The sequence below is a fragment of the Synechococcus sp. MU1611 genome (assembly GCF_020514255.1).
Taxonomy (GTDB): domain Bacteria; phylum Cyanobacteriota; class Cyanobacteriia; order PCC-6307; family Cyanobiaceae; genus Parasynechococcus.
Genome location: NZ_VTLC01000009.1, coordinates 1 through 42,862 on the forward strand (window position 1 = coordinate 1; position 42,862 = coordinate 42,862).

A 42,862-nucleotide genomic window follows, 5' to 3' on the forward strand; every position below is an offset into this window, starting at 1 on the left:
GAAGCGCCGGAGCGCTGCTGGAGGGTGGTGGTCATGAGAACGGAAAGAAATGTTCCCGAAGGAACGGTTTAAGGAAGGGCAGGAGAGCCCTGCCTGATGGCAAGTGTAACGGAAGTTTGCGCTGTGTGTCCACAGTTTGCGCTGTGTGTCGGCAGTTTGCGAAACCAACGCCGAAGCAGGACGCATCGCCAGAACAAGGTTTCCGAAAGACTTAAGATTCATGAGACTCACCAGGGCAATCTTTGGTTCTGATCCGCTGGATGCAAGCCGGCCATCGCCTGGAGGAGACCGTTCCCCTGGCTCAGGCCCGTCACAGGCGCATGGAGCTGGAGGCTCAGGGTGCAACGGTTTATTGGAGTGAACGGCTGGCCCGAGGCCATTACTGCTGAGAGGCTGGGGCCAATTAGTGAGGGCCCATGCAGCGTTTAATCCAACTGCTTTGCCTTGGGGTTGCTTCCGTTGGCCTGACCAGCTGTGGGCTGTTGCCCTCCGGCAGCGACAAGCCAGACGCCAACGCGCGCGCTTCGCTTGAACAGCTTGAGCAACGGCTCAACCAGCTGGAGCAGGAGCTTGAGGCACTGAGATCTCCCGACAGCAAGACCCCGGCAGGCCCCCTCCGCTCCCTCACCTTGCGGATCGGCACCGAGGATGACCGACTTCGGATGTACTGGGCCGACGGCCAGACGAGCAATCTGATCTGCTCTCAAGAGGGCAAGGGTGTCTGGGCCTGTGGTTGAGCTGGGCACAACAGCTGCTGCAATGCCGGCAGCCAGGCTTCCTCTACAGGCCAGACCTCGCGGCGCGTGAAGGAAAAGGCGATGCTTTTTTCGGCATAGGCCGCTTCGTTCACAAACACCGGGATCTCGCCATCAACCCAGAGCTCACCGTGATCCGTCCCGTCCGCAGCTCTGAACATGGCCTGCGAAGAAGCGATGCTCTGCCAGTCGCGCCCTTGAAGCTCGGAATGAACAAGGGCAAGCGGTTCACCGTCCTCGCCCTTCGGAAGATCGCGACTCCCCAAGTGTCGATGCACCACAAGAGCACCCGGAAGCCGGGCTGATCCCTGACGAACCTGGTCCAAGGCCCTTAGGCAGGTTTCCAAGCCAAGACGGGTCTGCTCAACGATCTTGGCGTTCAGTACACCTTGAGGCACGGGGCCCACCTCAATCACCAGTCCGCAGGGCCAGCATTCCACCAGGAAGCCAGTCTGCTGGGCATCCGCTTCATGCAGATAGATCGGCAGGCCGAGAGCCTCCTGAACCAGAGCGGCGAGGGCAAGATCGGCAGGCCGACGCCCGTAAACCACCAGTGAATTGCCCATGGCTGCTGTGGTGCTGTGCAGATCAAGTGCCACGGCACACGGTTGCTCTCCGTTGAAGCCGTGAAGACGAAGGAGTTCGCCTGCTCGCTGGAATTCCAATCCAGAGGTCTCCCGATCCAAAAGATCCGGGAGAAAACAGCGGTTGAGGTCGCGATCGACATAGCGGCAGCGACGGTGCAACGCCTCGGGGTTGCCGATCACCCTCTGCACCAGCAGCCCAGCCGCATCAATCAGATCAGGGTTGGCCTGCCACTGCTGCAGCAACCAGGGGGCATTCACCTCATTCCCATGGGTGCCGGCCACCACCAGAACGCCACAGCTGGTCATGGACATAGCGCTCGGGGTTCTGACTGAAGCACGACTCCCAGCGAAGATAAAAGCGATCCAAACCGAGCCATGTCGATCCCACCTGTTGTGGTCAGTGCCGCCCGTTGCGGCTGGCGATGGCAATGGCAACGGCTCATGGGTGGGCTGGGACCAGCCGATACCGGAGGCAATTACACCCGCCCGAGCAGCGATCCGCTCCCCCCACCGACCCTGAACCGCGAGGAGCTGATCCAACGCAGCCAAACTCAACGCCCTCTCCTCGTGATCGGGCGCAGTTGTCCCTGGGCGCATCGCACCTGGTTGGTGCATCAGTTGCGCAATCTTCAAGACAGCGTCAACCTCCTGGTCGCGACAGCGGATCACAACGCCGGGCGCTGGGCGCTCAACCCCGCCTGGGAAGGCTGCGACACGCTTCTAGCGCTGTACCGGCACTGCGGCGCACCACCGACCTACCGGGCCACCGTTCCTGTTCTGGTGGACCCCAAGACCCGCACCCTGCTGGGCAACGACAGTGCTCCACTGGTGGAGCTGTTGAACCGCTGGCCGCTCAAAGGCTCAGTCATCGACCTCGCACCGCCGCAGTCGGCCGACAGGATCGAGGCCTGGCAAGCCCTGCTGCAACCAGCGGTGAATGACGGTGTTTACCGCTGTGGTTTCGCCCGCAATCAAGCGGCCTACGACCGCGCCGAAGCCGATCTCTTCGCTGCCCTCGATACGGTGGAGCAGAGCCTGGAGACCAACGGCCCATGGCTGTGTGGCACAACATTGAGCCTGGCGGATGTGCGGCTGTTCCCCACACTGATCCGCTGGGAGCTGGTCTACGCACCACTGTTTGGCTGTAGTCGGCGCCCGCTCTGGCACTACCCGAACCTCTGGCATTGGCGACAACGGCTGTACGCCTTGCCTGGCATCGCCGACACCTGCGACGGCAACGCTTGGCGGCAGGACTATTTCGGCGCCTTATTTCCCCTCAATCCCGGTGGGATAGTTCCAGCCGGTCCAGACCTGAGCACACTGGTAAACAGCACGGCTCCGTCGGGATGACCAGCGCAGATCCAACCTTTGACGGTGTCTACGGCACCTACTCCATCACAGATATCGACCGCCAGGAGGTGCGTTCCTATCGGATCGCCCTGTTGATCACTGGCCTCAGCCTGGCCGCTGGACTGCTGCAGTGGTGGCAAATCGGAAGCACCTGGGCTTGGGTCTGGGTGCTTCCGATCGCCACTGCACTGGGGCTGTCCCTGCGCTGGATTCACATCTATCTCCGCCCTCTGCACCGCGCTCTTCAACTGTTTTGGCTCACCGGTTGCATCGGTTGGGGCGCCCTGCTGATGCATGCAGGGCCCTCCACAGCCCTTGCCACCCTGCGAGATCAGCCGTTGTGGATCCTGGCCGTCGGCCCCCTGTTCGCAGCCTTGGCAGGGATCGGCTTCAAAGAGTTTTTCTGCTTCCAAAGACCCGAAGCCATCGGTCTGACCTTGCTACTGCCAGCAGCACTGCTGGGACATCTGCTGGGCCTGATCAGCGGGTCTTTCTGCCTGGTCTTGTTGGAGAGTGCAGCGTTGCTGCTGGTGCTGCTGGCCCTGCGGAAATTCGGCATGGATGCGGCAGCAGATGTGGGCGATAAAAGTGTGTTTGCTTATCTGGACGGTCAACTGCCAGCAGGCACGCCGTGAGTCTGATCAGCCTGGTGGGTGCCGCCAAGGATTTTGGAATCCGCACCCTCTTCTCCGGCCTCGATCTCCACATCAGGGAAGGTGAAAGGCTGGGGCTAATCGGCCCCAATGGCAGCGGCAAATCCACCCTGTTGAAAGTTCTGGCGGGGAAGGAGCCGCTCGGTGAGGGGGAACGCCGCTGTTCACCCCGGCTTCGAGTGGAGCTTGTGGGCCAGGAGAGTCGCATCACCCCTGGGCTATCTGTGCTGGAACAGGTGCTGGAAGGCTGCGGTGCCAAACGGGATCTGCTGTTGCGATTCAGCTCCCTCAGCGACGCGGTTGCCGCAGACCCCAGCAATGAAGCTCTGCTCTCGGAGCTGGGTCAGCTCAGCCAACGGATGGATGAAGAGGAAGCCTGGAGCCTGGAGCAGCAATGCCGGGAAGTGCTGCAAAAATTAGGCATCAGCGATCTCCAACGCCCGGTCGACGACCTCTCCGGGGGCTATCGCAAACGGGTGGGACTGGCGTCAGCCCTGGTGGCCTGCCCAGATGTGCTGTTGCTGGATGAACCCACCAACCACCTCGATGCCGCCGCGGTGGAGTGGTTACAGAGCTGGCTGGATCGCTATCCAGGCGCCCTGGTGCTGGTCACCCATGACCGCTACGTGCTCGATCGGGTGACACGGCGAATGGTGGAGGTCGACCGAAGTCAAGCGCGCACCTACCAGGGGAACTACAGCACCTTTCTGCAACACAAAGCAGAAGAAGACGCCTCGGAAGCGGCGTCAGCGGCCAAGTTCAAAAGTGTGCTGCGCCGTGAACTGGCATGGCTAAGGCAGGGTCCCAAGGCCCGCAGCACCAAACAAAAAGCGCGCTTGCAACGCATCGAAGCGATGCGCGAGCAGAAACCGAACCAAGCCAAGGCGAAGCTCGAGATGAACGGCATCAGCCGTCGCATCGGAAAACAGGTCATTGAAGCCGAGGCGGTTGGCGTGACAGCCGACGGCTCCAGCGAAGGCCACCTTCTGCTGGATGGCTTCAGCTACAGCTTCAGCCCAGAAGACCGCATTGGCATCATCGGCCCCAACGGCAGCGGCAAATCCACCCTGCTCGATCTCATTGCTGGACGGAGAGAGCCCACCCAGGGGTCTCTTCGCCTTGGGGAAACCGTTCACATCGGCTACCTGGACCAGCACACCGACGCCTTCGACCAAGGCAAAGGACTCGAACGCAAGGTGATCGAATTTGTCGAGGAAGCGGCCAGCCGTATCGATCTGGGGGGTGAGCAGGTCACCGCATCACAACTGCTGGAACGCTTTCTGTTTCCACCCGCCCAGCAGCACAGCCCCTTGGCCAAGCTCTCTGGAGGCGAGCGCCGGCGACTCACCCTCTGCCGAATGCTGATCCAGGCGCCCAACGTGCTGCTACTGGACGAACCCACCAACGATCTCGATGTCCAAACCCTCAGTGTTCTCGAAGACTTTCTCGAGGACTTCCGGGGCTGCGTGATTGTTGTCTCCCATGACCGTTACTTCCTCGATCGCACCGTCGATCGTTTGTTCTCCTTTGAAGAAGGACGGCTGAACCGTTTTGAAGGGAACTACAGCGCGTTTCTTGAGCGGCAACGCCAAGAGGAACGGAACCAGAACGTGGTGTCCAAACCCTCCGCCCCAAAACAGGAACGCAGCCGCGAAACCAAGCGCGAGGGCCCGCGTCGTCGGAACTTCAAGGAAAACAAGGAGCTTGCTCGTCTTGACCAACAGCTCCCAGAACTGGAGCTGCAGAAAGGCAATCTTGAACAGCAAATGACACGAGAGGGTGCTGATATGGCGAAGCTGAGCCTGGATTTGGCTGATCTAATCTCCCGAATCGAACAGGCCGAAGAACGCTGGTTGGAACTCAGCGAATTAGCGCCATGAACAACGATCTGAGCCGGTAGCGGTAGCCACGGATACCACCGCTTCAAGTCAACGTTGTCGGAAGGTCATGGGGGTGGATTCCACCACTCCAAAACCGATGAATCGCCGTAAGGTGAGACGAGGCCACGGTCTGTATTTATGAAGTCCATCGAAGAGCACATCCAGAAGGATCAATCGGAGATCCAAGCAGCCAAAGCTGCTGGAGACGATGCCAAGGTTCGTCACCTCACCGAAGAGCTCAAGTCGCTGGAGGAATACAAGGAGCATCACCCCGGCGACAGCCACGACCCCACCTCCCTTGAGCTGCATTGCGAGGCCAATCCCGATGCAGATGAGTGCCGCGTCTACGACGACTAAGGCAACGAGCCCAGGGAATCCAACGGGGACTTAGTAGTCCTCGTTGTAGTCGGAGGGGCTGCCGGTCAGGCTGCAGACGACAGCCTCCTCTTTGCGCATTTGCTTGACTTCAGCGATGGGTCGACCCATCCGCTGGAGTACCACAATGTCCTCTTTCGTTTGGCAACGAGCGATCACGTCGCCTTTGTTGTCGAGACAGGTATAGAAGGTCATGTCATGCGAGAGACCACTCCCGTTATGGCTCTACATCGCATATCCCACAAGCATCCGTGTGGCCGAAAACACGGAAACATTTGGTGCGATCTGACTCAAACCCCGAGCTCCGCCCAAGTGGATGCCAGCAACTGATCAAGGTTGGCTCCCATTGCAGCGGAAATGCTCAACACAGGGCGACCGCTCGCTGTTTGAAGATCCTTGAGAAGCTTGGGGAGATCCTCCTCTAAGACCAGCTCCTGCTTGTTAATTGCCAACAAACGCGGTCGATCGACGAGGCCATGGCCATAGGCCTCTAACTCCTGCTCGACAACGTGCAGGTCAGCCACAGGATCCTCAGCACCGGCATCAACCAAGTGGATCAGCAGGCGGGTGCGCTCGATGTGACGCAGAAAATCATGCCCAAGACCTGCACCCTGGGCAGCCCCTTCAATAAGCCCCGGAATATCGGCGAAAACAGTTCCATCCCCACTGGGTCGGCGTACAACACCAAGGTTCGGGACCAACGTGGTGAAGGGGTAATCGGCAATCTTGGGTCGCGCAGCAGACAGCACGGCGATCAAGGTGCTCTTTCCGGCATTGGGAAGACCAATGATGCCCACCTCAGCAAGCAACTTGAGTTCCAGCTGCAGGGGCCATTCCTCACCCTCACGGCCCTCAGTGAATTTCTCAGGCGCACGGTTGCGATTGCTGAGGTAGTGGGCATTGCCCAGACCACCACGGCCACCGAAAGCGACGGTGAGACGCTCGCCCGGAGTCGTGAGATCACCAAGAAGGATGCCGGTCCGCAGGTGTCGGACTTCGGTGCCGCAAGGCACCTTGATCACCAGATCCTTTCCCGAGGCACCGGTGCACTTGTTCGGACCACCACGCCGACCGTCATCGGCAGCGAACAGGCGTTTGTATTTGAAATCGAGCAGAGTTTGCAGGTTGCTGTCAGCCTCAAGGACCACAGGTGCCCCATTGCCGCCGTCACCGCCGGAGGGACCTCCAGCAGGCACGTACTTCTCTCGGCGGAAAGCAGCGATACCGTCGCCGCCGCGCCCACCTCGGACCGTGATCCGTGCCTGATCGATGAACTGCACGGTGCTGCCGGCTCAATCCAATCCATAACCCTAAGATTCAGCCGATGCAGTTCTGCCGTTGGCCGGCGTCCGTTTCGAAGACCTCAGCAAGACCTACCCAGCACGCGGCGGTGGGGATCCCGTTGAAGTGATTCGTCAGTTGAATCTGACAATCCAAAATGGCGAATTCTTGGTGCTGGTCGGCCCCTCGGGTTGCGGCAAAAGCACCTTGCTCCGACTCCTCGCTGGTCTTGACAGGCCCACAAGCGGCGAGATCAGGATCGGAACCCGGCCCATCAGCGATGTGCCGCCAGCGCGCCGCAACGTCGCGATGGTGTTCCAGAGCTACGCGCTCTACCCTCATCTCAGTGTGCGGGACAACCTCAGCTTCGGCCTACGAAGAAGCCAATCGAGATCCACACTCCAACGCATCCAGGATCAAGCCTTTCGAGCCACGCGATCGTTACCAAATCCACTGCGTGTGCGATCTGTCAGGGAGCAAAGGATCGAGGCCAGGATTGACACCGTCGCCAGATCACTGGAATTGACTGATTTGCTCGACAGATGGCCGAAGGAACTGTCTGGTGGCCAAAAACAACGGGTCGCCCTCGGACGGGCCATGGCGCGAAATCCTGAGGTGTTCCTAATGGATGAACCCCTCAGCAATCTGGACGCCAAGCTCAGAACGAGCACACGTCAAAGGATTGTCGAACTGCAGCGAGAACTGGGGACAACAACTGTTTATGTCACCCATGACCAAGTCGAAGCCATGACCATGGGACACCGCATCGCGGTACTAAACCAAGGGCGATTGCAACAACTTGGGACGCCCATGGAGTTGTACCAATGGCCCTCCAATATCTTCGTCGCCCAATTCATAGGGAGCCCACCGATGTGCCTGATGCCGGTCACTGTGGGACCGAACGGCACCCTCATCCTGGGCGGGAAACGTATACAAGTTGAGGGGGAAATGATGGAGCAATTACTGCAAAAAGAAGGCGAACAGCTCACTGCTGGATTGAGACCAGAACATTGGCATGTGGCACCCGCGACGAACCGAAACTTGAAAGCAAAAGTGAGCCATTGCGAACGCCTAGGGAATGAACAGATCTTGACCTGTCGACTCGAAAATGGAGGGCATCTAATACAGGTAAGAAGCACGCCGGAAGTCAATGTGAGCCCAGGCGATCAAATCAACCTGGAATCCAACCCAAGGAAATGGAGATTATTTGGGAATGACGGAGAAGCCATAAAGTAAAAACACAGACAAAAAACACGAACAACTCAAGACTGCAAACAATTACGACCAGAAATAGATATGCAAGCTGATAATCGCTGCAGGATTACAACTAAAAACTGTGAGAACAAGATGCAGCAAAGGCGGAAAAGCGAAATAATGGCGATGGCTTAACTAGCTACAAGAGAGCCAAAAAGCAGTCAAGGAGAAACCAAAGGCTTTATAAATCCTCATTTCAACACCAAACAGGCAGGAGGAGTCAAAGGCGAAACAAGGAAAAGGAGAAGAAAGCAATGAATAAGGGAACCAAGTATGACCAAAAGCTTAAAAACAAAGAAAAAATATAGATAAATATTTATGACATAAAGGCAAATATGAGATGAATTGCTAATTTGAGAAAGATCTGAACGATGTCAATGGGCAAGAAAGTTCTGGTGTTGGTGGAAGAGCATTATGACGAAACTGAATACAACGTCTTTAATGAATTCTTCCCAAAGCAAGGCATCGAAGTTGAATACGCATCATATTTATGGGGTAACGATTCACTCACGTTTGAGGGTAACGACAAGACAAGTAAAGTAGAGGTAGGAACTTGCGTCAGCAAGGTAAATCTGGATGAATATGCTGGATTGATCTTAATCGGAGGTTATGCGATGGACCGACTTCGCTACGAACCGAAATTGGGAGAAAAGAATAAAGCGCCTGCCGTCGAGCTCTTGAGGCAAGCAGTTGACTTAATGGATAACGGACGACTAGCAATAGGGACAATCTGTCACTCGCTGTGGCTGTTCTGTGCTGATACAAAACTCTTAAAGGGAAGGGAAGTGACATGCGCACACAACATCGTTTGTGATGTCGCCAATGCAGGAGCCGAAATCATGATTAAAGAAGGAGAAACAATTGAACTCCATCAACAAGGCCTACTAATCACAGGAAAACATCCTGGATGCGTCGATGTGTTTGTCGAAAAATTCAAGGATGTGATCAACGCCATCTGATGGCGAGGTGATCAAGACCCTTCCAACAAAGTAAAAACTCCTAGATCCAGATTTTAAAATCATGAACACTCTTGGCTTCTCCTTCTCAGACCTGATTTCCGGCTACGTCACTTCCTACGAAGAATCTAGTAAAATTGTTGGGATTGAAACTTCGGACGGACGCCAGTACGAATGCAAAATTACTGGAAACACTTATGCACGGGGAACGCAAAATCTCGGTGAAGGTTGGAACAGTGCTGATCTAGGAAAGCTTTTGAAGAAAGGGCAGATGATATTTGCCTATGGAACATTCTATCCAGAAAACAAGGTCAAGTTTGAAATAAACTACATGGTCTTCGCCGGTGAAGATGTTAACCACTATCGCTACGCGGACGAACAGGGTTGGTGGATCAATCAAATTGATCAGATAGCATCTTCATATTGCAAATGGCAATTTAATGCTCCTGAGCATCCAATTGATTATCAAAACTACCGAACTGTCATCAGTCTGACAGGAGGCAAAAAGAGCGAAGATTATCTGCAAGAAACAGATACTATTTCGAGAATGGTGTATGGGATGGCATGCGCCTACATGCTGACAGGCAAGGACATGTATTTGGATGCAGCCGAAAAGGGAACGAAGTACCTAAGAGATAAAATGAAATTCACAGATACTGATACAGGTTTAATCTATTGGTATCACGGACTAAAAGTGGGCAAAGACGGAGAAGAGCAAAAACTTCTCGTTTCTGAGTTTGGTGATGACTATGATTGCATTCCTGCCTACGAGCAAATTTATGCATTGGCAGGGCCCGTACAGACATATCGCCTGAATGGTGATCCCGAAATTATGGCAGATACGGAAAAGACCGTAGCACTGTTTGATGAATGCTTTAAAGATAACGACAAAGGTGGTTACTACTCCCACATCCATGCCGTAACACTGAGTGCTCATGAGGAGTCTCTTGGACGAAACAAAGCCAAGAAGAACTGGAATTCAGTTGGTGACCACGCTCCGGCATATCTGATTAATTTATATTTGGCTACGGGTGAGGAAAAATACAAAAAGTTCCTGGAAGACACATTTGACACTATCACTGATCATTTTCCCGATTACGACGAAAGCCCATTTGTCCAAGAGAAGTTCTTTGACGATTGGAGCAAAGATCAAACATGGGGCTGGCAACAGAATCGTGCGGTTGTTGGCCATAACCTAAAAATCGCTTGGAACCTCATGCGTTTCTATTCAGAAATGCCAAAAGAGAAGTACGTGGAAATTGCCGAAAAGATTGCTGCATTGATGCCTGATAAAGGATATGATTCTCAGCGGTTTGGTTGGTATGACGTAGTTGAGAGAGTATTGGGAGAGGACGAAAAATTTCATCGATATGCATGGCACGATAGGAAGGCCTGGTGGCAGCAGGAGCAAGGTATCCTCGCCTACCTGATTCTTCAAGGTCACATGCCCGAAAAGCAAGAATATAAGAAGTATTCCGATGAAAGTGCCGCCTATTACAACGCATTTTTCCTTGACAACAACGATGGTGGTGTCTATTTCAATGTGTTGGCCAATGGTGTGCCTTATTTGATGGGGACTGAACGTTATAAGGGCAGTCATTCAATGAGTGCATATCACTCGACTGAACTTTGCTTCCTCTCAACGGTATACATTGATCTGATGATCAAAAAACGTCCATTAGATCTTTTCTTTAAGCCACTTCCGAACGGATTTAAGGACAGGACACTAAGAGTTGAACCAGACATCCTTCCCAAGGGGTCAATCAAAATCATTGGGTGTGAAATCGATGGCAAAGAATATGACAACTTTGACGCCAACGCGCTAACCGTTCAGTTACCAAAATCAGATACAAGACTCAAAGTCAAAGTAACCGTAGCAACAGTTTGAGCCATGGAAGTACAACAAGAGCTCATTAAAAACTGGCAAGTCATCAAGGTAACAGGAGAGATTGACTCGAAAACAGTCTCAACACTGCGTGATTTTATAGATGAAAAGCTTGTAGAAGATACAGCAGTTGCATTGGACTTGGAAAAGGTTCCATTTATGTCCAGCGCAGGACTGAGAACGTTATTAACGCTTCAAAGAAAAACAACCTCAATGAAAGTCGATCTGGCATTAATTGGAGTGGCTAATGAAATCCAAGACACGATGAAAGTTACTGGTTTCTTGCAATATTTCAAGCTATACGACTCTATTGAATCATTGCCTTAACAACAAATGGAAATCGAACGGATTGACAATCAGCCAAGTCAAACCATCGAAGGATATAGGGTTAGACCTGGAAAACCACTGCCCTTTGGGGTGTCAACTGTTCCTGGGGGGTTGAATTTTTCAGTCTATACATCGGCTGGAACTTCATGCACTCTCGTGTTAATCAGCCGTTCCGATAAAAAGATCATTAAAGAAATAAAAATACCCGACCATTACAGGATCGGAGATGTTTACTCAATCGTGGTTTTCGATCTGGACTACGAAGACATCGAATATGGCTATAAAATAGAGGGCCCATATTTACCAGAGGCTGGGCATCGTTTCAACGGGGATAACATCCTCATGGATCCTTACGCGAGGGCAACCTCAGGAAGGGAGGAATGGGGTGTGGAACCCAACTGGGAAATCCAGTACCAGCACAGATCAAGAATTTCGTTTGATGATTTTGATTGGGAGGGAGATTCGCCACTTGAAACCAATGACGAAGATCTCGTAATTTACGAGATGCACGTTAGATCATTCACGCAAAGTGAAACATCTGGCGCTAAATTTAAAGGCACTTATGCAGGAATAGTAGAAAAAATTCCATACCTTAAAAGCCTAGGCATCAACGCTGTTGAATTGATGCCTGTGTTCGAATTTGATGAATTCGAAAATTCAAGAATCCATCCTGATACAGGAGAACGGCTGTACAACTATTGGGGATACAGCACAGTTGCCTTTTTTGCACCAAAAGCTGGTTTTGCATCAACCGGAAAGTTTGGGATGCAAGTTGACGAGTTCAAACAACTGATCAAAGAATTACATCGCGCCGACATAGAAGTAATACTAGATGTTGTTTTTAATCACACTGCAGAAGGAAATGAATATGGACCATCAATCTCATTTAAAGGATTAGACAACAAAATATATTACATGTTAACGCCAGAAGGCTATTACTACAATTTTAGCGGCACAGGAAATACCTTAAATTGCAATAACCCTGTTGTGAGGAATTTAGTTCTCGACTGTTTAAGATACTGGGCAAGCGAATACCATATTGATGGATTCAGATTCGACCTCGCCAGTATTCTCGGACGAGACCCATGGGGGGCACCGCTTAGCAACCCACCATTGCTCGAATCCTTAGCATTTGATCCAATCCTCTCCTCGTGCAAACTGATAGCCGAAGCATGGGATGCAGGCGGATTGTATCAAGTGGGAACATTTCCCGCATTTGGACGATGGTCTGAATGGAACGGAAAATATCGGGATACAGCGCGCCGATTCCTGAAGGGTGATTCTGCACAGGTGGGAGAACTTGCACAGAGAGTTCAAGGTTCACCCGACTTATACCAATGGAATGGACGATCACAGGCAACTTCAATCAATTTTATAACATGCCACGATGGTTTTACACTTTCAGACCTAGTTTCATTTGATCAAAAACATAATGAGGCTAATGGAGAATTCAACAGAGATGGTGGTGATGATAACCACAGCTGGAATTGCGGTGCTGAAGGTTGGACCGATAACCCAGAAATTCTAAAACTTAGGAACAAGCAGGCAATGAATGCCATAGCACTGCTTATGACCAGTCGTGGTACTCCGATGCTACTAATGGGTGATGAGTTTGGACGTTCACAACATGGTAATAACAATGCCTACTGCATTGATTCACCAATCTCGTGGGTAGACTGGAATTTGCTTGAAAGCAATAAGGCTCTTTTCGAGTTTACAAGGAGCATGATTGCTTTCAGACATGCACACCCATGCTTAAGGGTGAATCGTTTTGATCATGCAGGAAGTGATCTCTTCCCAAGCTGCAGCTTCCATGGAACCAAACCATGGAGTGTTGATTGGAGTGAGGAATCTAGACAACTCGCTTGGATGATGAGTACTCAAACAGAAAACAGTCAGTCAGACATCGTCTACGTTGCCGCGAACTCCGCACACTACGCAACATGGTTTGATCTGCCACAATTACCTGAAATCTATGAATGGAATATCTGCTTCAATACTGGTAATCAAGATGAACCATATCTGAAGAAGCCAGCTTCATTTGGAGACACGGGTATCCTGGTAGGGGAAAGATCAATGGTGATTTTTACTGCGTCTCCAAAAGAGACGTAGATCCAAACAAAAACAAAGCAAAACAATGCCACTCACAATCAAGGTCACTCCAGCAGAGAGCATCGTCACCCTGAACATTGCAGGAGACGTTGACACCAAGACAGCTCCAGAACTACTTAAAGAATTGACTGCTTTGGAGCTTAAAGAATTATCAGAGCTGCGGCTTAACCTCAGTGAAGTTGCATTTATGAGTAGCGCCGGCCTAAGAGCAATTGTATTTGCGAAACAGAAAATGCCACACACAGGACGACTGTATTTGATTGGTGCCTCAGAAATGATTGTCGATACAGTCAAAAAAACTGGACTCTCTCAAGCAGTGGTGTTTGTATCCAGCGAAGAAGAAATCTGAAGCTATGCCATGCATCCCAGCACATGAATTCTCATTCCTTGTCGAAGAAACAGCTTCGATGGACAACTGGGATGTCTTTATTGAAATGGCATCTTTAGCAATTCACAAAGCCTTGAAGGACGAAACGAAAATCTATAAGTTAAAATTAGCCTACGAAGAACTTATTTCAAATATCATCAAGGCAGCAAATGAGTTAGAAGGCAGCAGAGCAATTAATCTAAAAGTATCATGTGGCATTAGCAAAAATCAAAATATAGAGCTTTTTACACTGCAAACAGAGGACAACGGGAAGGAGTTTGATCCCGGCTTTGACAGGGAAAGCGATGTAGATGTTGATCAACATATCAATGACAGAGCGATTGGAGGACTGGGAGTTTTTCTCATCAAACAATCTGTAGACATTGCAAGCTACGAATGGATAGACGGTATAAACAAGAACCAACTAAGTATGCAAATAGAGTAAACAAGTTTTCCTGCCAGTCTAGCCCTTAATTTACAGCTATATCAGACAATCAAGTTAATGGCGAATGATTTACAGCATCACAGGAAGTTCTATTAAGTATCAAACAAGAGCTAAAAAACTCTTTACAGTGCTTGAGATGGCGTATAAGGCAAAGCATTATCCCATCTAAACGATCATGGAACTTCAGGGCGACCTCATACCTTGGTTGCCGATCCTCTCGCCCAGGCCTTGTAAGAAATAGCTCAAGGCATATCTCCACAGATCCAGAGAAATCGATCAATTAAAGGAAGCCGACATTCTTGAGATCCGCCATCACTATACGCTGGATCATATTAAGGTCTGAATACAGATCTTCTGAGAAACTCTATGTGAAGCACTTAGGCAGGACCATGCTCACTTGTGAAACAAAGAATGTCGCCTGCGAGATATATGAGCACCTCAGACGCCATCCATTGCCATTGAACAGCAAACCATGAGAGACACTCACTGATGAAAGATCTTGTACGGGATGAGGTCACCCAGTGCGTATGAAGGTCATATGGCGACATGTCCACTCCACAGATTAGGGAAGGTCGTGGATGATGTTTCAGGCGAGACCACCAGGGTGGCTACAACAAGAGTAAAAAACTGAAATTCCCATGGGATGTGATTGCATGAGCAGAATTTGTCAGACCGCTGGATGTGTGCTGAAGCTGGCAAAATTTGTAATTAAAAGATAGAGAATGACTTAAAGGTTGAAAGTCATGATTAGGATATCAATAACAATCATTGCGACCAGATGGGTGCTACTTTGTTTCGCAACAAGCTACCCTTCTGGGCCCTCCTTCTTTCAGGCATTGCAACCCTTCTTACATTAAATAACTACCAACTATTTGGTTTACAATTCACATTTGGAATGAGTGTTGCTCTCGCAACACTTTTTTTGCAGCGGAGACTTTGGGGGCTAGTTATTGCTATTCCCGTAGCAATTTCAACCTATATCTTATGGGGCGAGCCATATGCGGGGATTGTATATATATTGGAAATATTACTTATGACCTTCATAAGAAATGGTCCCGGTGGAGACAGGAGTTTACGCAGGGGAACGATTGTTATATACGACTTTATTTTCTGGACGTTCCTAGGAGCGCCAATCTATTATTTCACATATGCATACTTGGCTAACTACAACCAGGAAGCCGCATTTGTCATAGCGCAAAAGTCGATTGTGAATGGAGTGATGAACACTTTGATTGCCTATATAATATATGCGGCTGTTACAATCATGGGAAACAGAAGATCGCAGAACAGGGAAAGTATTTCAATCCAAGCATTGGCTTTGGCGACAATCTATAGCGTCATCGTCTTTTTATCTCTATTCATGGCAGACAGGCTATATGGGACAGCAATGAATCTAAAAGCGAAATCCTTATACCAAGAAATGACTAATTTTGCAGCATTCATATTTGACGACATGGACGATAAAGTACCCTCAAAATTAGACTTCACACTAGAGAATGAGTTAAAGCAAAAAAATGCTGATGCCATTTACCAAAGCGAAGAGGGAATTCAGACAATACTATACAATCAAGGGAAAATACGACATCAAAATTTTCCAAACGACTTTAAATTGGAAACATCAAGGTCAAGACTCTCGAGAAACCTTTACGAAGTTGCTGAAATGGATGGGGCGTCAATAAACTTATACCTAAACAACACAGTCAAACAAGACAAATTAAATGAATATCTAAATAGCCTCTGGGAGATAGAATTACATAAAGATGGAAAGACTCTCATTCTAATTAAGCCTGCGCGACAAGATTTTGACATAATCTTTAAGTTCGCAATTGGCGCATTGCCGATTATTAATTCTACGACCATGGGAGGAATCATTCTTAGCATCATAATTGGATATGGCCTTAAAAGAGAGTTTCTTACTGTATTAGGCAAGTCGACGAAAAACAAAATCAATACACCGACAGAGGAAGCATATCGTTCATTAGAGCAATCACCAATCACAGAGATAGGGGGCTTTGCGAAGGAAATCAACCGGAGAACTGACGATATCAAGAGAGCAAAGGAAAAAATAGAAGAATTAAATAATATAGCCCAGCAACAATTGAGTACAGCAGGCAAAATTCAGCAGGCATTCCTTGGAGATAGTTCTGATGTCGGCAAGCAACCTGATGTCAGCCTATTCATGAGACCTGCACTCAATGCTGGTGGAGACTGGTACGATGCATTTGATTTAGATAACAAGACATTTATCATCGTCGCAGATGTATGTGACAAAGGAGTCGGAGCAGCATTATTTATGTCAGTTTTCAGAAGTCTTATTCGATATGCTGCAGAGAACTGGTGTGCTGAAGAGTCAGAACATGAGCCACTAGATGAGGTAATTAGCAGTGTGAATAATTACATGAGCACAGAACACGAGGTTGACACAATGTTTGCAACAGTTTTCATCGGCTGTATCAGTCATCCGGCAAAAAGATTGGATTATGTTCTGGCTGGTCATGAAGAACCCATTTTTATCAACTCCAAGGGCGTACAACAAAACCTGGAAGTCACTGGTCCGGCCATCGGACTATTTCCAGAAGCCGAGTACACGATGGAAAGCCTCTTCTTTGATGAAGACTCAATCTTGGTCGGCTATAGCGACGGAGTTGTTGATGCTAGGTGTCCAGAAGGAACATCCTACGGATATCAAAGACTTCTAGATCTTGTACAAGATATGCAAAAACGAAAAATCTCAGCAAAAAATCTAAAAAATGAAATAGTACGTGATCTAGATGCTCACATGAAAAATGCAGAGCAATTCGACGACATCACCATAGCGACTGTTATTTTATGATTTTAGGTGATCACATCACCAGTTATAAAATCAATTTCAATACAATGCCGATACGTTAAATGAAATAGCTAAATCCTAAAGAATCTAAAGAATATTCATTGACACATTTGCTAATTAGTTAAAAGAATATATTTTGATTGCGAAGATAATTTCAATAGTAATGGGGAGCTCATGCGTAAATCAAAACGAGCCTTAGATCAGCACTAAAGATCCACTCAAACTCAATCTTGGTGCTCGTGGGTTGGCCGAGCCTCGTTTCAGGGAGTCACTTAAAGTGATCTACGTCATAATGCGAAAAACAAAGCCTGTCTGAAACTAAAAGCTATTGGGTTCACACCTGCTACAGCTTCTTTGTATTAATCGTTAAGTGGCTTGCAGGGTAACCTTTAAAGTTGCGCGATCTGATGTAGAGAGTAAAATCAAATAAATATTGCTTCAACAATGAGCAGCTCCGACTCACATACAAATTTGCGCAAGAAATCGGAGCCTAGATCAGGAAGCAGCAACCAATTTAGTAATGAAGATATTAAAGACATACTCCGTTCATGGCTTCTGGAAAATGAGCGGACATTGCTAGCACAAAAAAATGTTGGCGAATTCAACGGGGTCATGATGCAGTGGTTCCATTGGTATACAGATGACGATGGTAATCACTGGAAAAAATTAAAAGAAGAGGCCGCAAACTTAGCTAGAGCTGGAATCACTGCTCTTTGGCTTCCACCAGCGTATAAGGGGATGAACGGAGCAAAGGATGTCGGCTACGCGACATACGATCTTTTTGATCTTGGTGAATTTGATCAGAAAGGAAGTATCAGAACAAAGTATGGAACAAAGGAGGAATACTTAAGTGCAGTGCGGGAATGTTGTGCCTATGGTATTGAGATTTATGCCGATGCTGTATTCAATCACAAAATGGGGGCTGATTCACAGGAAGAATTTGAAGCAGTTCCACTTGATGATAATAACCGTCATCATGCTCTAGGTACAGCTAGAAAAGTATGTGCATGGACAGAGTTCTCATTCCCTGGACGAGGAAATACTTATTCAGAGATGAAATGGGGATGGCATCATTTTGATTCTGTTGATTACAACAGTCTTGAACCACAGACCAAAGCGGTATGGCAAGTCAAAGATAAACCTCTGGAAAAGAATGTAGATGGTGAACGAGGTAATTATGATTTTTTAATGGGATGTGATTTAGATCTAGACCATCCAGAAGTCAAAAATGAACTCAAAAGATGGGGTGAATGGACTCTCGACACTACAGGATCTAAAGGATTCAGGCTGGATGCAATCAAGCATATTAACAGTGATTTTTTCGTTGACTGGATTCAACATATCGAACACTATGCAGGAAGAGATGTTTTTGTTGTAGGGGAATTTTGGACTTATGATATCAACACTTTATGCAACTATGCATCGAGAACAGGAGGGCAAATGTCACTGTTTGATGCCCCACTACATTTTAATTTTCACAAGGCTAGTGAATCTGGAGGTTACTTTGACATGGGCTCCATCCTTAATGGAACACTCATGCAAGAAGTACCTCTTCTAGCAGTGACATTAGTAGAAAATCACGACACGCAGCCATTACAAGCGTTGGAGTCTCCAGTAGCAGATTGGTTTAAACCATTGGCATACTCAATCATTCTGTTAAGAGCTGAAGGTTATCCTTGTATCTTCTACCCTGACTATTATGGAGCTAAATATTCAGATTATGGCGCCGACGGAAATCTTTGTGAAATAGCAATCAAAAGTCATCGTTTTATTATTGATCGACTATTACTAGCAAGAAAATACTTTGCATATGGAGAACAATATGACTATTTTGACTCCCAGGATGTCATTGGTTGGACGAGACTGGGAACCGAATTACACCCCTTTGGCTTAGCAGTTCTGATGAGCGATGGACCTGGAGGACAGAAAACGATGAATACAGGAAAGGCAAATACTTCATACGTCGATTTAACTGAATATTGCAACGAGACAATCACCACCGATGAGAACGGTTCAGCAAATTTTCGATGTGAAGGTGGCTCGACATCTGTATGGGTAGAAGTTGATGCCCTGAAACTCCATCACAACTAAAAACAATGAATGTGGAATAAAACCAAACCAACAGTTAAATATCCAATATTCACTTTTTGATTTCAGCTTGAATCCCTGTCAATTCTCAGACTCAGCAAATCAGCATGGCAAACTCCTAATCGCAATAAAATGAGACGATAAAGACTTAGATTGTTAGAGCAACAATGCTTGTAGAAGCCAAGCAAAAATAGGCCATTGTAGTCATTGACGACAATGATCTGCCGGGACCCTGAGGCGAGAGCTTCCCTATTATTAAAGATAAATTCGACAAAATTCAAACCTCATGAGATATCACTGATGTGATCTAAAACTCAATAGATTTTTTTAGGTTGTTGCCAACTCGACGACAGTCATATCGAAGGATTGAGTCACCCTCACCGCACCCAGACAACACTGCACCCAGCTCCGCCGTCCCCCTGTTCGGCATCTATCACCCGTTCCACATAAGGCACAGTGTCCAGCCAAGTGCGCAGGCCACGCTTGAGCTTGCCCGTTCCAATGCCATGAATCACCCACACCGGGCCATTGGCACTGCGCAGCCGTTCTTCGACAGCGGCTTCGGCCTCATGCACCCGCATGCCACGCACATCCACAGTGTTACGGCTGGTGCGCACCTGCGCACCAGCGCCGCTTGCAGAACGAGCTTGCACTTTCACCACCGGCTTCGGGGGCGGCTCAGGTTTGCGACCGTCAAGACTCTCCACCGCGGCCAGATCGACCGTGGTGCGCATCACCCCACAACGAACCGTGAGTTGAAGGCCGTCATCCGTGATGGCTAAGACATCCGCAGCTTTGCCAAGGGCCAGCAACCGCACGCGATCACCCACCACCGGACGCCAGCCTGGCTTGGGTGATCGCCGTTCGGGGGTGGGGCGGTGATGGTCTTCCAATGTGCGGAGTCGTTGGCCAGCCCTCCGCGCTGTTTCCCCATCCGCACGCTCATCACGAAGCCGGCGAATCAACGTGCGGACCTCTTTCTGACCTTTGCGGATCGATTGCTCTAACCGCTGACGGCCCTGCTCCTGGCGTTGTGCGGTCTGCTGCTTTTGCTTCTGCCAGCGCTGCAGCAACTCCTCGTGCAGAAGCTCGGTGCGCGCCAGCAGTGCTGCGGCGTCTTCCGCCGCGGCCTGCTGGCGCTGACGTTGCTCCTCCAAGCCTCGAATCACACTGTTCACTTCACCATCGCCTCCAGGAGCCAGAAGCTGCTGCGCCTGCTGAAGGACGTCGGGGTCGAGCCCCAACCGCGTCGCGATCGCCAGAGCATTGCTGCGCCCCGGAATTCCCCACCGCAATTCAAAGGTAGGGGACAGCGTCTCAGGGTTGAAGGCCACAGAGGCATTCTCAAAACGCGCGTCGTCGTATTTGAGGGCCTTGAGTTCACCGAAATGAGTGGTGGCGATCGTGAGTCGGGCTCGTTCAGCAAGAGCCTTGAGCAAAGCCGTGGCCAAGGCCGTTCCCTCGCTCGGATCAGTTCCGGCACCCACCTCGTCCAACAGCACCAGAGCGGGGGAACCACCCCGCTGCAACGCCTCCAGAATGCGCCCAATTCGCTTCACATGACCGCTGAAGGTGGACAGGCTCTGCTGCAGAGATTGCTCATCACCGATATCCGCCAGCACCTGAGCACACCAGGGCAATGAAGGTTGCCCTGCACAAGGCAAGAGCATGCCGGCGCGCGCCATCAGTGCAGCAAGACCGATGCTTTTCAGAGTGACCGTCTTGCCACCCGTGTTCGGCCCGGTGATCGCCACCACCCGCAGCTCCGGCGATACCTCAACAGAAATTGGGACCACCGGAGGGCCTTCCGCCCGTTTGTGCTGCCAAACCAACAGGGGATGCCTGAGACCGGTGAAGCTGAAGGGAGCGTCCTTCGTGTCCTCAAGCTTGGGAGCCACACCTCCAAGCCAGCGGCCGTAGCGCCCTCGAGCCAAAGCAAGATCAAGGGTTCGCAGCACGGCTACCAGTTGGTTGAGGGCAGAGGCTTCCTCCGACACCAGAGCGCTCAGCTCCGCCAACACTTTGCGTTCCTCATCCCGGATGCGGGATTCCAGCTCCACCAGCTTGTTGCCGAGGGTGAGCACCGAGCGTGGTTCCACAAAGAGGGTGCTGCCTGAGGCCGAACTGTCGTGAACCTGACCCGGCACCTGGCTCACCGCACCAGCCTTCACCGCCAGAACCGGACGGCCATGACGCTCGGCAATCACACTGTCCTGCAGGGATGGGGCCAAGCGGCGCAGCAACTCCTGCAGCTTGTCTCGACGGGCCTGGCGGAGACCATGCCATTGATGCCGAAGCGCCGACAACGCAGAGCTGGCTCGATCAGCAACACGACCACCCTCCTCTAGGGCAAATTTGAGCCGCTGCTCCAACTCCGGCAGCGTCACCATGGTTTCAATCAGGCTGGTGCAAACCGGGCGCAGCTCGGGCTCGTCGATCTGACGGCGCAAACGACGGGCCGCTGCCAATGTTTCCGCCACGGCCAAAAGCTCCTCACCGGAAGCCACACCCCCTTTGCTGCAGCGCAGCACCACCGGCATCAGGTTCTGAACCCCGCGAAAGCTGAGACCACCCTCCGTGAGGTCATCGAGCACCGCCATTTCGACGGTCTCGGCCAGGCGTGTTCTCGACTCCGCCAGGCTGGCTGGCAACAGCTGTGCTTTTGCAGCATCGCGGCCCATGCCGGTGCTCGCAAAACCGCTGAGATGGTCACACACGCGACGCCACTCGAGCAGGTCAAGAGTTTCCTGCTGAGCCCGGTCCGCCTCTTGACTCAAGTCAACTGCAATTGGAGGGGATGCCACCGGGGGGTTCATAAAGCATTTCGAGCCAGTTGCCTTCCGGATCTTTTAGATAAAAAGACGCCGTACCGTCGCGGTGGTCATGGACGGCACCAACGTGCACACCCTGCGCTTTGAGACGGTCGTGAATCACATCAACCTCAGCACGATCGCGAAAATGGAAGGCGAAGTGTGGGCCAGCGGCCTTGTAATCAGGGCCTAACAAGGCGAGTCCATCGCGACCTTCCCCAGCTTCCAGGTAGCACCAATCGTCGGCGCGCCAGACCAGGCGCATCCCCAAATCGGTGTAGAAGGCAACAGCCCGATCAACATTCTCAACGCGGATCGCCACGTGCCCGAGGCGATCCACACCCGTCGATTGATCAACTGTTGCCATCGGATCAGGCCTCCTTCAACCAAGCCGCTGCATCGCAAGCGTGGTACGTGAGAATCAGATCGGCACCGGCGCGCTTGAAGCTCAGCAACGTCTCCAAGACGACGGCCTTTTCATCGATCCAGCCCCGTTCCGCCGCGGCCTTGACCATCGAATACTCACCACTGACGTTGTAGGCAGCGATGGGGAGTTCTGATTCCTGGCGAAGGCGGTGGATGATATCGAGATAGGCCAAACCAGGCTTCACCATCATGATGTCGGCGCCCTCCTGCTCGTCGAGCTGGGCTTCGGTAATGGCCTCCCGAGCATTGGCGGGATCCATCTGATAGGTGTCTTTGTTTTTGGGGATCGGCTTGCTGCCAGCGGCACGCGGCGCTGAGTCGAGAGCTTCCCTGAAGGGTCCGTAATACGCGGAGGAATACTTCGCTGTGTAGCTAATGATCCCCACATGTTCGAAGCCTTCATCGTCGAGGGCTTCACGGATGGCTCCAACGCGGCCATCCATCATGTCGCTGGGACCGATTAGATCAGCACCCGCTTCAGCCTGCACAACCGCCTGCTTGCAGAGCAGTTCAATGGTCTCGTCGTTGAGCACGACTCCGTCCTGACTGACGATCCCGTCATGACCATCACAGGAGTAGGGATCCAGCGCGACATCGGTCATGATCGCCATCTCAGGAATGGCTTGTTTGATCTGGCGAATCGCGCGCGGGATCAAGCCGTTGGCGTTGAAACACTCAGCACCATCTTCGGTTTTCAACCCCTCCGAGACCTTCGGGAAGAGAACGATGCATCGCACCCCAAGGTCGAAAGCGCGCTGAACTTCTCCGGTAAGGGAGGCCAGACTCCAACGGCTGGCACCTGGCATCGCACCGATCGGCTCCACCTCGGTGCCTTCATGCACAAAGAGGGGATAAATGAAGTCTGCAGCCGAGAGGCTGTGCTCACGCACCATGGCGCGCAGCGCGGGTGTACGCCGAAGACGACGGGGGCGGTAGGTGAGCTCCATCAGACCCAAACACAAGGTTTGATCGTAAGGGTCACCCGATCAGAGGGCCGCAGAACGAAGCCACTCTTGACGTGGATGTCCCGTGCGCTTGGCACGCAACTGCTCGAGCAGACGACGCTCCTCCTCACTCCAGGAGGACGGCATGGACAGTGTCAGCGTGAGGAAGAGATCACCACGACCTGACTTCGCAGGCCAGCCTTTGCCCTTAAGCCGAAGGCTGCGGCCTGGGGAGGTGCCTGCTGGAATGCTGACCTGCGCCTCACCATCTGGGGTCATCACGGAGACCATGCCTCCAAGGGCCAGTTCATCAAGGCTGACAGGAAGATCAGCACGCAGTTGATCAGACTCCAACCGCCAGATCGGGTGCTCCTGAATCTTGAGATTGAGATAGAGATCGCCACGCCGACCGGTTCCGGGTTGCAGGTTGCCCTTGCCCTTCAATCGAAGCCGAGAGCCGGTCTTCACTCCCGCAGGGATGCGCACTTGAACGCGCTCGTTGTTGACAGACAAGCTGCGCTCGCCACCTCGAAAGGCTTCCGCAAAACTCACATTCACCGAGGCCTCGGCATCCAGATTCACAGGAGGTCGTGAGGGCTGGGCGCCACGGGGGAAACCTCCTCCTGCGAATCCGCCTCCAGGAAATCCACCCCCCGGGAAACCGCTCCCTGCCGGCCCACCGAAACGTCCCAGCAGGTCGTTAATGAAATCGTCGAAGTTGCCGTAGCGACCGAAGTCGACGTCCATGCCGGGGGCTGCTCCCCCGCCCATGCCACCGGCCTGATTCCAGTACTGGCCGAATTGCTCATAACGACGCCGTTTCTCCGGGTCGGAGAGCACTTCGTAGGCTTCACTGATCTCTTTGAAACGCGCCTCAGCCTGCGCATCACCAGGGTTGACGTCGGGATGATATTGCCGCGCCAAGCTGCGGAAAGCTTTCTTGATGGCATCAGCGTCGGCACTGCGATCAACACCGAGCACCTGGAAATAGTCCTTGTATCCGCTGCCTGCCATACCCATTCAGTGGTCTTCCTATTTTCACCGCAAAGAGCCTGCGTTGTTGCTTCCGCATGGAGGGAAGCCCGAACGCATCAATGCGACCTAGCTTCGGGCCATTAACTGCATCGGCATGCGAGGCGTTGCTTCATCCCTGCTGGCAACCGTGCTGCTCGCGGCTGGCGGAACCGTCGCACCGGGACAGGCCGCTCCATGGGCCAGCACGATCGGGGAGCCCCTGCGCGACTCCAGCCCCCAGGCCGTCGAACTCACGGATCATCTAAGGGCAGTTGGAGCCAGGTTTTACGGCGCTTGGACATGCCCGGCGTGCTTCAAACAGATGAACCTTTTTGGCAAACAGGCCGGAGCGAAGCTGCCCTATGTGGAGTGCCGCAAGCCGGAGACGCTGCCGAAGCAAGCCGAATCCTGCAGCGCTGCAGACATCCGGGCCTATCCCACCTGGGTTCTTCCCGATGGACGCCGAAAAGTTGGCGTTCAGTCTCTGGATGCCCTGAGCCGCTGGAGCGGGCTGAACTGACATGGCCTTGATTAACGGCCTGCATCGGCGCAACATCCGAGGCGACCTGCTCGGAGGCCTGACGGCAGCCGTGGTGGCCCTGCCCCTCGCCCTGGCCTTCGGCAATGCGGCCCTTGGGCCAGGCGGCGCCATCTATGGCCTTTATGGCGCCATCGTTACCGGTTTTCTGGCGGCCCTGCTCGGGGGGACCCCCGCCCAGGTCAGCGGACCCACCGGACCCATGAGCGTCACCGTGGCGGGCATTGTGTCCAGCCTGGCCGCCGTCGGAATCAGTCGTGACCTGAGTGCCGGCGAGATGCTGCCGCTGGTGATGGCCGCTGTCGTTATCGGTGGTGTGTTTGAAGCCCTGCTCGGGATACTGCGGCTGGGGCGCTTCATCACCCTGGTGCCCTATTCGGTGGTCTCCGGCTTCATGTCGGGAATCGGTTTCATCATCCTGGTGCTGCAACTCGGGCCCTTCATTGGGGTGAGCACCCGGGGCGGCGTCATTGCATCGCTGCAGTCGCTGATCAACGCACCCAGCTGGAATCCTGCCGCTCTGGCCGTTGGATTGATGACGCTCGCTGTGGTGTTTCTAACCCCTCTCCGCGTCCGTCAATGGGTGCCGACGCCTCTGCTGGCGCTGCTGATCGTGACGCCGTTGTCGCTGGTGTTGTTCAACGACAACCGGCTGCTGGATCTCGGCCTTGAACCCATCGCCCGGATCGGAGCGATCCCCGCAGGCGGCTTGCAACTGGTGATGCCCGATTTCAGCCGGCACCTGCCGGAGCTGGTGAAAGCGGGCATGGTTCTCGCTCTGCTCGGGGCCATCGACTCGTTGCTCACCTCCCTGGTGGCCGACAACATCACCCAGACCAACCATGACTCCAACCGTGAACTGATCGGCCAGGGCATCGCCAACACAGCGGCCGGGTTCCTGTCTGGACTCCCGGGCGCTGGAGCCACGATGCGAACGGTCATCAACATCAAATCCGGAGGTCAAACGCCTTGGTCAGGCATGACCCATTCCCTGGTTCTGCTGCTCGTGCTGCTGGGGGCAGGACCTCTCGCAGCGCAGATCCCCACGGCACTGCTGGCGGGAATCCTGATCAAAGTCGGGCTCGACATCATCGACTGGGGCTTTCTGCTTCGAGCCCATCGCCTGTCGGTGAAAACGGCCGCGCTGATGTACGCCGTGCTCTTGATGACGGTGTTCTGGGACCTGATTTGGGGGGTTCTGGTGGGGATGTTCGTGGCCAATCTGTTGACCGTGGACGCGATCACGCGGTCTCAGCTGGAGGGGATGGAAGAAGACAACCCTGCCGATGCCAAGGATGCGCTGCACGCCAATCTCTCCCCAGAGGAGGAGGCCCTGATCCTGCGCTGCGGCAAGGCCCTGATGCTGTTCCGTCTGCGCGGCCCCCTCAGTTTTGGAGCCGCCAAAGGAATCAGTGCGCGGATGGGGTTGATCCAGAGCTACAAGGTGTTGATCCTTGACCTCACCGACGTGCCTCGCATCGGGGTCACAGCAACGCTGGCGATCGAACGCATGGTTGAGGAAGCTCAATCAGCAGGACGCACGCTGTTCATCGCCGGGGCCAATCAGGCTCTCAAGCAACGGTTGCGGCAATTCGGTGTAGAGGGTGTGCTGCGGCCTTCCAGGCTGGATGCTTTGCAGGAGGCCGCTCAGCTGATCTGACTGATGTCCACCCCACAGGAGTGCATGCGCACATCCTCAGGACTGACCAGCTCTCCCTCCAGCGCCTTCACTTCGGCCTGAGCAAGCACTCGCAAGCGCTGCACAATCACATCCCGCGGGTAGCGCTCCTCGCACAGCACCCAGTACAGCCCGAAGTGGCGAGCTTCACTCGCCAGCAGATCGCGATAAAGATCCCTCAACTGCGGATCCGGACTGTGCTCCGCCAGCAGGGCCATGCGCTCATGGCTGCGGGCTTCGATCAAGCCAGCCACAAGGAAAGAATCGAGCATTCTTTGCGGCTCGCCTTTGCGGATCTGTCGGGCGAGTTCCGCTCCATAGCCCGGGGAGGGAATCGGTTCCAGGTAACGCCCCCGTGCCTTGATCAGCGCCAGAACCTGCTCGAAGTGCTCAAGCTCTTCCCGCGCCAGAGGGCTTAGAGCTTCACCCAGACCGGGCTCGCAGAGGTAGCGAAACATCATCTGCACAGCAGCCCCAGCAGCTTTGCGTTCGCAATGGGCGTGATCGATCAGCACCTCCATTGGCCGGGCATTGGCCTGCTCCACCCAGCTCCCACTGGTGGGCGCGGCCAACCAGCGGATCGACGCGACCGTTTTCTGCGGCACGCTGATGGTCATGCGCTCGGCCTGAGGTGGCTGAGCAATCCTTTCAAAGCAAGGCTGTAACTGGCTGGTCCGAAGCCGCAAACGACACCGACGGCGCGCTCTGCAAGGAATGAGTGATGGCGAAAATCTTCCCGAGCATGGGTGTTGCTGAGATGAAGTTCCACGTAGGGGATCGCAACACCTGCAAGGGCATCGCGAATCGCGATGGAGGTATGGGTGTATGCCCCGGCGTTGATCAGGATTCCGTCGCTACGACCGATCGCCTGGTGAATTCGATCCACCAGGGCGCCTTCGAAATTGCTTTGGAAGCAATCGAGTTGCACCGATTCATGCTCGGCCTCTCGGGTCAGTGCCGCCTCGATATCAGCCAGAGAAGACTGTCCATAGATCCCAGGCTCACGCTGCCCCAAGAGGTTCAGATTTGGACCGTTCAGCAGCAGAACGTGCATGGCTGGAGGTCGTTTCAGTTCGCAAGATCGTATCGAGATCGTGGGGAAGGACGCACCGACTGGTAAGTTCTTGCGGTGTGGTTCGGGTCGGTGCCCGAGTGGTTAATGGGGGCGGACTGTAAATCCGCTGGCTCTGCCTACGTTGGTTCAAATCCAACCCGGCCCATCCTCCACATGCCCTTGTAGCTCAGCGGTAGAGCACTCCCTTGGTAAGGGAGAGGTCTCGAGTTCAAGTCTCGACAAGGGCTTACTTCCTCCCCTCGGCACCAGGGGAGGCCTCTTTCGAACCGAGGACAACCGCCGATTGCGGGCCAAGGCTTCGACTGTCGGCTGATCCGAGCGTCCAGAGCACGGAATTGTGCAGCGCCAGGGATAAAGGCAAGTGTTCTGAGCGACTGCGGTTGATCAGAACCCGAACGCCATCCGCAACTCCCTCCAGTCCGTCAGACCCTTGAACTGACCACTGCAGGCCATCCCTACGCAGGGGCTCATGGGCACGACGGAGTTCAGCGAGCGATTGAATAAAAGGACGCAGATCTGCTGTCCAGGGGACATCCCAGGGATAGGCCTCACGGCAGGAGGGTCCAGGCCCGCCAGATGGACCTGGTTCAGGACCACCTGCAAGAGCAGCCTCTGTCCCGTAGTAGATGCAGGGCGCTCCTGGGTGAAGAAAGAGCAGCAACAGTGCCAACTTCAAGGCAGCCAAGTCGTTGCTGAGGCTGTGAAGCGCGCGGGGGACGTCATGACTGTCGAGAAGATTCATCTGAGCCCTGTTCACCACATCCCGATAGGAGCTCGCTGTCGTCGTCCAGATGGTCAACAGGGCCTGGCCATCCAGGGGATCAAGGGGGTACTCACGGTTGCGATAGTCCCGGCGCAGCGTCTCACCGGCGGCCCAGCAAATGCTGCTCCAACCAAGCCGGTAATTCATCACGCCATCGAAGTGGTCGCCCTGCAGCCAGGCCGTTGCATCTCCCCACACTTCTCCAACAATCCAGGCATCCGGGTTGGTGGACCGCACCATCTTCCGGAACTCCACCCAGAAATCGGCAGGGACCTCTGCTGGAACGTCGAGACGCCAACCATCGATCCCACGTTCGAGCCAGTGACGGCCAACCGCCAGCAGATGCTCCCGGACACCAGGGTTCCCATGGTTGAACTTGGGCAGATCAGGCAATGCCCACCAGCAGTCGTATCCGCAGTCCTCGCCTTCCGCGGGATAGGGCTGGAGGGGCCAACGGTGCACATGGAACCAATCCCGATACGGCGAATCCGCACCGTTCTCCACCACGTGATGAAAGGCCCAAAAGCCTCGGCCGCAATGGTTGAACACACCATCAAGAACCAACTTCATTCCGCGCTGATGCACAGCGTCGATGAGTTCCGTGAGAGCTACGTTGCCCCCCAGCAGAGGATCAACCTCGAAGTAGTCATAGGAGTGATATCGATGGTTGGCGGCCGAGCTGAAGATGGGCGTGAGGTAAAGGCAGGTGATGCCCATGGCTTGCAGCTCATCGAGAGCATCAATCACGCCATAGAGATCCCCGCCCTGAAATCCCTCTTCCCGAGGGTCCATCCCCCATGGCTTCAGGGCGAGATGACGCTGCACCTTGACCCGTTCACTGCGCCGGAAACGGTCGGGAAAGATCTGGTAGAGCACCGCATCGGCAACCCAAGCAGGTGGATCTCGAAACGGAGTGATCGCTCCCAAAACCTTTGCAGTCAGCCAACTCCTGGCTAGCAGGAGAGAAAGACATTGGCCATGGCTGAACAGCCTCTTCTTCTGGCCCTCGATCAGGGCACTAGCAGCTCCAGGGCTGCACTGTTCAGTAGCTCGGGGGATCTGGTGATCAGCGCCAGTGCACCGCTGCCAATTTCCTACCCCGCTGATGGATGGGTGGAACAGGACCCGATGGCGATTTGGACCAGCCAGCGACAGGCCCTGGTTCAACTCGACGCGAAGCTCAGCGATGGACAGCGCAAGGCGGTGGTGAGCTGCGGCATCACCAACCAACGGGAAACCACGGTGCTCTGGCGCCGCAGCAGCGGCCTCCCCTGCGGACCGGCCCTCGTCTGGCAGGACGGCCGTACCGCCTCCATCTGCGAGGCCTGGAAACAGCAGGGCCTGGAGCAGGAGTGGTGCCGACGCACGGGCTTGCTGCTCGACCCGTACTTCAGTGCCAGCAAGATCCGCTGGATGCTCGATCACTACGACGACGCCCAATCCGCCGCGGCCAGCGATGACCTCTGCTTCGGAACGGTGGAGAGCTGGCTGCTGTGGCAACTCACCGGCGGCCAGCGCCACGGCAGCGACATGAGCAATGCCAGCAGAACGCTGTTAATGGATCTGGAGCAGCAGCGCTGGGTGGATGACTTCCGAACCCAGACAGGGCTACCTGCCAACGCTCTCCCGGAGCTACTGCCCTGCCGCGGTGAGTTCGGACGCATTGCATCGGATCTTCCTTTTGCAGGCCTGCCGATCCAGGCGATGCTCGGCGACCAACAGGCCGCCACCCTTGGCCAGCTGTGCTTGCAGCCCGGGGAAGGAAAGTGCACCTACGGGACGGGGGCCTTTCTGGTGATCAACACCGGCGACGTCCTCCGCCGCTCGGATGCGGGTCTGCTGAGCACCCTCGGCTGGACCGATGCCGCCGGCACGCCCAGCTTCTGCCTTGAGGGGAGTCTGTTCAACGCCGGCACCGTGATCCAGTGGCTACGGGATGGGCTGCAGATCATTGATCAGGCCGCTCAGGTCAACGACTTGGCACTTTCGGTGCCGGATTCTGGAGGTGTGATGCTCGTACCCGCCTTCACCGGCTGGGGGACTCCGCACTGGGATCCCCAGGCTCGCGGTGTTCTGGTGGGCCTCACCCGTGACAGTGGGCGTGGTCACATCGCCCGTGCGGCTCTGGAAGGAATTGCCCTATCTGTGGCGACATTGGTGGAACTCGCTGAACAGGCCCTCGGCACCAGCCTGGGTGAACTGGCCGTGGATGGTGGCGCTGCTGCCTCCGATCCCCTCTTGCAAGCGCAGGCGGATTGCACCGGTCTGACGGTCCGGCGGCCCGCCAGCCTCGAGAGCACCGCACGGGGGGTGGCGCTGTTCGCAGGACTTCAAGCCGGGGTGATCAACAACCTGGAGCAGCTCGCGACCGCGCGGAGTGACGGTGCGGAACTGTTTCAGCCACAGATGGATGAATCCCAGCGCAGCAGCTGGCGCGCACGCTGGCAGAACGCCGTGTCCAGAAGCCTTGGGTGGCATGGCTGATCAACAGGTGGACCTGCTGGTTATCGGGGCTGGTGCCAGTGGCGCGAGCGTGGCCTACGAGGCCACGCGACGGGGCCTCAGCGTGGCAGTGCTCGAGGCCGGAGATATCGGAGGTGGCACCAGTTGCCGAAGCACGAAGCTGCTCCATGGCGGGGTCCGCTACCTGGAGCTGGCCTTCAAAACCCTGGATCTGGCCCAACTGAGGCTGGTGAGGGAAGCCCTGCTCGAGCGGAGCCACTGGTTGACACAGGCGCCGTTTCTGGCCCGGCGACTCGAACTGGCCCTGCCCACACAACAGCTCTGGGGACAGGCCTATTACCGCCTTGGGCTGGGAATGTATGACGCCCTGGCAGGTCAGAGGAGCATCGGCCACAGCCGACTGCTGTCTCAGCAGCAGATGCGTCAGGCCCTGCCTCTGATGAAGGCATGTCAAGGCGGCGTGGCCTACAGCGATGGGCAGTTCGACGATGCCCGCCTCAACCTGCTGCTGGCTCTCACGGCGGAGCAGCGGGGGGCAACCCTGCGCACCCGTTGTCGCGTGGTGCAGCTGGAAACCGACGGAACAGGCCAGCTCAAGGCAGCCATCAGTGAATCCGTAACGGGCCAACGGGAGCGCTGGTGCGCCTCGGCATTCGTGAATGCCACGGGCATTCGGGCAGATGAAATCCGGCAGATGGCGGACGCTGATGCCCCCCCACGCATGCTTACCAGCCGTGGAGCACACATCGTGCTGGAACAGAACCTCTGCCCAGAGGGCCTTGGGCTTCTGGTGCCATCCACCGCGGATGGTCGCGTGCTGTTCATGCTCCCCTTCCACGGCCGCACCCTGGTGGGGACCACGGATGAAGCCTGCACGAAGGAGAGCGCCACATCCCCCTCACCGGAGGAGGAGAGCTACCTGCTCGACTACGTGCGTGAGTGGTTTCCCCAGCTCCAGCATCCGAAGGTGAGCAGCCGTTGGGCGGGGGGACGACCGCTGCTGAAGCCCGCGGACCAGGGCATGGACAGCAGCCGCGTGGTGCGGGAGCACGAGGTGGAAACCCTGGCCTGCGGCTTGGTGAGCGTGATGGGTGGCAAATGGACCACCTGCCGGCCCATGGCCGAAGACACCCTGGCCGCGGTGGAACGCCAGCTCGGCCGGGCGCTGCCCACCCCTGAACCGATGCCGCTGCGAGGGGCAGCGGAGTCCTTGCAGGCAACCCTGGACGGCCTGCAACGCCAGAAACACCAACTCGAAGCCCTGCTCCCCGACACCTCTCTAAGGGCCGCGCAAGTCGCCCATCTCCAAAGCACCTATGGCTTGGAGGCAGTGGCCTTGATCGAACCCTCCGAGCCCAGCCGACGCGAGCCCCTCAGCCCGGTCATCCCCCTTTGTGCCGCAGAACTGGACCACTCCATCCAGCGGGAACATGCCTGCAGCAGCAGCGATGTACTGGCCCGCCGCTGCCGTCTGGCCATGGTGGACCTGGACGATGCCGAACGGCTCAGGCCCCAGGTGGATGCCCTCCTGGATCAGGCCGGCGTCGCCGCGGGCTCCACCTCACCAATCAACCACCAGTTGAATCCATAAGGCGGAAGATTCACGAACCACTCCGCTGCGGCGGGAGGGAACTCACAACCCCACATCACCTCACGGGTGCGCGCGCCAGCCCACTCCGATAAATCAAGGCTGAGGGATGCTCCAGCTGCGGTGACATTGGCTGCCACCAGCACAGTCATCGCCTCGGTGCAGCGGAGATAAACCAGCACCCCGGGGTGGGGGCTATACAACAACCGGAAGCTTCCATGCCTCAGTGCTGGAAGGAGACGGCGGCAGGTGAGCATGCGCCGATGCCAGTTCAGTAACGACCCCGGCAGCTGCTTTTGCACCTCCACATTCACCACGCGGTAGTCATATCCAGGAGCTGTGATCGGTGGCAGCACCAACAGCGGATCGGGGGCGGTCGAGAAGCCACCATTGCGTGCCGGCGTCCAGGCCATCGGCGTGCGGTTGGGATCACGGTCCCTTAAACCAGGCCAATCCCCCATGCCCAGTTCATCGCCGTAGTACAGGCAAGGCATTCCAGGAAGGCTGTACAGAAGACCATGCAGCAAGCGGTTGGAGCGCGGATCGCCGTTGAGAAGGGGAGCCAGACGTCGGTTGATCCCCCAGTTCAGCCAATGCCCCTGCCCCTGGGGCAAGCCCACCCGGATGGTCTGAATCACCTCATCGCTGATCAGATGACCATCCCCGAGCCACAGTTCATCGTGGTTGCGCAGCGGCAAAGCCCAGCGAGGACCACGCACCGCCTGCTCGGCCTGCATCAGGCACTCCCCAAGCTGCTGAGTGCGACCACTGGCAATAGCTGCGAACAGATGGGCGGTGAGAACGAAGTTGAACGCACCATGCAGTTCGTCATCCGCCAGATATGGAGCGGCCTCTTGCACCGGCTGAATCGCCTCTCCCAGCAACAGCACGTCACGGTCATGCCGATCCACCCGTTCCCGCAAACGCTTGAGGAAGGCGTGGGTCTCCGGCAACCCTTCACAACGGCTGCCCTCTGACTCGAACAGGAACGGAACCGCATCCAGACGGAAACCGTCCACACCTCGCTCTAGCCAGAAGTCGACAACCTCCAGCATCGTGTCTTGCACCCAGGGATTCTCGTAATTGAGATCGGGCTGATGACGCAGGAATCGGTGCAGGTAGTACTGCTCGGCAACCGGATCCCACTCCCAATTCGAGGCCTCGAAGTGCCTGAACAGAACCGGTGCCTCGGCATAGCGCTTGGGGTCGTCACTCCAGACGTAAACATCCCGTTCCGGACTGCCCTGAGGAGCCCAGCGGGCTCGCTGGAACCAGGGATGAAGGTCACTGGTGTGATTGAGGACCAGGTCCAAAATCACCCGCATTCCCTGGCTGTGGGCCGCCGTGAGGAACCGATGGAATGAGGCGAGATCACCCAGATCCGGATGGATTCCGGTGAAATCAGTGATGTCGTAGCCACCGTCCCGCAGTGGGGACGGATAGATCGGGGTCAGCCAGAGGGTGTTAACCCCCAACCAACGCAAATAGGGCAACCGCGCCGCAAGCCCCTTGAAATCACCAATGCCATCGCCATTCCCATCGGAATAACTCCGAACGATCAACTGGTAGATGACCGTCCCTGACCACCACGGAAGAGCTGGGGTCATCCCCCGGTTGCATATTCACCACTGCTAGACCCGACTGGCCTGATCGTCAGCCCTGTGCCCCTCACCCAAACGCAACTGAGCCGGATGCAGGAGCTTGTTGGAGCTGGGCTGACCCGTCCCCTGGCCTGGCGCCGAGAGCAATTGCAACGACTCTCAGCCCTCGTGGAGGAGCATGAATCGGAGGTGCTCGAGGCGCTCGCCGCCGACCTCGGGAAACCACCGACCGAAGCCTTTTTTGAGCTGGTCGCTCTGAGACAGGAGCTCAAACTCACCGGCCGGCAACTGGAGCGCTGGATGCGTCCGCGCCGCATCACGGTGCCCCTCTCACTCCAACCAGGCCAGGCCAGAGTTGTGCCGGAACCGCTCGGGTGCGTTCTGGTCATCGGCCCCTGGAACTATCCCTTTCAACTGACGCTACGGCCGTTGATCAGTGCCCTAGCCGCTGGCAACACCGCCGTACTCAAGCCCTCGGAACACGCTGGTGCCATTGCGGATCTCATTGCGCGACTGATTCCTGAGCACTTCGAACCCGACGTGGTGCAGGTCATCCAGGGGGATGGTGCTGTGGCAGCAGACCTGGTGGCTATGCCCTTTGACCACATCTTCTTCACAGGTGGAGGCAGCATCGGAAGGAAGGTGCTGGAAGGAGCCGCTGACCACCTCACTCCGGTAACCCTGGAACTGGGGGGCAAGAGCCCGGCCATCGTCCTGGAAGGAGCCGAGCTCAAGGTGGGGGCCCGACGCTTGATCTGGGGCAAGGGGATCAATGCCGGGCAGACCTGCATCGCGCCAGACCATCTGCTGGTGCAACCCGAGCTGCGTTCGCCCCTGCTGAAGGCGATGGAAGAGGCCAGAACCGAGATGTATGGCGACGACCCCCTGACCTCGAATCAGCTGGGGCAAATCATCAATGAGCGCCAGTTCAATCGGCTGGAGCAGCTTCTGGAAACAGCCAGAGCGGACGGCCGAATTCTGATCGGAGGCGAAATCAGCCGAGAGCAACGGCGCATCGCGCCGACCGTAATCCTCGTGGATGACCGCAATGATCCGCTGATGGCGGAGGAAGTGTTCGGTCCGCTCCTACCGGTGCTGGTGCTCGAGAACCTCACAACAACGCTTCAGGAGATCCGCAAAGGTCCCAAACCGTTGGCGCTGTATCTCTTCGGAGGTGATGAGGCCCAGCAGCAACAGGTGCTCACCACCACGAGCTCAGGCGGGGTTTGCCTCAACGATGTGGTGATGCAGGCCGGGGTGCCCCAGCTGCCCTTCGGCGGCGTTGGCGCCAGCGGGATGGGGAGTTACCACGGCCAGAGCGGCTTCGACACGTTCAGTCATCACAAGGCGGTGCTTAAACGCCCATTCCGGTTTGATTTCAAGCTGCGTTACCCGCCGTACAAGGTGGATCTCAATCTGCTGAGGCGACTGGCTGGATAAAGCGAGACGACATCCATCACATCCCTGCTGCAGCAAGTGCTCTGGGGGGCTGGCGCTTTACGTCAAGCACCGTATCTTGCAGGGATCTACCGGAGACGAATGCGCCGTACCGCTCTTGCCGCCCTTCTTCTGACGGCTTGGCTCCCTCTGTCAGCCACAGCTGCCTCGGTGACGGTGCGATCCGGCGAGACGCTCTCGGATATCGCTGACCGCTACGGCGTCAGCGTCGGCACCCTGATGCGGATGAATGGGATCCGCAACCCAGACCTTGTCCAAGCTGGAAGCCGCCTGCAAGTGCCAGGCCCCACCGTGACGGCGGGCTCTGGACGCCATCGCGTCAAGAGCGGCGAAACCCTCAGCAGCATTGCCAGCCAGTACCGGGTCAGTGGTCGTGACCTGATGGCCCTCAACAACCTGCGTAACGCCAACCACGTGGAAGTCGGTCAAACCCTGCGACTCCCCAGCAACGCGGTCATGCCGCGTCCAGCCTTCAAGCCAGTGGCCGTAACCCCGATCACGGGAGCCACCGAACACACCGTTGCCAAAGGGCAAACTCTTACGCAGATCGCCAAGGCCTACAAGCTTCCAGTGGCAAGCCTGATCAGCATCAACGAGCTCAGCGACCCCAACAAGGTGGAAGTGGGAACGCGCCTTTATCTGACGGATCCCTCCTTCCAGAAACCCATCAGCACGCAATCCCAGCCCGTACAAACCCAACCGGTGGCAACCGCCATCAAGCCAGTTGTGATGGTGAAGCCAAAGGTTCAAGCCAAGGCTGTGCAAACCAAACCAGTGCAGACCAAGAAGCCTGCTCCCAAGGCCAAGCCGGTCCAGGCCGCCAAGCCCCAGCAGACCCTGGCCAAATCGGCTGACTGGCGCACCTACGGTCCGCTCCAAGTGGACTGGGCCAACTGGCAGCCCATGGGCGGCAGTCAGGTGGTGCCCACTCTCAATGCCAAGGGTCAGGCCCTGTACCTGGCCGTGAATTGTTCCGCCAAAAAGATCAATGCCACCGGTGCCGATGGGAGCTGGAAAGTCTGGGAGGCGCCGAAGAACCGGTTCGAAAAAGACTTGGTGAAGGATCGTTGTCAGGCCAAGGCCTGACTCAGGCGGCGTAATCGAGCGGCCAGGGGGAATCCAGAAATCTCCGGCCGCTCTCGCGGAGGTACAGCCTTTGAGCGCCGTCATTGCTTTCCTGAATCAACTCCTCCTGCACGAGCCGACGGGCCAACCAGGTCCAGCGGTCATGGCGTCCGGGTTCATGCAGGCCCAAGTGCTCACCCAGGCGCCGCATCTCCGTACCGTCCTGCTCCGCTAGATGGGCCAGCAGTGTTTCAACCTGTGCGGACCAGTCCCGTCGTTTCGGTGCCTCCATGCAGCGATCACAACGACCACAGGGAGCCACCAACTCTCCAACGGCGAGCAACAGGGCCTGTTCTCGACACATCTCACCCTCCGCGACAGCCTCCATCCGACGCAGCTGTTGCTGCGCCAGATCCAACCGCCGACGGTCCTCCAACGCGTCACTGCCCCGGGCTGAGGCCTGCATAGCCCAACCCAAGCTGGTGCGATCTCCAGGGGAGAACAGCACATGGCAATGGGCCGGCTGGCCGTCTCTGCCGGCGCGACCTGATTCCTGCAGATAGCCCTCCGGCGTTGCTGGCAGATCAAGGTGGAGGACAAGACCGACATCTCCACGGTCGACTCCCATCCCGAATGCCACTGTTGCCACGAGGACCGGCCGCTGGTGCTCGAGAAACAGCCGTAAGGCCTGTTGCCGGGTCTGCGGATCCAGACCGGCGTGATACGGCGTTGCGGCAACCCCTTGATCACTGAGACGTTCCGCCCACTGCTCCACGGAACGACGGGTGCGGGCATAGATCAGCGCTGCACCACGCGACCTCTCCAGCGCCTCTAACACCTGGGGCATGGGATCCCGCGGGCGCCGTTGCATCGTGTAGTGGAGGTTGTCCCGGCGGGCCGAGCTCACCTGCACAAGCGGCCGACGCAGATCAAGCAGACGAATGATGTCGGCACGCACCCGCGGGGCTGCCGTCGCGCTCAGGGCCAGCATCGGGACCCCTGGGCAGAGGCTGCGGATCTGGCCAAGGCGGCGGTAATCGGGGCGGAAATCATGCCCCCAGGCACTGATGCAGTGGGCTTCGTCCACCGCGAGGGCCACAAGACGCCCCTCCATGGCATGGCGTTCCAGCATTAGCCGGGTCTGCTCACCCTGGAGGCGTTCCGGCGCGATGTAGAGGAGACGGAGCGTGGCATCCCGCAGCTGCTCCAAGGCCTGCTGGCGTCGAGCCGGATCCAGACCGGCATGCAGACAGGCCGCAGCGATCCCCCGTCGCTGCAGCGCCATCACCTGATCCTCCATCAGAGCAACCAACGGTGAGATCACCACCACCAGCCCTTCGCGCACCAGCGCTGGAAGCTGATAACAAAGCGATTTCCCGCCGCCGGTGGGCAGCACCGCCAGCGCATCCCGTCCCTCCAGCACGGCATCCACCACAGGCCGTTGCCCGGGGCGAAAGCCATCCCACCCGAAGTGGGTCTGCAGAGCACGCTCGAGCGAAGCCAGAACACACCAGATGTGGAGGCTTCAGATTATCGAGCACAAGATCTGGAGTCAGGGCATCGGTGGGGGATCCAATTGATCTGGAGCCTCCTCCACCAGCTGCAACCGCACCCGCTTTCCTCCAGCAAGCTCTCCTAGCGACACCCGTAGCGTGGCACCACTGAGGGTCTGCAGGGCGTTCAGCACATCTCGCAAGTAGGGCGTGCTACTTCCGCTTTCGACCCATAGGCGCTCCTGAAGACCGCCCAAACGCCGCCAGGAGGTGTGCAGCTTGAGTACAGCCGACTCAAGGGCCTGGGCCTGGCCTACAGCATCAGCCAAGAGGCCGAGGGCATCCAGGCGCTGGGCCTCTTGCATGGCACGGTCGAGATCCAGTTCTCCCTGCTGAAAAGCCCTCACGGCAATGCCCGACTCCGTTGCCTTGGTGATCCAACGGGCCGTGCTGGTGACGTCCTTGATGCGGTCGAGTTCGGGCTCATCGCGAAGCACCTTGCGCAGATCCTCCTGCTGCGGCTCCGGAAGCTTGGCCAATTCACGGACCAGTGGAGCCACAGCACGGGGTGGCAACAGATTTTCCTGGGTGCGTTGACGAATCTCTTCTGGCAGCAATGGACTCGTGGCCGCCGTGAATTCATCGGTGAGACGACGCACCTGCTTTCGGGTGATTTCCTGACCTTCGTTGGCGGCCTCGGAAATCATCAGCTGAACTTCAGGAACCGCCTGGGCGGTTTCCATGAAGGCGCGCTTGGAGAACTGATTCACACTGCTCTCCTCCAGGGTGCCATCGCCGAGCATGCTGTCGGCGGATTCCGCCAGTTGGATCAAGCCATAGGCACGGGTCTTGCTGATTTCTTGTTCCCTCAGCCACTGCAGAAAGCCAGCTCCCCGACCCTCACCGCCACGCTTTTCCTTATCCCGAACGGCACGGAGAATGCGACCCCGCCAGATCTCAGTCTGCAGATCAAAGCGGTCGCAGACGGCCCAGGCCTGTTCCAGGCGGGCCAGAAATTCCATCGTGCTGATGTCGTCCCGCTCTGGGTCCGGCAAATCCAGTTGAAGCAGAGACGGATCGGGATCAGGTGCGATGGAACTGTTCAAAGGGACGCCAACAACGAAGGGACGACATTCTGTGACGTAGCGGTGATATGCATCCATTCAGCGAGATACGCTCCGTTTGCATCTCCTAATGCCCAGCGATGGCGATCACCCGCGGCGCCAAGGTGCGCATCAAGCGTCCAGAGTCTTACTGGTTCAACGAAGTTGGCACTGTTGCCACGATCGACACTTCGGGAATCCGCTATCCCGTTGTCGTCCGCTTTGAGAAGGTCAACTACAGCGGCCTGCAGGGCGTTGATGGCGGCATCAACACCAACAATTTCGCTGAGGCGGAACTCGAGCCGGCCTGAGGCCGTTGCCTGAACTCCCTGAAGTCGAGACGGTCCGTCGGGGACTGGCAGATCGTCTTGTCGACTTCAAAATTGAACAAGTTGAGGTCTGCCGACCGAGAGCCATAGCGAGCCCAGGAGGCTCTGAGGCCTTTGTCCACGGTCTCTGTGGCGCAACAGTGGGCGACTGGCAACGCAGGGGCAAGTACCTCATGGCATCCCTGAATCCCCATGGCGGCGTTTGGGGCGTTCATCTCCGCATGACTGGCCAATTTCAGTGGCATGAGCAGCCCACTGATCCGTGCCGACACACCCGTGTTCGCCTCTGGAATGCTGCAGATCAAGAGTTGCGCTTTGTTGATGTGCGCAGCTTCGGGGAGATGTGGTGGGTTCCTCCGGACCAGGCGGTTGAAGACGTGATCAGTGGCTTGACGCGACTCGGCCCTGAACCGTTCAGTCCAGAGTTCTCTGCCGCTTATCTGAAGCACAAGCTCAAGGGCAGCAGCCGCCCGATCAAAACAGCTCTGTTGGACCAGGCCCTGGTTGCTGGAACTGGCAACATCTACGCGGATGAATGTCTATTCGCGTCAGGAATCGCTCCCTTCACGCCGGCAGGCCAGCTGAAGCTCGACCAACTGGAGAAGCTGCGGGATGCCTTAGTCAATGTTTTGACCATCAGCATTGGAGCCGGTGGAACAACCTTCAGCGATTTCCGCGATCTTGAAGGCGTCAATGGCAATTACGGAGGGCAGGCCTGGGTCTATCGGCGTGGAGGGGAACCCTGCCGAAGCTGTGGAACACCAATTAGCAGGGAAAAGCTGTCCGGTCGAAGCACCCACTGGTGCCCACAGTGTCAGGGCTGATTGGGAAGCGAAAGCCCGCGGAGCGACTCCCGATAGGGCGGGCGAAGCACGCCGAACTCTGTAATTAACCCCGTCACCAGGTGAGCTGGTGTGATGTCGAATGCAGGGTTCCAAGCCTGGGCCCCAGGAGCCGCAACCGACAAACCTTGAACATGGGTGATCTCCTGGGCATCGCGTTCCTCAATCGTGATGGCATCCCCATCGGGGGTGGCCAGATCAATGCTGCTGCCAGGTGCACAGACGTAGAAGGGGACGCCATGGGCTTTGGCGACAAGAGCCAGGTTGTAGGTCCCGATCTTGTTGGCGACATCGCCATTGGCGGCGACACGGTCACAGCCCACCATCACGGCGTCCACCTCGCCCCGACGCATCAGCAATCCGCTGGCTCCGTCGACAATCACCGTGCAGGGCACCCCCAAACAACCCAACTCCCAGGCAGACAGGGCAGCCCCTTGCAACCGAGGACGCGTTTCATCCAGCCAGGCATGACGCAAAACGCCATGGGCGTGAGCGGCTGAAATCACACCGAGTGCCGTACCAACCCCTGCGGTAGCGATCGCGCCGGTATGGCAATGGTGCAAGACCCGACACCCCTGACTCAACAAAGAAACGCCGTGGTCGACCAGCCTTTGGGTCAGCAGACAATCCTGTCTCTGAAGCTCAGCGGCCACAACAGCAAGCGACTCGCAGTTAACCGAACCGGTGGATGCAAGGACCGACTCCATTTTTTTGAGAGCCCAGCCCAAATTGACGGCGGTTGGTCGCGATGCTCTGAGGCCTCGTATGGCACACGAGAGGTCATCCCCGGCCTGCGCAGCAAGAACGACACCCCATGCCGCAGCAATGCCGATCGCGGGAGCACCACGGACGGCCATGGACGAGATGGCGGTAGCCACCTCGTCCCATGTCTTCAGCTGCATAAAGACAACAGACCCAGGCAGTTGTCGCTGGTCGAGCAACTCCAGGTGTGTTCCGGTCCAGCGAAGACTGGGAGGAAGGATCAATGCAGAGCGGCCTCTATTTCCTGTATAGAAGAAGAAGGGATCCCCGGACTGTGAGGACCAGCCGAACGCAACGGGACCAACTGGTTCAGGCCATCAAAGCCCTTCACATCCGCGGATGGTGCGACGGCACAGGGGGAAATTTCAGCGTTGTGCTGCAGCATCAGCCACTGCAGTTACTGATGGCGCCCAGCGGTGTGGATAAGGGCCAGGTCAGTGCAGATCAGCTGATTGTGGTTGATCAAACTTGCAATGTCTTATCCGGAGAAGGCAATGCCAGCGCAGAAACTGCGTTGCATCTCCGCATTGTTGATGCAACTCAAGCAGGAGCTGTTCTGCACACTCATTCCGTGCCGGGCACGGTCCTCTCCCGTCAGTACGAAAACGATGGAGTGATCACATTGGAGGGGTGGGAAATGTTGAAAGGGCTGCATGGCATCAGCACCCATGCCACCAGCGTCAACATCCCTGTGATCAGCAACAGTCAGTCCATGCAGGATCTAAATAACGCCATCAGCCCCTCACTTGCATCAGCGCCGTGCGGATTCCTTGTAGCTGGCCACGGCCTCTACGCCTGGGGGGACAGCCTAGAGACCAGCAGACGACACATCGAAATTCTTGAGTTTCTGCTCAACGTGAAATTGACCCAGATGATGATCAGGCATCAATCATGAACCAACACCTCCTGCTCGATATCGAGGGCACAACTTGCCCAGTCAGCTTTGTCAGCAAGATTTTGTTCCCCTTCGCCAAGCGCGAACTGAGCAGTTATTTGATTCAGAATGCACACAACGGCAATCAAAGCCAGACGATCCAAAAGGCCAAGAAAGAATGGGCGGAGGATCAATCCGTGAAGAGCGTACAACTCAAAAAGCAAGTTGATCTTCAGAAAATCAGCGAAGTGGATGCCTTAACTCAGTACCTCGAGCATCTCATCGTCATCGACAAAAAGTCGACAGCACTAAAAGATATACAGGGTGAAATCTGGGAACTTGGCTACAGCAATGGGGAATTAAAGGCCGAACTCTTCCCAGAGGCAGTCAAATGCCTGCAGCAATGGCATCGGCAAGGAATCACGCTATCGGTGTATTCGTCAGGGAGCATTCATGCACAGAAGCTTCTATACAGATACACCTCGGAAGGCAATTTAGAGACGCTTTTTAGCCATTGGTTTGACACCCACACTGGAGCCAAGAAAGCCTCTCAGAGCTACACCACGATCGCCACTCAGATCAACAGCGCTCCTGAGAATATATTGTTTATAAGTGACAACGGAGAGGAATGCGATGCCGCAAGGAAGGCAGGGATAAAAACCCTCTTCAGCCTTCGAGATGGCAATCCTGATCGAGATCCCAGAGATCACGAGGTCATTCAATCGCTGCGCGAGGTTGACAGGTATCTCGCGGCAAAAAAATAGACAACAAAAAAGCCACCTCGAATGAGGTGGCTTTTTCATGGTTGGTGATGGTGATTGCTACAACAATCAGCCAATCATCAACCTATTAAGAGAATGTTTTACCTGGCATCGAGCTATTTTCTCAGGG

Annotated in this window: 39 protein-coding genes and 2 tRNA genes; 27 read left to right on the forward strand and 14 right to left on the reverse strand. The window is 55.5% G+C overall.

From position 1 onward, the window contains the following. Nucleotides 1-242: 242 nt before the first annotated feature. Both FZZ92_RS12720 and FZZ92_RS12725 read left to right on the forward strand, forming a co-directional pair. Nucleotides 243-389: a hypothetical protein gene (locus FZZ92_RS12720; RefSeq protein ID WP_166017640.1), complete on the forward strand. Its 147-nt coding sequence runs from the start codon at nt 243-245 to the stop codon at nt 387-389. A gap of 27 nt (nt 390-416) precedes the next feature. Further along, entirely contained in the window at nt 417-737 is a 321-nt protein-coding gene (locus tag FZZ92_RS12725) for a hypothetical protein (RefSeq protein ID WP_115022663.1), read from the forward strand. Here FZZ92_RS12725 and FZZ92_RS12730 read toward each other — a convergent pair. Then, a complete protein-coding gene (locus FZZ92_RS12730) occupies nt 704-1,648 on the reverse strand; it encodes an aspartoacylase (RefSeq protein ID WP_226423392.1) in 945 nt (314 codons plus the stop codon). The two genes, FZZ92_RS12725 and FZZ92_RS12730, sit on opposite strands and share 34 nt — an antisense overlap. A gap of 69 nt (nt 1,649-1,717) precedes the next feature. Here FZZ92_RS12730 and FZZ92_RS12735 point away from each other — a divergent pair, with 69 nt between their 5' ends. From FZZ92_RS12735 to FZZ92_RS12750, 4 genes are all read left to right on the forward strand, one after another. Continuing rightward, nucleotides 1,718-2,692: a glutathione S-transferase C-terminal domain-containing protein gene (locus tag FZZ92_RS12735; protein WP_226423364.1), complete on the forward strand. Its 975-nt coding sequence runs from the start codon at nt 1,718-1,720 to the stop codon at nt 2,690-2,692. Continuing rightward, nucleotides 2,689-3,327, forward strand: a complete 639-nt coding sequence (locus tag FZZ92_RS12740) for a DUF2301 domain-containing membrane protein (RefSeq protein ID WP_115022666.1) — start codon at nt 2,689-2,691, stop codon at nt 3,325-3,327. Before FZZ92_RS12735 ends, FZZ92_RS12740 begins: the two co-directional genes overlap by 4 nt. Continuing rightward, entirely contained in the window at nt 3,324-5,225 is a 1,902-nt protein-coding gene (locus FZZ92_RS12745) for an ABC-F family ATP-binding cassette domain-containing protein (RefSeq protein WP_226423366.1), read from the forward strand. Before FZZ92_RS12740 ends, FZZ92_RS12745 begins: the two co-directional genes overlap by 4 nt. Nucleotides 5,226-5,363: 138 nt before the next feature. After that, complete coding sequence (locus FZZ92_RS12750; RefSeq protein ID WP_115022670.1) at nt 5,364-5,582, forward strand: CP12 domain-containing protein; 219 nt, start codon at nt 5,364-5,366, stop codon at nt 5,580-5,582. A 30-nt stretch (nt 5,583-5,612) separates the two neighbouring features. Here FZZ92_RS12750 and FZZ92_RS12755 read toward each other — a convergent pair whose 3' ends face one another. Further along, complete coding sequence (locus FZZ92_RS12755) at nt 5,613-5,795, reverse strand: hypothetical protein (protein WP_226423367.1); 183 nt, start codon at nt 5,793-5,795, stop codon at nt 5,613-5,615. A 95-nt stretch (nt 5,796-5,890) separates the two neighbouring features. Further along, nucleotides 5,891-6,880 carry an Obg family GTPase CgtA gene (cgtA, locus tag FZZ92_RS12760; protein WP_226423368.1) on the reverse strand — a complete coding sequence of 330 codons (990 nt, stop codon included), beginning with the start codon at nt 6,878-6,880 and terminating at the stop codon, nt 5,891-5,893. A 58-nt stretch (nt 6,881-6,938) separates the two neighbouring features. Here cgtA and FZZ92_RS12765 point away from each other — a divergent pair, with 58 nt between their 5' ends. From FZZ92_RS12765 to FZZ92_RS12805, 9 genes are all read left to right on the forward strand, one after another. Further along, the gene (locus FZZ92_RS12765; protein ID WP_226423370.1) at nt 6,939-8,117 is read left to right on the forward strand and encodes an ABC transporter ATP-binding protein; all 1,179 of its coding nucleotides are present in this window, start codon (nt 6,939-6,941) and stop codon (nt 8,115-8,117) included. Nucleotides 8,118-8,512: 395 nt separating this feature from the next. After that, entirely contained in the window at nt 8,513-9,094 is a 582-nt protein-coding gene (locus FZZ92_RS12770) for a DJ-1/PfpI family protein (RefSeq protein WP_226423371.1), read from the forward strand. A gap of 61 nt (nt 9,095-9,155) precedes the next feature. Next, on the forward strand, nt 9,156-10,979 hold the full coding sequence (locus FZZ92_RS12775) for an AGE family epimerase/isomerase (RefSeq protein WP_226423372.1): 1,824 nt from the start codon (nt 9,156-9,158) through the stop codon (nt 10,977-10,979). A 3-nt stretch (nt 10,980-10,982) separates the two neighbouring features. Continuing rightward, nucleotides 10,983-11,303, forward strand: a complete 321-nt coding sequence (locus tag FZZ92_RS12780) for an STAS domain-containing protein (protein WP_226423373.1) — start codon at nt 10,983-10,985, stop codon at nt 11,301-11,303. A 6-nt stretch (nt 11,304-11,309) separates the two neighbouring features. Next, a complete protein-coding gene (gene glgX, locus FZZ92_RS12785) occupies nt 11,310-13,415 on the forward strand; it encodes a glycogen debranching protein GlgX (protein WP_226423375.1) in 2,106 nt (701 codons plus the stop codon). Between the two features lie 25 nt (nt 13,416-13,440). After that, on the forward strand, nt 13,441-13,764 hold the full coding sequence (locus tag FZZ92_RS12790; protein ID WP_166017628.1) for an STAS domain-containing protein: 324 nt from the start codon (nt 13,441-13,443) through the stop codon (nt 13,762-13,764). Nucleotides 13,765-13,768: 4 nt separating this feature from the next. After that, on the forward strand, nt 13,769-14,227 hold the full coding sequence (locus tag FZZ92_RS12795; RefSeq protein ID WP_226423376.1) for an ATP-binding protein: 459 nt from the start codon (nt 13,769-13,771) through the stop codon (nt 14,225-14,227). 778 nt (nt 14,228-15,005) lie between these two features. Then, nucleotides 15,006-17,060: a PP2C family protein-serine/threonine phosphatase gene (locus tag FZZ92_RS12800; protein ID WP_226423377.1), complete on the forward strand. Its 2,055-nt coding sequence runs from the start codon at nt 15,006-15,008 to the stop codon at nt 17,058-17,060. A gap of 441 nt (nt 17,061-17,501) precedes the next feature. Continuing rightward, nucleotides 17,502-19,148 carry an alpha-amylase gene (locus FZZ92_RS12805; RefSeq protein ID WP_226398976.1) on the forward strand — a complete coding sequence of 549 codons (1,647 nt, stop codon included), beginning with the start codon at nt 17,502-17,504 and terminating at the stop codon, nt 19,146-19,148. Between the two features lie 374 nt (nt 19,149-19,522). Here FZZ92_RS12805 and FZZ92_RS12810 read toward each other — a convergent pair whose 3' ends face one another. From FZZ92_RS12810 to FZZ92_RS12825, 4 genes are read right to left on the reverse strand one after another with little or no spacing between them, the layout of a single operon-like run. Beyond that, on the reverse strand, nt 19,523-21,961 hold the full coding sequence (locus FZZ92_RS12810; protein ID WP_226423379.1) for an endonuclease MutS2: 2,439 nt from the start codon (nt 21,959-21,961) through the stop codon (nt 19,523-19,525). Next, nucleotides 21,924-22,322, reverse strand: a complete 399-nt coding sequence (locus FZZ92_RS12815; protein WP_166017624.1) for a VOC family protein — start codon at nt 22,320-22,322, stop codon at nt 21,924-21,926. The genes FZZ92_RS12810 and FZZ92_RS12815 overlap by 38 nt, the downstream gene beginning before the upstream one ends. A gap of 4 nt (nt 22,323-22,326) precedes the next feature. Next, a complete protein-coding gene (gene hemB, locus FZZ92_RS12820) occupies nt 22,327-23,328 on the reverse strand; it encodes a porphobilinogen synthase (RefSeq protein ID WP_226423380.1) in 1,002 nt (333 codons plus the stop codon). 39 nt (nt 23,329-23,367) lie between these two features. After that, complete coding sequence (locus FZZ92_RS12825; RefSeq protein WP_226398979.1) at nt 23,368-24,339, reverse strand: DnaJ C-terminal domain-containing protein; 972 nt, start codon at nt 24,337-24,339, stop codon at nt 23,368-23,370. Nucleotides 24,340-24,454: 115 nt separating this feature from the next. Between FZZ92_RS12825 and FZZ92_RS12830 the strand changes: the two genes are divergently transcribed. Then, nucleotides 24,455-24,859 (forward strand): vitamin K epoxide reductase, encoded by a 405-nt coding sequence (locus FZZ92_RS12830; protein ID WP_226398980.1) that lies wholly within the window; start codon nt 24,455-24,457, stop codon nt 24,857-24,859. Nucleotide 24,860: 1 nt separating this feature from the next. After that, a complete protein-coding gene (locus FZZ92_RS12835) occupies nt 24,861-26,537 on the forward strand; it encodes a SulP family inorganic anion transporter (RefSeq protein ID WP_226398981.1) in 1,677 nt (558 codons plus the stop codon). Here FZZ92_RS12835 and FZZ92_RS12840 read toward each other — a convergent pair. Together FZZ92_RS12840 and aroQ are read right to left on the reverse strand one after the other, a co-directional pair. After that, nucleotides 26,525-27,172, reverse strand: a complete 648-nt coding sequence (locus FZZ92_RS12840) for a tRNA-(ms[2]io[6]A)-hydroxylase (RefSeq protein WP_226398982.1) — start codon at nt 27,170-27,172, stop codon at nt 26,525-26,527. The genes FZZ92_RS12835 and FZZ92_RS12840 overlap by 13 nt on opposite strands. Continuing rightward, nucleotides 27,169-27,609: a type II 3-dehydroquinate dehydratase gene (gene aroQ / locus FZZ92_RS12845; protein WP_226398983.1), complete on the reverse strand. Its 441-nt coding sequence runs from the start codon at nt 27,607-27,609 to the stop codon at nt 27,169-27,171. Before aroQ ends, FZZ92_RS12840 begins: the two co-directional genes overlap by 4 nt. Nucleotides 27,610-27,693: 84 nt before the next feature. Here aroQ and FZZ92_RS12850 point away from each other — a divergent pair. Continuing rightward, nucleotides 27,694-27,775, forward strand: a tRNA-Tyr gene (locus tag FZZ92_RS12850). A gap of 10 nt (nt 27,776-27,785) precedes the next feature. Then, nucleotides 27,786-27,857, forward strand: a tRNA-Thr gene (locus FZZ92_RS12855). Here FZZ92_RS12855 and FZZ92_RS12860 read toward each other — a convergent pair. Continuing rightward, complete coding sequence (locus FZZ92_RS12860; RefSeq protein WP_226423381.1) at nt 27,857-29,320, reverse strand: glycoside hydrolase family 13 protein; 1,464 nt, start codon at nt 29,318-29,320, stop codon at nt 27,857-27,859. The two genes, FZZ92_RS12855 and FZZ92_RS12860, sit on opposite strands and share 1 nt — an antisense overlap. 51 nt (nt 29,321-29,371) lie before the next feature. Here FZZ92_RS12860 and glpK point away from each other — a divergent pair, with 51 nt between their 5' ends. Both glpK and FZZ92_RS12870 read left to right on the forward strand, forming a co-directional pair. Continuing rightward, a complete protein-coding gene (gene glpK / locus FZZ92_RS12865) occupies nt 29,372-30,877 on the forward strand; it encodes a glycerol kinase GlpK (RefSeq protein ID WP_226423383.1) in 1,506 nt (501 codons plus the stop codon). Continuing rightward, nucleotides 30,870-32,447, forward strand: coding sequence for a glycerol-3-phosphate dehydrogenase/oxidase (locus FZZ92_RS12870; protein WP_226423384.1), 1,578 nt, complete (start codon nt 30,870-30,872; stop codon nt 32,445-32,447). The genes glpK and FZZ92_RS12870 overlap by 8 nt, the downstream gene beginning before the upstream one ends. Here the strand turns inward: FZZ92_RS12870 and FZZ92_RS12875 are convergent. Then, a complete protein-coding gene (locus tag FZZ92_RS12875; protein WP_226423385.1) occupies nt 32,390-34,051 on the reverse strand; it encodes an alpha-amylase family protein in 1,662 nt (553 codons plus the stop codon). The two genes, FZZ92_RS12870 and FZZ92_RS12875, sit on opposite strands and share 58 nt — an antisense overlap. Nucleotides 34,052-34,135: 84 nt before the next feature. Between FZZ92_RS12875 and FZZ92_RS12880 the strand changes: the two genes are divergently transcribed. Both FZZ92_RS12880 and FZZ92_RS12885 read left to right on the forward strand, forming a co-directional pair. Further along, the gene (locus FZZ92_RS12880) at nt 34,136-35,485 is read left to right on the forward strand and encodes an aldehyde dehydrogenase family protein (RefSeq protein WP_255614527.1); all 1,350 of its coding nucleotides are present in this window, start codon (nt 34,136-34,138) and stop codon (nt 35,483-35,485) included. Nucleotides 35,486-35,584: 99 nt separating this feature from the next. Then, nucleotides 35,585-36,589 carry a LysM peptidoglycan-binding domain-containing protein gene (locus FZZ92_RS12885; protein ID WP_226423387.1) on the forward strand — a complete coding sequence of 335 codons (1,005 nt, stop codon included), beginning with the start codon at nt 35,585-35,587 and terminating at the stop codon, nt 36,587-36,589. A 1-nt stretch (nt 36,590) separates the two neighbouring features. Here FZZ92_RS12885 and FZZ92_RS12890 read toward each other — a convergent pair whose 3' ends face one another. Next, nucleotides 36,591-38,051, reverse strand: a complete 1,461-nt coding sequence (locus FZZ92_RS12890; RefSeq protein WP_226423393.1) for an ATP-dependent DNA helicase RecQ — start codon at nt 38,049-38,051, stop codon at nt 36,591-36,593. 69 nt (nt 38,052-38,120) lie between these two features. Next, nucleotides 38,121-39,224, reverse strand: coding sequence for a hypothetical protein (locus FZZ92_RS12895; protein ID WP_166017611.1), 1,104 nt, complete (start codon nt 39,222-39,224; stop codon nt 38,121-38,123). Between the two features lie 41 nt (nt 39,225-39,265). On the opposite strand from FZZ92_RS12895, the gene FZZ92_RS12900 reads away from it, so the two are divergent. Then, a complete protein-coding gene (locus FZZ92_RS12900) occupies nt 39,266-39,475 on the forward strand; it encodes a photosystem I reaction center subunit IV (protein ID WP_115022698.1) in 210 nt (69 codons plus the stop codon). Nucleotides 39,476-39,480: 5 nt separating this feature from the next. Beyond that, the gene (locus FZZ92_RS12905) at nt 39,481-40,317 is read left to right on the forward strand and encodes a DNA-formamidopyrimidine glycosylase (RefSeq protein WP_226423388.1); all 837 of its coding nucleotides are present in this window, start codon (nt 39,481-39,483) and stop codon (nt 40,315-40,317) included. Here the strand turns inward: FZZ92_RS12905 and mtnA are convergent. Beyond that, nucleotides 40,308-41,321, reverse strand: a complete 1,014-nt coding sequence (gene mtnA, locus FZZ92_RS12910; RefSeq protein ID WP_226423389.1) for an S-methyl-5-thioribose-1-phosphate isomerase — start codon at nt 41,319-41,321, stop codon at nt 40,308-40,310. The two genes, FZZ92_RS12905 and mtnA, sit on opposite strands and share 10 nt — an antisense overlap. On the opposite strand from mtnA, the gene mtnB reads away from it, so the two are divergent. Both mtnB and mtnC read left to right on the forward strand, forming a co-directional pair. After that, entirely contained in the window at nt 41,285-41,992 is a 708-nt protein-coding gene (gene mtnB / locus FZZ92_RS12915; protein ID WP_226423390.1) for a methylthioribulose 1-phosphate dehydratase, read from the forward strand. The genes mtnA and mtnB overlap by 37 nt on opposite strands. Then, a complete protein-coding gene (mtnC, locus tag FZZ92_RS12920; protein ID WP_226423391.1) occupies nt 41,989-42,735 on the forward strand; it encodes an acireductone synthase in 747 nt (248 codons plus the stop codon). The genes mtnB and mtnC overlap by 4 nt, the downstream gene beginning before the upstream one ends. The last annotated feature ends 127 nt before the right edge of the window (nt 42,736-42,862 follow it).

Excerpts from the sequence above, each read along its gene's own strand:
- FZZ92_RS12725 (WP_115022663.1), top strand. The coding sequence starts at position 417 with ATGCAGCGTTTAATCCAACTGCTTTGCCTTGGGGTTGCTTCCGTTGGC.
- FZZ92_RS12730 (WP_226423392.1), bottom strand. The coding sequence starts at position 1,648 with ATGACCAGCTGTGGCGTTCTGGTGGTGGCCGGCACCCATGGGAATGAG.
- FZZ92_RS12735 (WP_226423364.1), top strand. The coding sequence starts at position 1,718 with ATGTCGATCCCACCTGTTGTGGTCAGTGCCGCCCGTTGCGGCTGGCGA.
- FZZ92_RS12740 (WP_115022666.1), top strand. The coding sequence starts at position 2,689 with ATGACCAGCGCAGATCCAACCTTTGACGGTGTCTACGGCACCTACTCC.
- FZZ92_RS12750 (WP_115022670.1), top strand. The coding sequence starts at position 5,364 with ATGAAGTCCATCGAAGAGCACATCCAGAAGGATCAATCGGAGATCCAA.
- FZZ92_RS12755 (WP_226423367.1), bottom strand. The coding sequence starts at position 5,795 with ATGACCTTCTATACCTGTCTCGACAACAAAGGCGACGTGATCGCTCGT.
- FZZ92_RS12770 (WP_226423371.1), top strand. The coding sequence starts at position 8,513 with ATGGGCAAGAAAGTTCTGGTGTTGGTGGAAGAGCATTATGACGAAACT.
- FZZ92_RS12775 (WP_226423372.1), top strand. The coding sequence starts at position 9,156 with ATGAACACTCTTGGCTTCTCCTTCTCAGACCTGATTTCCGGCTACGTC.
- FZZ92_RS12780 (WP_226423373.1), top strand. The coding sequence starts at position 10,983 with ATGGAAGTACAACAAGAGCTCATTAAAAACTGGCAAGTCATCAAGGTA.
- glgX (WP_226423375.1), top strand. The coding sequence starts at position 11,310 with ATGGAAATCGAACGGATTGACAATCAGCCAAGTCAAACCATCGAAGGA.
- FZZ92_RS12790 (WP_166017628.1), top strand. The coding sequence starts at position 13,441 with ATGCCACTCACAATCAAGGTCACTCCAGCAGAGAGCATCGTCACCCTG.
- FZZ92_RS12795 (WP_226423376.1), top strand. The coding sequence starts at position 13,769 with ATGCCATGCATCCCAGCACATGAATTCTCATTCCTTGTCGAAGAAACA.
- FZZ92_RS12800 (WP_226423377.1), top strand. The coding sequence starts at position 15,006 with ATGGGTGCTACTTTGTTTCGCAACAAGCTACCCTTCTGGGCCCTCCTT.
- FZZ92_RS12805 (WP_226398976.1), top strand. The coding sequence starts at position 17,502 with ATGAGCAGCTCCGACTCACATACAAATTTGCGCAAGAAATCGGAGCCT.
- FZZ92_RS12810 (WP_226423379.1), bottom strand. The coding sequence starts at position 21,961 with ATGAACCCCCCGGTGGCATCCCCTCCAATTGCAGTTGACTTGAGTCAA.
- FZZ92_RS12815 (WP_166017624.1), bottom strand. The coding sequence starts at position 22,322 with ATGGCAACAGTTGATCAATCGACGGGTGTGGATCGCCTCGGGCACGTG.
- hemB (WP_226423380.1), bottom strand. The coding sequence starts at position 23,328 with ATGGAGCTCACCTACCGCCCCCGTCGTCTTCGGCGTACACCCGCGCTG.
- FZZ92_RS12825 (WP_226398979.1), bottom strand. The coding sequence starts at position 24,339 with ATGGCAGGCAGCGGATACAAGGACTATTTCCAGGTGCTCGGTGTTGAT.
- FZZ92_RS12830 (WP_226398980.1), top strand. The coding sequence starts at position 24,455 with ATGCGAGGCGTTGCTTCATCCCTGCTGGCAACCGTGCTGCTCGCGGCT.
- FZZ92_RS12835 (WP_226398981.1), top strand. The coding sequence starts at position 24,861 with ATGGCCTTGATTAACGGCCTGCATCGGCGCAACATCCGAGGCGACCTG.
- FZZ92_RS12840 (WP_226398982.1), bottom strand. The coding sequence starts at position 27,172 with ATGACCATCAGCGTGCCGCAGAAAACGGTCGCGTCGATCCGCTGGTTG.
- aroQ (WP_226398983.1), bottom strand. The coding sequence starts at position 27,609 with ATGCACGTTCTGCTGCTGAACGGTCCAAATCTGAACCTCTTGGGGCAG.
- glpK (WP_226423383.1), top strand. The coding sequence starts at position 29,372 with ATGGCTGAACAGCCTCTTCTTCTGGCCCTCGATCAGGGCACTAGCAGC.
- FZZ92_RS12870 (WP_226423384.1), top strand. The coding sequence starts at position 30,870 with ATGGCTGATCAACAGGTGGACCTGCTGGTTATCGGGGCTGGTGCCAGT.
- FZZ92_RS12875 (WP_226423385.1), bottom strand. The coding sequence starts at position 34,051 with ATGACCCCAGCTCTTCCGTGGTGGTCAGGGACGGTCATCTACCAGTTG.
- FZZ92_RS12880 (WP_255614527.1), top strand. The coding sequence starts at position 34,136 with ATGCAGGAGCTTGTTGGAGCTGGGCTGACCCGTCCCCTGGCCTGGCGC.
- FZZ92_RS12885 (WP_226423387.1), top strand. The coding sequence starts at position 35,585 with ATGCGCCGTACCGCTCTTGCCGCCCTTCTTCTGACGGCTTGGCTCCCT.
- FZZ92_RS12895 (WP_166017611.1), bottom strand. The coding sequence starts at position 39,224 with ATGGATGCATATCACCGCTACGTCACAGAATGTCGTCCCTTCGTTGTT.
- FZZ92_RS12900 (WP_115022698.1), top strand. The coding sequence starts at position 39,266 with ATGGCGATCACCCGCGGCGCCAAGGTGCGCATCAAGCGTCCAGAGTCT.
- mtnC (WP_226423391.1), top strand. The coding sequence starts at position 41,989 with ATGAACCAACACCTCCTGCTCGATATCGAGGGCACAACTTGCCCAGTC.